The organism is Streptomyces sp. WAC 04229, from assembly GCF_003947455.1.
Classification (GTDB): Bacteria; Actinomycetota; Actinomycetes; order Streptomycetales; family Streptomycetaceae; genus Streptomyces.
Genome location: NZ_QHJH01000049.1, coordinates 1 through 44,287 on the forward strand (window position 1 = coordinate 1; position 44,287 = coordinate 44,287).

Annotated in this window: 41 protein-coding genes and 2 pseudogenes; 21 read left to right on the forward strand and 22 right to left on the reverse strand. The window is 71.7% G+C overall.

Annotation, left to right across the window (positions count from 1 at the left end):
• The coding region (locus DMH12_RS15930; protein WP_312023937.1) for an NAD(P)H-binding protein at positions 1–785 on the forward strand (785 nt) is incomplete at its 5' end.
• 29 nt (positions 786–814) lie between these two features.
• On the opposite strand, the gene DMH12_RS15935 is transcribed toward DMH12_RS15930, so the two are convergent.
• Positions 815–1,834, reverse strand: coding sequence for an aldo/keto reductase (locus DMH12_RS15935; protein WP_125492237.1), 1,020 nt, complete (start codon positions 1,832–1,834; stop codon positions 815–817).
• A 159-nt stretch (positions 1,835–1,993) separates the two neighbouring features.
• Between DMH12_RS15935 and DMH12_RS15940 the strand changes: the two genes are divergently transcribed.
• Positions 1,994–2,605, forward strand: coding sequence for a TetR/AcrR family transcriptional regulator (locus DMH12_RS15940; protein ID WP_125492238.1), 612 nt, complete (start codon positions 1,994–1,996; stop codon positions 2,603–2,605).
• A 100-nt stretch (positions 2,606–2,705) separates the two neighbouring features.
• Here DMH12_RS15940 and DMH12_RS15945 read toward each other — a convergent pair whose 3' ends face one another.
• Positions 2,706–3,350: a hypothetical protein gene (locus DMH12_RS15945; protein WP_125492239.1), complete on the reverse strand. Its 645-nt coding sequence runs from the start codon at positions 3,348–3,350 to the stop codon at positions 2,706–2,708.
• A gap of 230 nt (positions 3,351–3,580) precedes the next feature.
• Positions 3,581–3,865 carry a hypothetical protein gene (locus DMH12_RS15950; RefSeq protein WP_125492240.1) on the reverse strand — a complete coding sequence of 95 codons (285 nt, stop codon included), beginning with the start codon at positions 3,863–3,865 and terminating at the stop codon, positions 3,581–3,583.
• 302 nt (positions 3,866–4,167) lie between these two features.
• Between DMH12_RS15950 and msrA the strand changes: the two genes are divergently transcribed.
• Positions 4,168–4,680, forward strand: coding sequence for a peptide-methionine (S)-S-oxide reductase MsrA (msrA, locus tag DMH12_RS15955; RefSeq protein WP_125492241.1), 513 nt, complete (start codon positions 4,168–4,170; stop codon positions 4,678–4,680).
• Positions 4,681–4,746: 66 nt separating this feature from the next.
• Here the strand turns inward: msrA and DMH12_RS15960 are convergent, their stop codons facing one another.
• Positions 4,747–5,865 (reverse strand): hypothetical protein, encoded by a 1,119-nt coding sequence (locus DMH12_RS15960; protein WP_122615949.1) that lies wholly within the window; start codon positions 5,863–5,865, stop codon positions 4,747–4,749.
• A gap of 96 nt (positions 5,866–5,961) precedes the next feature.
• On the opposite strand from DMH12_RS15960, the gene DMH12_RS15965 reads away from it, so the two are divergent.
• The gene (locus tag DMH12_RS15965; RefSeq protein WP_125492242.1) at positions 5,962–7,116 is read left to right on the forward strand and encodes a cystathionine gamma-synthase; all 1,155 of its coding nucleotides are present in this window, start codon (positions 5,962–5,964) and stop codon (positions 7,114–7,116) included.
• A 16-nt stretch (positions 7,117–7,132) separates the two neighbouring features.
• Here the strand turns inward: DMH12_RS15965 and DMH12_RS15970 are convergent, their stop codons facing one another.
• From DMH12_RS15970 to DMH12_RS15980, 3 genes are all read right to left on the reverse strand, one after another.
• Entirely contained in the window at positions 7,133–7,390 is a 258-nt protein-coding gene (locus DMH12_RS15970) for a hypothetical protein (protein ID WP_125492243.1), read from the reverse strand.
• A gap of 100 nt (positions 7,391–7,490) precedes the next feature.
• On the reverse strand, positions 7,491–7,997 hold the full coding sequence (locus tag DMH12_RS15975) for a sigma factor-like helix-turn-helix DNA-binding protein (protein WP_125492244.1): 507 nt from the start codon (positions 7,995–7,997) through the stop codon (positions 7,491–7,493).
• Positions 7,998–8,107: 110 nt separating this feature from the next.
• On the reverse strand, positions 8,108–8,614 hold the full coding sequence (locus DMH12_RS15980) for a MarR family winged helix-turn-helix transcriptional regulator (protein WP_185832345.1): 507 nt from the start codon (positions 8,612–8,614) through the stop codon (positions 8,108–8,110).
• Between the two features lie 163 nt (positions 8,615–8,777).
• Here DMH12_RS15980 and ilvA point away from each other — a divergent pair, with 163 nt between their 5' ends.
• The 3 genes from ilvA (at position 8,778) to DMH12_RS15995 (ending at position 12,080) form a co-directional block, all read left to right on the forward strand.
• Positions 8,778–10,007, forward strand: coding sequence for a threonine ammonia-lyase (gene ilvA / locus DMH12_RS15985; protein WP_125492245.1), 1,230 nt, complete (start codon positions 8,778–8,780; stop codon positions 10,005–10,007).
• Positions 10,008–10,203: 196 nt separating this feature from the next.
• Positions 10,204–11,223, forward strand: a complete 1,020-nt coding sequence (locus DMH12_RS15990) for an ATP-binding cassette domain-containing protein (protein ID WP_125492246.1) — start codon at positions 10,204–10,206, stop codon at positions 11,221–11,223.
• Positions 11,220–12,080 carry an ABC transporter permease gene (locus DMH12_RS15995; RefSeq protein WP_125492247.1) on the forward strand — a complete coding sequence of 287 codons (861 nt, stop codon included), beginning with the start codon at positions 11,220–11,222 and terminating at the stop codon, positions 12,078–12,080. Before DMH12_RS15990 ends, DMH12_RS15995 begins: the two co-directional genes overlap by 4 nt.
• A 90-nt stretch (positions 12,081–12,170) precedes the next feature.
• Here the strand turns inward: DMH12_RS15995 and DMH12_RS16000 are convergent, their stop codons facing one another.
• On the reverse strand, positions 12,171–12,569 hold the full coding sequence (locus DMH12_RS16000; protein ID WP_125492248.1) for a hypothetical protein: 399 nt from the start codon (positions 12,567–12,569) through the stop codon (positions 12,171–12,173).
• Between the two features lie 143 nt (positions 12,570–12,712).
• On the opposite strand from DMH12_RS16000, the pseudogene DMH12_RS16005 reads away from it, so the two are divergent.
• Positions 12,713–12,946 (forward strand): annotated as a pseudogene (locus DMH12_RS16005) (ABC transporter permease); the annotation flags it as partial.
• Positions 12,947–13,001: 55 nt separating this feature from the next.
• On the opposite strand, the gene greA reads toward DMH12_RS16005, so the two are convergent.
• Both greA and DMH12_RS16015 read right to left on the reverse strand, forming a co-directional pair.
• Positions 13,002–13,499, reverse strand: coding sequence for a transcription elongation factor GreA (gene greA / locus DMH12_RS16010; protein ID WP_125492249.1), 498 nt, complete (start codon positions 13,497–13,499; stop codon positions 13,002–13,004).
• Positions 13,500–13,679: 180 nt separating this feature from the next.
• On the reverse strand, positions 13,680–14,078 hold the full coding sequence (locus tag DMH12_RS16015) for a DUF4307 domain-containing protein (protein WP_125492250.1): 399 nt from the start codon (positions 14,076–14,078) through the stop codon (positions 13,680–13,682).
• 146 nt (positions 14,079–14,224) lie between these two features.
• Between DMH12_RS16015 and mca the strand changes: the two genes are divergently transcribed.
• The gene (gene mca / locus DMH12_RS16020) at positions 14,225–15,085 is read left to right on the forward strand and encodes a mycothiol conjugate amidase Mca (protein ID WP_185832346.1); all 861 of its coding nucleotides are present in this window, start codon (positions 14,225–14,227) and stop codon (positions 15,083–15,085) included.
• The gene (locus DMH12_RS16025; RefSeq protein ID WP_185832343.1) at positions 15,078–15,320 is read left to right on the forward strand and encodes a hypothetical protein; all 243 of its coding nucleotides are present in this window, start codon (positions 15,078–15,080) and stop codon (positions 15,318–15,320) included. Before mca ends, DMH12_RS16025 begins: the two co-directional genes overlap by 8 nt.
• Before the next feature lie 25 nt (positions 15,321–15,345).
• Here the strand turns inward: DMH12_RS16025 and DMH12_RS16030 are convergent, their stop codons facing one another.
• Both DMH12_RS16030 and DMH12_RS16035 read right to left on the reverse strand, forming a co-directional pair.
• Positions 15,346–18,555: a tetratricopeptide repeat protein gene (locus DMH12_RS16030; protein ID WP_125492253.1), complete on the reverse strand. Its 3,210-nt coding sequence runs from the start codon at positions 18,553–18,555 to the stop codon at positions 15,346–15,348.
• A gap of 308 nt (positions 18,556–18,863) precedes the next feature.
• A pseudogene (locus DMH12_RS16035) lies at positions 18,864–19,292 on the reverse strand (TetR family transcriptional regulator); the annotation flags it as partial.
• On the opposite strand from DMH12_RS16035, the gene DMH12_RS16040 reads away from it, so the two are divergent.
• The gene (locus DMH12_RS16040) at positions 19,235–19,633 is read left to right on the forward strand and encodes a hypothetical protein (protein WP_260474222.1); all 399 of its coding nucleotides are present in this window, start codon (positions 19,235–19,237) and stop codon (positions 19,631–19,633) included. The pseudogene DMH12_RS16035 and the gene DMH12_RS16040 overlap by 58 nt on opposite strands.
• Positions 19,634–19,642: 9 nt before the next feature.
• Here DMH12_RS16040 and DMH12_RS16045 read toward each other — a convergent pair whose 3' ends face one another.
• The gene (locus DMH12_RS16045; RefSeq protein ID WP_125492254.1) at positions 19,643–20,821 is read right to left on the reverse strand and encodes a glutamate--cysteine ligase; all 1,179 of its coding nucleotides are present in this window, start codon (positions 20,819–20,821) and stop codon (positions 19,643–19,645) included.
• 71 nt (positions 20,822–20,892) lie between these two features.
• Between DMH12_RS16045 and DMH12_RS16050 the strand changes: the two genes are divergently transcribed.
• The 3 genes from DMH12_RS16050 to DMH12_RS16060 all read left to right on the forward strand — a co-directional run bounded on the left by DMH12_RS16050 (position 20,893) and on the right by DMH12_RS16060 (position 25,792).
• Positions 20,893–22,278 (forward strand): NAD(P)/FAD-dependent oxidoreductase, encoded by a 1,386-nt coding sequence (locus tag DMH12_RS16050; RefSeq protein WP_125492255.1) that lies wholly within the window; start codon positions 20,893–20,895, stop codon positions 22,276–22,278.
• 106 nt (positions 22,279–22,384) lie between these two features.
• The gene (locus DMH12_RS40245) at positions 22,385–24,412 is read left to right on the forward strand and encodes a thioredoxin domain-containing protein (RefSeq protein WP_185832344.1); all 2,028 of its coding nucleotides are present in this window, start codon (positions 22,385–22,387) and stop codon (positions 24,410–24,412) included.
• Positions 24,413–24,589: 177 nt separating this feature from the next.
• Complete coding sequence (locus DMH12_RS16060) at positions 24,590–25,792, forward strand: glycosyltransferase family 2 protein (RefSeq protein WP_125492257.1); 1,203 nt, start codon at positions 24,590–24,592, stop codon at positions 25,790–25,792.
• Between the two features lie 4 nt (positions 25,793–25,796).
• Here DMH12_RS16060 and DMH12_RS16065 read toward each other — a convergent pair whose 3' ends face one another.
• Together DMH12_RS16065 and DMH12_RS16070 are read right to left on the reverse strand one after the other, a co-directional pair.
• Positions 25,797–26,531 carry a Mut7-C RNAse domain-containing protein gene (locus tag DMH12_RS16065; RefSeq protein WP_125492258.1) on the reverse strand — a complete coding sequence of 245 codons (735 nt, stop codon included), beginning with the start codon at positions 26,529–26,531 and terminating at the stop codon, positions 25,797–25,799.
• Between the two features lie 29 nt (positions 26,532–26,560).
• A complete protein-coding gene (locus DMH12_RS16070) occupies positions 26,561–27,265 on the reverse strand; it encodes a hemolysin III family protein (RefSeq protein ID WP_125492259.1) in 705 nt (234 codons plus the stop codon).
• Between the two features lie 286 nt (positions 27,266–27,551).
• Between DMH12_RS16070 and DMH12_RS16075 the strand changes: the two genes are divergently transcribed.
• The gene (locus tag DMH12_RS16075) at positions 27,552–29,372 is read left to right on the forward strand and encodes a phosphoenolpyruvate carboxykinase (GTP) (RefSeq protein ID WP_125492260.1); all 1,821 of its coding nucleotides are present in this window, start codon (positions 27,552–27,554) and stop codon (positions 29,370–29,372) included.
• A gap of 205 nt (positions 29,373–29,577) precedes the next feature.
• Here DMH12_RS16075 and DMH12_RS16080 read toward each other — a convergent pair whose 3' ends face one another.
• The 4 genes from DMH12_RS16080 to DMH12_RS16095 all read right to left on the reverse strand — a co-directional run bounded on the left by DMH12_RS16080 (position 29,578) and on the right by DMH12_RS16095 (position 34,314).
• Positions 29,578–30,000 carry a hypothetical protein gene (locus tag DMH12_RS16080; protein WP_125492261.1) on the reverse strand — a complete coding sequence of 141 codons (423 nt, stop codon included), beginning with the start codon at positions 29,998–30,000 and terminating at the stop codon, positions 29,578–29,580.
• A gap of 82 nt (positions 30,001–30,082) precedes the next feature.
• Positions 30,083–31,294 (reverse strand): pyridoxal phosphate-dependent aminotransferase, encoded by a 1,212-nt coding sequence (locus tag DMH12_RS16085; protein ID WP_125492262.1) that lies wholly within the window; start codon positions 31,292–31,294, stop codon positions 30,083–30,085.
• Positions 31,295–31,377: 83 nt separating this feature from the next.
• A complete protein-coding gene (locus tag DMH12_RS16090) occupies positions 31,378–32,988 on the reverse strand; it encodes an amidohydrolase family protein (RefSeq protein WP_125492263.1) in 1,611 nt (536 codons plus the stop codon).
• Positions 32,989–33,018: 30 nt separating this feature from the next.
• A complete protein-coding gene (locus DMH12_RS16095; protein ID WP_125492264.1) occupies positions 33,019–34,314 on the reverse strand; it encodes an amino acid deaminase in 1,296 nt (431 codons plus the stop codon).
• Between the two features lie 205 nt (positions 34,315–34,519).
• On the opposite strand from DMH12_RS16095, the gene DMH12_RS16100 reads away from it, so the two are divergent.
• From DMH12_RS16100 to DMH12_RS16125, 6 genes are all read left to right on the forward strand, one after another.
• Positions 34,520–35,569 carry a sugar kinase gene (locus tag DMH12_RS16100; RefSeq protein WP_125492265.1) on the forward strand — a complete coding sequence of 350 codons (1,050 nt, stop codon included), beginning with the start codon at positions 34,520–34,522 and terminating at the stop codon, positions 35,567–35,569.
• On the forward strand, positions 35,566–36,330 hold the full coding sequence (locus DMH12_RS16105) for an IclR family transcriptional regulator (RefSeq protein WP_122615976.1): 765 nt from the start codon (positions 35,566–35,568) through the stop codon (positions 36,328–36,330). The genes DMH12_RS16100 and DMH12_RS16105 overlap by 4 nt, the downstream gene beginning before the upstream one ends.
• Positions 36,327–36,737 carry a RidA family protein gene (locus DMH12_RS16110; protein WP_114532128.1) on the forward strand — a complete coding sequence of 137 codons (411 nt, stop codon included), beginning with the start codon at positions 36,327–36,329 and terminating at the stop codon, positions 36,735–36,737. Before DMH12_RS16105 ends, DMH12_RS16110 begins: the two co-directional genes overlap by 4 nt.
• 129 nt (positions 36,738–36,866) lie before the next feature.
• Positions 36,867–38,345 (forward strand): GntP family permease, encoded by a 1,479-nt coding sequence (locus DMH12_RS16115; protein WP_125492266.1) that lies wholly within the window; start codon positions 36,867–36,869, stop codon positions 38,343–38,345.
• 64 nt (positions 38,346–38,409) lie between these two features.
• Positions 38,410–39,105 carry a hypothetical protein gene (locus tag DMH12_RS16120; protein WP_125492267.1) on the forward strand — a complete coding sequence of 232 codons (696 nt, stop codon included), beginning with the start codon at positions 38,410–38,412 and terminating at the stop codon, positions 39,103–39,105.
• Between the two features lie 67 nt (positions 39,106–39,172).
• On the forward strand, positions 39,173–40,498 hold the full coding sequence (locus tag DMH12_RS16125) for an Nramp family divalent metal transporter (protein ID WP_125492268.1): 1,326 nt from the start codon (positions 39,173–39,175) through the stop codon (positions 40,496–40,498).
• Between the two features lie 13 nt (positions 40,499–40,511).
• On the opposite strand, the gene DMH12_RS16130 is transcribed toward DMH12_RS16125, so the two are convergent.
• From DMH12_RS16130 to DMH12_RS16140, 3 genes are all read right to left on the reverse strand, one after another.
• On the reverse strand, positions 40,512–41,777 hold the full coding sequence (locus DMH12_RS16130) for a hypothetical protein (RefSeq protein ID WP_125492269.1): 1,266 nt from the start codon (positions 41,775–41,777) through the stop codon (positions 40,512–40,514).
• Between the two features lie 334 nt (positions 41,778–42,111).
• Positions 42,112–43,047 carry a hypothetical protein gene (locus tag DMH12_RS16135; RefSeq protein WP_125492270.1) on the reverse strand — a complete coding sequence of 312 codons (936 nt, stop codon included), beginning with the start codon at positions 43,045–43,047 and terminating at the stop codon, positions 42,112–42,114.
• Positions 43,048–43,186: 139 nt separating this feature from the next.
• A partial coding sequence (locus DMH12_RS16140) for a hypothetical protein (RefSeq protein WP_260474223.1) occupies positions 43,187–44,287 on the reverse strand: 1,101 nt, incomplete at its 5' end.

Genomic DNA, 44,287 nt, shown 5'->3' on the forward strand with positions numbered 1-44,287 from the left:
CCTCGAACCCCACCACCCCCATCCTGGTCACCGGCGGTAGCGGCACCCTCGGCGGGCACGTCGTCCCGCTGCTGCGGGCGGCCGGTCACCAGGTGCGGATCCTCACCCGGCGGCCCCCCTCCGCCGCGGACGACGGCGTCGAGTACGTCACCGGCGACCTCCTGACCGGTGAGGGCGTCGACGCCGCGGTCGGCGGTGTGCACACCGTCCTGCACCTGGCGGGCGGCCCGAAGGGCGACGACGAGGCGACCCGCACCCTGGTGCGCGCCGCCGCGCGGGCCGACGTACGGCACCTCGTGTACATCTCGGTCGTGGGCGCCGACGCCGTGCCGCTGGCCTGGCTGCGCACCAAGCTGGAGTCGGAGCGGGCGATCGCCGACTCGGGCATCGGCTGGACGGTGATGCGGGCGGCCCAGTTCCACGAGCTGACCCTGACCATGATCGAGAAGATGGTCCGGCTGCCGGTCCTCCCGGCCCCGGGCGGACTGCGCCTCCAGCCCGTCGCCGCCCGCGAGGTCGCCGGACGCCTGGTGGAACTGACCCTGGCGGAGCCGTCCGGCCGGGTCCCCGACATGACGGGCCCCGAGGTCCACGACCTGGCCGCGCTGGCGGGCTCCTACCGCGAGGTCCACGGCCGCCGTCGGCGCCCGAGGCTGCCGGTGCGCATTCCCGGCAAGGCGGGGCGCGCGTACCGCTCCGGCGCCAACCTCACGTTGGCGGGGGCGCTGGTCGCCAAGCTGACCTGGGCGGAGTTCCTGGCGGAACGGGCGGGCCGCGGCCGGTGACGGCTCCCCGGCGCCGCTCACCCGGCTGGTCAGCGGCGCCGCAGCGAGGGGTCGAGGAGCGCGGGCGTGGCGTCGAACTTCTCGTGCGCCGCCAGGTCCGTGCCGGGGGCGACGATCGCGTCGATCGCGTCGAGGACGTCGTCGGAGAGCACGGTGTCCGCGGCGGCGAGCTGCGCGCGCAGGTGGTCCAGGGTCCGGGGCCCGACGAGCGCGGCGGTGACGGCCGGATGGGCGGTCACGAAACCGAGCGCGAGCTGGATCATGGTGAGTCCGGCCTCGTCCGCGACCGCGGCCAGCTTCTCGACGGCGTCGATGCGGGCCCGGTTGGCGGGCAGCGAGGTGTCGAACCGCTCCGGCAGGACCGACGAACGGTGCGTGGCGATCTCCCGTCCCGCCCGGACCGCCCCCGACAGCCACCCCGAGGCCAGCGGGCTCCACACCAGCACCCCGAGCCCGTACCGCTCGGTCACGGGCAGCACGTGGCTCTCGGCCCCGCGCTGGAGGACGGAGTAACTGGGCTGCTCGGTGACGTACCGGCCCAGGTGGTGCTCGCGGGCGGCCCACTGCGCCTCGACGATGCGGTACGCGGGGAAGGTCGAGGAGCCGAAGTAGCGGATCTTCCCCGCGCGCTGGAGGTCGGTGAGGGCGGACAGCGTCTCCTCGTCGCTGGTGTCCGGGTCCCAGCGGTGGATCTGGTAGAGGTCGACGTGGTCGACGCCGAGCCGGCGCAGGCTGTTGTCCAGCTCGGTGACCAGCCAGCGGCGCGAGGCGCCCTTGTGGTTGGGTTCGTCGCTCATCGGCATGTACGCCTTCGTGGCCAGCACGATGTCCTCGCGGCGGCCTGCGATTGCCTTGCCGACCATCTCCTCGGACTCGCCGCCGCTGTACCAGTCGGCGGTGTCGATGAGGTTGATCCCTGCCTCCAGGGCGGCGTCGACGAGGGCGGTGGCCTCCTCCTGGGTGGTGCGTCCGATGCTGCCGAAGTTCATGGCGCCGAGCGCGAGCGAACTGACCTGCACGCCGGTGCGGCCCAAGGTGCGGTACTGCATGACGAATTCCTCCGGACGGGGGAGACGGGGGGCATGACTTGGTCGCGGGTCCGCTGCTCTGGCATCATGGAAGGCCAAGTGGAACCCTGTCCCGTTTAACGATACGGAACAGTGTCCCGTTTAGCAACGCCGCTCGGCGTCGGCGGAGGGAATGGCACGGTGAAGGACGGCCAAGAGGTCACGAGGGACGGCTCGGGCGCCGCGGGGCACGCGGCCCGCCCCAAGCGCGCGGACGCGCGGCGCAACGAGAAGACGCTGCTCGACGCGGCCGCCGCGGTGTTCGTACGGTCGGGCGTGGAAGCCCCCGTCCGCGACATCGCGGCCGAGGCCGGCGTCGGAACGGCCACGATCTACCGCCACTTCCCGACCCGGGCCGACCTGATCATCGGCGTCTACCGGCACCAGGTGGAGGCGTGCGCCGAGGCGGGCCCCGCCCTGCTGGCGAGCGCCCCGACGCCGTACGACGCGCTCGCGCGCTGGATCGACCTCTTCGTCGACTTCCTGGTCACCAAACACGGCCTGGCCGGGGTCCTCCAGTACGACAACGCGGGTTTCGAGGCCCTGCACACGTACTTCCTCGACCGCCTGGTCCCGGTGTGCACCGACCTCCTGGACGCCGCGTCCGCCGCCGGGGAGATCCACTCCGACGTACGCGCCATCGCCCTCATGCGCGGCGTCGGCAACCTGTGCATCGGCGCGGAGAACGACCCGCGCTACGACGCGCGGCAGCTGGTGGGGCTGCTGATCGGGGGGTTGCGGGGGAGGGACTGAAACGGGGGCTCAGCCCGTGTGCCGCTCCAGGCTCCGTCGACCGAGCCGCGGTGCTCGACTTCGGTACCCCGCCCCCCCTTGGCCTCAGGTGCGCCGCACCTCAGTCCTGGTGAGCGGCCACCCGAGTCCACAGTGAGAGGTCACTGCTCGTCGCGACGGCGAGCGTCTGCCCGGAAGGCGAGAAACCGACCGCCCGGATCTCGGAGTAGGAGGCGTGGAAGATGTGCCACCATCGCTCCCCGTGCGGACCGGCGTGGGGCAGGCCCCCGTCGCGGGACAGCAGAACCCGGTCGTTGGGCCAAGCCGGGGTGACGACCTCCAAGGTCCAACCGTCCCCGGTGGTGCGGTGAAGCCCTCCGCCGAAGAGCCCGGCGATGTGCACGCGGCTGCCGACGACGGGTCCCAGTCCAGGGCAGGTCAGATCCGGGACCAGGTCGGGTGTGTCGTCCTCAGGGTCAGGCTCACGGTTCCTGGCGATCTTCTCCCCTGTGACCGCCTCGAAGAGACCGTGCCCGTCGTGGGAGACGACCATCACGAGATCGAGGCCGCTGTCGGGATGCGCGGCGAACCCGACCCCGAGCAGCCCACCGACCGGTGTGAACGCTACGGGCCGCCAAGGATCGGGTGCCGGCACCACGGGCGCCGCGAGAAGCCGGTCTCGCATGGCCCGCTGGTACTCCGAGAGTTCCGGCTCACGCGCCGTCGGCGGCTCGGCCTGACCCACCTCTTCCGTCTGCTTCAGCATGCCTGCCATGATCCGCGACCACGCGGCCTCAACCAACGGAGTCGTCGGTGCTCACCGACAAACGCACGCCCAAGCAGTCCGTGAAGGCGGCTTGTTGACCCATGTCAAGCCATGTTCACAGTCCTCTGCGGCCGAGTACGGGGCGGGATGAGAGGTGTGAAGGAGGGTCAGTGAGCATTGCGGGCCGGTACGGCCCTGGAGGGCGTCTCACGTGTCCCGTCCGCACGCTGTCATGCGGAAGCCACCACCTCGCCGGCCATGATCCGGGGAGGGTTGGGAAGCAGCGAGGCAAGGTTGTCCCGCACGAAGTCCGCGGCACTCGAGATCGATTCGTCGGCACCGGCCCGGTCCTGGAAGACGCTGGTCGAGACCATCACTCCGTCCCCGGCATCGATCCAGTAGTAGGCGACGAAACCGGAGACCTGGCGCATGAGCGGCACGAACCCCTCGTTCACGAGCCGTGCGGCCTCGGCCGGGTCGGTCACCCCTTCGTACCGCCGGACTGCTGCGTACATCACCAAGCTCCTCACGGCGTTCCGGGCTCGTCCTCTGCTGAGACGTCGTACCTCTGCGACGGCTGCCCGGCTCGTGAAGCCTCCGGCAATCACCTGAAGGGCCGCCTCGGGTGATCCGAACGGCGGTCGCCGGCCCGGGCACACCGCCCTGCGTACGTCCGCCACGGGAAGGCACTGACGTGGAGTGGAGCACGGCCTGGAATCGCTGGGTGCCCTCGGGTGTTGCACGGGAAGGGCAAGGGTGGCCGGTGTGTGAGCCGGGTGGCCCGAGTGATCTAGATGACTGGTATTGGAGGGCCACCATGGCTGCGCAGACACAGAGGGCCGTGCTCGCGGGCGGATGCTTCTGGGGGATGGAGGAGCTGATCCGCCGGCTTCCCGGCGTCACCGCGACCCGGGTCGGTTACACCGGGGGAGACGTGCCGAACGCGACGTATCGCAACCACGGCACCCACGCGGAGGCCATCGAGATCCTCTACGACCCGGAGCAGACCGACTACCGCGCGCTGCTGGAGTTCTTCTTCCAGATCCACGACCCGAGCACCAAGAACCGCCAGGGCAACGACATCGGGCTCAGCTACCGCTCGGCGATCTACTACGTCGACGACGAGCAGAAGCGGATCGCCGAGGACACGATCGCGGACGTGGACGCCTCCGGCCTGTGGCCCGGCAAGGTCGTCACCGAGGTGGAGCCGGTCGGGCCCTTCTGGGAGGCCGAGCCCGAGCACCAGGACTACCTGCAGCGCTACCCCGACGGCTACACCTGCCACTTCCCGCGGCCGGGGTGGCGGCTGCCGGTGCGCGCCGACGGATGAGCGGTTGACCGGCGGTCGAGTGGTCGACAGCCCGGCCCTCCAGTCGGGGGGCCGGGCTGTCGACCGTCACTGGGGGAGGGTCGCCGGGCTGCCGCCGTTCGCCTCGTAGCCCGCCACCGCGAGCGCGCGGTAGACCGCGAACTCCGCCGCCGGGTCGCTGGACAGGGTCCAGGGCAGGGCGCCGACGTGGCCGTCGATCACTATCAGCTGGTTCATGGCCTCGGCCCAGCGCTCGCCGCGGACCAGGAAGAAGACCAGCAGGTGGCGGACGTGCGCCTGCATCGGGTCGTCCGGGCGGGCCGAGTGCACCGCGTGCAGGGCGCCGTGGACGGCCTTGGTGACGACCTCGCTCTGGTAGAAGCCGCTGACCAGGTTGACCTCGGGCATGTGCTCGAAGACGGCGAAGAGCGGCATCGCCGCGAGGAGGGAACCGCGCGGGGCGCGGGCCGCGGCCGCCTCCGCGAAGGAGTACGCCAGGTCGCGCGAGCCGTGCCACTTCTCGCACCAGTAGTGCAGGGCCGCCAGGTGCGCGCCCATGTGGTTCGGGGCGCGGTCCAGGATCTTCAGCCAGAGCTGTTCGAAGTCCTCGCGCGGATAGCCGAGGCCACGGGCCACCGACAGCTCGACGATGTACGGGATCGGATCCCCGGGGGCCAGCAGCGCCGCCTCCGAGCAGGCCGACTTCGCCTCCTCCATGATGATCCGGAAGTCGTCCGTGCCCGGCGTCGCCGTCCGCCAGGCCTGCTGCACCAGGAACTCGGCGTGCACCGCCGCCCCGCCCGCGTCCTTCGGCGCCTCGGCCCGCCACACCCGCAGCCACTGCCCGCCCGGTGTGTCCCCGACACCGCCCGGCCGCTGCCGCAGCTCCAGCGACGCGGCACCCGCGAAGGCCTGCACCCGCTGCCAGCGCCGCTCGCTCTCCGCCTCCGTGCCCGCGAGGAGCTGCTGCGCCCCCCGGTAGTCCTGCGTGCGCTGCACCAGGTCCAGGACTTCCAGCAGGTCCTGGTCGGGCCCTGGCATGCGGATGTCCAGCTCCTCCTCCAGGGCGAAGCCGTAGTTCGCGGGGTCCGCGGCGTCCGGGTGGCCGGGGGACACCAGACCGACCGCGCCTCGCCGGCGCCGCAGAACGGGGAGCAGCACCACGCACAGCATGGCCAGTGCCATCAGGACCCAGAGAATCTCCATGTCTCAAGCGAACCAGACGCCGCCGACAATTGGCCAACCTGTCCCCCGCCCTGTGGAAAACGCGCGAAGCCCGTCGCGCCGCTACCCTCGGTGCCCATGAGCGACAGGCACATCAGTCAGCACTTCGAGACGCTCGCGATTCACGCGGGCAACACCGCCGATCCCCTGACGGGCGCGGTCGTCCCGCCGATCTATCAGGTGTCGACCTACAAGCAGGACGGCGTCGGCGGACTGCGCGGCGGCTACGAGTACAGCCGCAGCGCCAACCCGACCCGCACGGCCCTGGAGGAGAACCTCGCGGCCCTGGAGGGCGGCCGCCGCGGTCTCGCGTTCGCGTCCGGACTGGCGGCCGAGGACTGCCTGTTGCGCGCGCTGCTGCGGCCCGGCGACCACGTGGTGATCCCGAACGACGCGTACGGCGGCACGTTCCGGCTCTTCGCCAAGGTCGCCACCCGGTGGGGCGTGGAATGGTCCGTGGCCGACTCGAGCGACCCCGCCGCCGTGCGGGCCGCGATCACCCCGAAGACCAAGGCCGTGTGGGTGGAGACGCCCTCCAACCCGCTGCTCGGGATCACCGACATCGCGGCCGTCGCCCAGGTCGCCCGCGACGCCGGCGCCCGGCTCGTCGTCGACAACACCTTCGCCACGCCGTATCTCCAGCAGCCGCTGGCACTCGGCGCGGACGTCGTCGTGCACTCGCTCACCAAGTACATGGGCGGCCACTCGGACGTCGTCGGCGGCGCGCTGATCGTGAACGACCAGGAGCTGGGCGAGGAACTGGCGTTCCACCAGAACGCGATGGGCGCGGTCGCCGGGCCCTTCGACTCCTGGCTGGTGCTGCGCGGCACCAAGACCCTCGCCGTGCGCATGGACCGGCACAGCGAGAACGCGGTCAAGGTCGCCGACATGCTCTCCCGGCACGCGCGCGTGACGAGCGTCCTGTACCCGGGCCTCCCGGAGCACCCGGGCCACGAGATCGCCGCCAAGCAGATGAAGGCGTTCGGCGGCATGGTCTCGTTCCGCGTCGAGGGCGGCGAGCAGGCGGCCGTCGAGGTCTGCAACCGCGCGAAGGTGTTCACGCTCGGCGAGTCCCTGGGCGGCGTCGAGTCGCTGATCGAGCACCCCGGGCGGATGACGCACGCCGCCGCCGCGGGCTCGGCCCTGGAGGTGCCCGCCGACCTGGTGCGGCTGTCGGTCGGCATCGAGAACGTCGACGACCTGCTGGCGGACCTCCAGCAGGCCCTGGGCTAGCCCCTGGTCCGGGGGCTCACCAGCCCTCCCAGCCCGTCACGGGTGGGGTCGTCTCCGACGGCGGCTCCACCCAGGGCCGCGCGGTCAGCGCCCACACGGTGAACGCCACGACCGCGGCGCACAGCAGCAGCCACATCGCGCGGCGGGCGGCCGCCCGCCGCCGCAGCATGCGGCCGCCGCGGCGCACGGCGTCCGCGTACAGCTCCGGCGGCACGCGCGGTGGCGACTTCTCCATGATCCGCCGGGCGGCGGCCTCCCGCCGCGCGCGGTTCACCGCCCCCTCCTGACGCACCACACGCGCGTACCGGCGGCGGTCCCGCCGGACAGGTGGGACTCGCCGGGCTCGCAGGCCGTTCCCGCCCCGTCCCCGCCCCTCACGGCGTGGCCGCCTTCGCCTTCGCCCCCACCGGACGGGCCGGTGTGGCGGGCGGACGCAGCAGGGTGGCCGTCGCCCGGTCGCAGATCGTGCGTACGCGCTCCACGGGCAGGCCGAGCAGCGCGGCCGCCTGTTCCTCGGCGACGCCCTCGTACAGCCTGAGGACCAGGATGAGGCGTTCCTGAGGGGTGAGCGCGCCCAGCGGGCCCACGGGTCGCCGCCGGGGCCGGACCAGGCCGCCGTGCCGGTGCCAGGCACCGCGGGCGAAGCGGGCTGCCAGATACTGCCGGGCCCGGTCGTACGGGTCCTCGCCGTGCAGCCGGTCCCAGGACGCGTACGTGTGGGCGAGGGACAGCGACAGCAGCCGCCGCGCGCGCGGGTTGGCGTCCGGCGCCTCGGCCGTCAGCAGGGTGGCGGCCTGCAGCAGCCGCCCCGCCGCGCCCGCGACGAACGCCTCGAACTCCCGGGCCCGGCGGGCATTGTGAGACACATGCCGTTCTCGCACCGCGCCTCCCGCCCAGACGGCGACGACCCCTGAGGTCTCATATCAGGCCAGGGGTGCCCCGTCGGTCAAGAGTTCGGTCCGAACCGCGCGGTAAAGCCGTTGCGGGCGCCTCAGGAGCCCGACGGCGAGTCCTGCCCCGCCATGCCCGCAGGGGCCATACGGGCGGACAGGGCGCCGTTGAAGCGCGCGAGGAGCGCGCAGAACGCCTCGCGCTCCTCCGGCGCCCAGTCGTGGGTCAGCTCGGCCATCAGCTGACGCCGGGAGGAGCGGACCTCCTCCAGCCGCGTCTCGCCGCGCGGGGACAGCTGGAGCACCACCGCGCGTCCGTCCTCCGGGTGCGACGTCCTCTTGACCAGGCCCGTGTCCACGAGCGGAGCAACCTGACGGGTGACCGTGGAGGAGTCGATCCCCATGCTCGCGGCCAGTGCCTTCACGCCCATCGGGCCCTCTTTGTCGAGGCGGTTGAGCAGCAGGTAGGCGGCGCGGTCCATGGAGTTGCGGACCTGCCCGACCCCGCCGAGCCGGGTCTGTTCGGCACGACGGGCGAAGAGCGCGACCTCGTGCTGGAGCGTCTCGAGAAGACCGGGGTCACCGGCGGTCGTCATGTCCATCGACATTTCAGGTGTTGTGGGCATGGCCGGGGGCTCACTTCGTGGAGGGCTGCTAATTGGGGGACAGGGTACGCGGCCGGGGGGCAGGGCGTACCGGCGCTGCCCAAAAGCAGGTCTCGGAGGTTGGTCACAACGGCCCCGGGCCCCCGTGAACTGCGATGCTGGAGGCATGAGCTACAGCACGGCCGCCCTCGTCGGACCCGTCACCCTCGACGACGTGCGCGGGGCGCAGAAGATGCTCTCGGGCGTGGCGCGGGTGACGGCGATGGAGGGCAGCAGGCACCTGTCCCAGCTGGTCGGCTCGCCGGTGCACCTCAAGTGCGAGAACCTCCAGCGGACGGGCTCGTTCAAGCTGCGCGGCGCCTACGTCCGGATCGCCGGGCTGCTCCCCGAGCAGCGGGCCGCCGGGGTGGTCGCGGCGAGCGCCGGCAACCACGCGCAGGGCGTGGCCCTGGCGTCGTCGCTGCTCGGCGTGCGTTCGACGGTGTTCATGCCGAAGGGCGCCCCGCTGCCGAAGATCAGCGCGACCCGGGACTACGGCGCCGAGGTGCGGCTGCACGGCCAGGTGGTCGACGAGACGCTGGCCGCGGCGCAGGAGTACGCGGAGCGGACCGGCGCGGTGTTCATCCACCCCTTCGACCATCCCGACGTCATCGCGGGCCAGGGGACGGTCGGGCTGGAGATCCTGGAGCAGTGCCCCGAGGTGCGGACCGTCGTGGTCGGGATCGGAGGGGGAGGGCTGGTGGCCGGCATCGCGGTCGCCGTGAAGGCGCTGCGGCCGGACGTGCGGATCGTGGGTGTGCAGGCGGAGGGCGCGGCGGCCTATCCGCCCTCGCTGGCCGCCGGGCGCCCGGTGGCGGTCGACCACCCCGTGACGATGGCCGACGGCATCAAGGTGGGGCGGCCGGGCGACGTGCCGTTCGGCATCGTCGGCGAGCTGGTGGACGAGGTCCGCACGGTCTCGGAGGACGAGCTGTCCACGGCTCTGCTGCTCTGCCTGGAGCGGGCCAAGCTCGTCGTGGAGCCGGCCGGTGCGAGTCCGGTGGCGGCGCTGCTCAGCGATCCCGGGTCGTTCGAGGGCCCCGTCGCGGCGGTGCTGTCCGGGGGCAACGTGGACCCCGTGCTGATGCAGGGCGTGCTGCGGCACGGCATGGCCGCGCAGGGCCGCTACCTGGCGGTCCGGCTGCGGCTGACGGACCGTCCCGGCGCCCTGGCCACGCTTCTCGGGGTGTTGTCAGTGGTCGACGCCAACGTCCTCGACGTGAGCCACGTACGGACCGATCCACGGCTCGGGCTCACGGAGGCGGAGGTCGAGCTGCACCTGGAGACGAAGGGCCCGGAGCACTGTGCCGAGGTCGGCAGGGCGCTGCGGGAGGCCGGCTACCCCGTCATCGGCTGAGGCGGATCCCGGAGCCGCGGGATCCGAGGGCCTGGGGGATCCGGAAGGGTCGGCCACCACTTGTCACTCGTTCGTGTAAGTAGATGGTGAGACGCGATACATCGCGTTATGGTGTGTCTCGTAATTCGCTCGCTGAGCGCGGCGAAATCCATAAACCTAGGCTTTCCGAAGCATCCCCGACGACGTGGAGACTCATATGCCAGGCGCCATCTATGCCGAAGGCCTGGTCAAGACTTTCGGTGACGTAAGGGCTCTGGACGGCGTCGACCTGGACGTTCCCGAGGGCACGGTCCTGGGCCTGCTCGGGCCGAACGGCGCGGGCAAGACCACCGCCGTCCGCTGCCTCACGACGCTGTTGCGCCCCGACAGCGGCAGGGCCGTCGTCGCGGGCATCGACGTGCTCAAGCGGCCCAACGACGTCCGGCGTTCCATCGGCCTCTCCGGCCAGTTCGCCGCGGTCGACGAGTACCTGACCGGCCGGGAGAACCTCCAGATGGTCGGCCAGCTCTACCAGATGCGGTCCAAGGCCGCGAAGGCCAGGGCGGTCGAGCTGCTGGAGCAGTTCCACCTCACCGATGCCGCCGACCGTCCCACGAAGACCTACTCCGGAGGCATGCGCCGCCGGCTCGACCTGGCGGCGGCCCTGGTGGTCTCCCCGCCCGTCATGTTCATGGACGAGCCGACCACCGGCCTCGACCCGCGCAACCGCCAGGAGCTGTGGGAGGTCATCAAGCAGCTGGTCTCCGGCGGTACGACCCTGCTGCTGACCACGCAGTATCTGGAGGAGGCCGACCACCTCGCGCACGACATCGCGGTGGTCGACCACGGCCGCGTCATCGCCCGCGGCACCTCCGACCAGCTCAAGGCCCGCACTGGCGGCGAGCGCGTCGAGGTCGTCGTCCACGAGCGCGACCACATGGGGACGGCCGCCGAGGTGCTCGCCGGATTCGGCAAGGGCTCGACCACCGTCGAGGAGCACACCCGCAAGCTCACCGTTCCCGTCACCGGCGGCGCGAAGCTGCTCGCCGAGGTCATCCGCGAACTCGACGTCCGCGGCATCGAGATCGACGACATCGGCCTGCGCCGCCCCACCCTGGACGACGTCTTCCTCTCCCTCACCGGCCACGTGGCCGAGGTCGAGGCCGAGGACGCCGGCGACGGCCAGGCCCCGACGGCCGACGCCGGCCACAAGGACAAGAAGGAGGCCGCCAAGTGAGCGCCGCCACCGAAGCCGCGCCGGCCGGGGCAAGCACCAACCCCGTCGGGGCGTCCGTCCGGGACTCCCTGGTCATCGCCCGGAGAAACCTGATCCGGATGACCAGGATTCCCGAGATGATCCTTTTTGGGGTCATCCAGCCAGTTATGTTCGTGGTCCTGTTCACCTACGTCTTCGGGGGGTCGATCGCCATTCCGGGCGCCGGTGTCAGCGCCGGTGCCTACAAGGAATTCCTGATGGCCGGCATCTTCGCCCAGACCGTCACCTTCGCCACGGCAGGTGCGGGCGCGGGCATCGCCGACGACATGCACAAGGGGCTGATCGACCGCTTCCGGTCGCTACCGATGGCGCGCGGCGCGGTGCTCACTGGCCGGACGCTCGCCGACTTGGTGCAGACGGCTGTGACACTGGCCGTGCTGGCGGGAGTTGCGCTGATCGTCGGCTGGCGCACGCACGAGAACATCGCGAGCGTCCTGGCGGGCTTCGCCCTGCTCCTCCTGCTCGGCTACGCGTTCACATGGATCGGCGCACTGATCGGCCTGACCGTGCGGACCCCCGAGGCGGCGACCTCGGGCGGACTGATCTGGCTGTTCCCGCTGACGTTCATCTCGAACGCGTTCGTGCCGGTCAACGGCATGCCGAAGTTCCTCCAGTACGTCGCCGAGTGGAACCCGTTCAGTGCCACGGTGGCGGCGGCGCGCGAGCTGTTCGGCAACACGATCGAGGGCGTTCCGAAGTCGGTCACCGGAGCCTGGCCGATGGAACATCCGGTCCTGGCCTCGGTGATCTGGTCCGTCCTGATCATTGCGGTCTTCCGGACCCTGGCGGTGCGCAAGTACCGTAAGGCGGCAGTCTGAGCGGGATGTCAGGTGGCGTCTGACATGCATCAGAAGAACGGCAAGGGGCGCAGAGCGCAGTCGGCTCTGCGCCCCTTGCCGTGCGCGATGTCAGCAGAACAGCTTGTACTTCGTGCTGCCCGTCCACTTCGTCTTGCCCTTGTAGACGACAGCGGCATACGTCGTCATGTTGCCGCACGCCGGCTTCTTCACGGACACCCTGTGGGTGCCGGCGTTGAGCGACTTGCAGCCGGACGCGACCGTGATATCCGGGGTGTACGGGTGCTGGGTGTTGAGGTAGACGCAGAGCTTGGTGCCGACCGGGTTCGGTCCCCACAGGGTCGCCGAGGCGTAGACCCTGCCACCAGACAGGTAGGGAACGTTGGCTTTGGCGGTCACCTGGGGGCCGGCTTGGGCCGAGAATGCCGTGCCCATCACCAGGGCCGCCGCTGCCGCGCCCGTTCCGAGCGCCTTCGTCAATACCTTGATCAGGATCAACCCCTTGTTCATCGACAGCCTCGTTGCGCCTCTTGGCGCTCGGTCGGGACCTGACGCTACGTAGCGTCGCCGTACGAACACAGGAGATTTCAGGCCCTCAACGGGTGGTTTCAGATGCTTGCGGGCGCAGTTGGTGGGGCAGGCGCCGGCGTTGGAACGCCTTCGTGGACTCCAGCCAGATGACCTCCTGGCTCCGGCACATCGCCGAGTGGAACCCGTTCAGCGCCACCGTGCAGGCCTGCGGCGAGCTGTTCGGCAACCCGGGCGTCGTGCAGTCGGACGCCTGGCCCATGCGGCATCCCGTCTGGGCCCCGGTGATGTGGTCCGCCCTGATCGTCGTGGTCTTCAGGACCCTGGCGGTGCGCAAGCACCGCTCGGCCGCCTCATGACGAAGAGCCCCCGGCGTCACCAGGACACCGGGGGCTCGCCAGAAGGCAAGGCGGATCAGCCGTCGTAAGGCTCGGCCTTGAGGATCTTCACGGAGGCCGGCTTGCCGTTGGGCAGCTCGTACTGCGCGTCCTCGCCGACCTTGTGGCCGATGACGCCCGAGCCCAGCGGGGACTGCGGCGAGTAGGTCTCGATGTCCGAGCTCGCGTACTCCCGCGAGGCGAGCAGAAAGGTCAGCGTGTCGTCCTCGTCGCCGTCGAACGCGATCGTGACGACCATGCCGGGGGCCACCGCGCCGTTCGCGGCCGGGGCCTCGCCCACCTTGGCGCTTTCGAGCAGCTGGGTCAGCTGGCGCACGCGGAGCTCCTGCTTGCCCTGCTCCTCCTTCGCCGCGTGGTACCCGCCGTTCTCACGGAGGTCACCCTCCTCACGGGCCGCGGCGATCTTGGCAGAGATCTCGGTGCGCGCGGGACCAGTAAGGTATTCAAGCTCCTCCTTGAGCTTGTTGTACGCCTCCTGGGTCAGCCAGGTGACGTTCTCGCTGGTCTGGGTCACGGGTGCTCCTCGTTGGTACTGGGAATACAAATCAACGCCCTACCCAGAAGGATGTTCCTTCACGGAAGGGCGAAACCACGAGCCTAACAATTCAGTGGCCAAAGGGGGAGGACATAAGCCGCCAGATTCCTGTCATCGCAGGTGGGAGCCCATGGATTCGTGCTGACGTTCGCCGTCAGGTCACTCCGGGTGGCAGCCGAGCAGCTCGGCCGACGTGCCCGCGGCCTTCGTCCGCAGCGTGACGACCCTGTCGATGCGTGTGCCGTCCCCGTCGAAGCGGAAGTCGGCCCGGCCGACCTCGTCGCCGTCCTCCGCCTGGGAGCGGACCGTGCAGTAGCCGGTGACACCGGCGTCCTTGCGGACCTCCAGGTGCACCTGCACCGAGTCCTCGGCGAGCTCGAAGCCGATCAGCTCGCCACTGATCTTGTTCTGACCGACGTAGTGGTAGCCGAACCAGCCGATCACGGCGAGGAGGACGGCACCGAGCACGGCGCCCACGACCTTGAGCGTGCGGTCGGCCCGTTCGTCCGAGGAGCGGCCGTAGCGGCCCTCGGGCCTTCGCGTCGTGGCCGTGCTCATGATCGTCCTCTCGGCAGGAGCCGGTCTTCCCGGGCCCCGGAATTATTCGGCTCCCGATTCGGTCACTATAGAAGCCTCCGATTGCGCCGATGCACACGGGCGCCGACTGACCCGAGGATTGAGTCTTGACTGAGCAGCTGCGGCTGATGGCCGTTCACGCCCACCCCGACGACGAGTCGAGCAAGGGCGCGGCCACCATGGCGAAGTACGTGTCCGAGGGGGTGGACGTGCTGGTGGTGACCTGCACGGGCGGGGAACGCGGCTCCATCCTCAACCCCAAGCTCCAGGGCGACCCGTACATCGAGGAGAACATCCACGAGGTGCGCAGGAAGGAGATGGACGAGGCCCGGGAGATCCTGGGCGTCAAGCAGGAGTGGCTCGGCTTCGTCGACTCCGGCCTGCCCGAGGGCGACCCGCTGCCGCCGCTGCCGGACGGCTGCTTCGCCCTGGAGGACGTCGACAAGGCGGCCGGTGAGCTGGTGCGGAAGATCCGCTCCTTCCGGCCGCAGGTGATCACCACCTACGACGAGAACGGCGGGTACCCGCATCCCGACCACATCATGACCCACAAGATCACGATGGTGGCGTTCGAGGGCGCGGCCGACACCGAGAAGTACCCGGAGGCCGAGTACGGCACGGCGTACCAGCCGGTGAAGGTGTACTACAACCAGGGCTTCAACCGCCCCCGCACCGAGGCCCTGCACCACGCGCTGCTGGACCGCGGACTGGAGTCGCCCTACGAGGACTGGCTCAAGCGCTGGTCGGAGTTCGAGCGCAAGGAGCGCACGCTCACCACGCACGTGCCCTGCGCGGACTTCTTCGAGATCCGTGACAAGGCGCTGATCGCCCACGCCACGCAGATCGACCCCGACGGGGGCTGGTTCCGGGTGCCGATGGAGATCCAGAAGGAGGTCTGGCCCACCGAGGAGTACGAGCTGGCGAAGTCCCTCGTCGATACCTCCCTCCCCGAGGACGACCTCTTCGCGGGCGTCCGGGACAATGCCTGACATGAGTGCAAGCGCAAGCCTGGCAATGACGCACCTCGTCACCCTCGCCGAACTCGACGAGGACAAGGTCACCCCCGGTGTCCTCGGCTTCATCGTCTTCGCGGTGATGGCCCTGGCGGTGTGGGCCCTGATGAAGTCCATGACCCGCCACATGGGCAAGGTCGACTTCAAGGAGGCCCCCGACCCCGAGACCCGGACCGCCGGCGGCGAGCGGCCGGAGCCCCGGCAGGGCTAGCGGCGGCCGGGGGCGGCGCCCCCGGTCACGACCGCGCCGTCACCGCCACCCCCATGACCTCGCGGGCGTGGCGGTTCGGGACCATGCCCAGGCGCCAGGCCTGCCAGCCCGACTCCAGCTGGACGCCGCGTTCCAGCAGCAGCTGGTAGGCGTCGACGTACTCGTCGAGCAACGCGTCCCGCGCCGGGTGCCCGGCCCGGGACAGCTGGGCCAGCTCCTCCTGCGCCACCGCCGTGCCGACCTCCACCCCGCCCGGGGCCGCGTACGGCAGCAGTGTGCAGCGCAGGAAGCGGGCCCAGTCCTCCCCGCGCCGGTCGCCGTACGCGGCGAACAGGGCGGCGGCCTCGTCGCACAGCCCCAGTGCCTGCGGCGTACGGGCGTTGCCCGCGTCCACCACCGCCAGCTCCAGGCAGGTCCACGCCTCGCCGTGGCCGACGCCGATGCGCTGGAAGTCGGCGCGCGCGTCCACCAGGAGCTGCCGGGCGAAACCGGAGTTGCGCAGCGAGCCGGTCTGCGCGGCGCGCTGGTCGCGGGTGACCCGCGCCGAGTGGTGCCGGGCGCAGGCGAGGCCGTACACGTCCCGCATCCGGGAGAACATGGTGCGGGAGCGTTCCAGCTCGCGCACCGACTGGTCCAGGTCGCCCGTCTCCTCCAGCGCCTGGCCCACGTAGTAGACCGTCCACGCCTCGCCGCGGGCGTCCTCGTTGTCCCGGTGCCGGGCCGCCGCGCGCCGCAGCTCGTCGACCGCCTCGGAGGCCTCCCCGTCCACCAGCCGGGCCCGCGCCAGCTGGGTCAGCGCCCAGGCCTCACCGCGGGCGTCCTGGGTCCGGCCGTACAGCTCCAGGGCCGCCCGCAGGTCCGACTCCGCGCGCGGTACGTCGCCCATGCGCAGGTGCAGCTGCCCGAGCTGGAAGTGGGCCCACGCCTGACCGTGCAGCGACTCGCCCGCCCGGTGCAGCACCAGTGACTCGGTGAGCAGGTCCATGGCCTCCGCCAGCCGGGCCCGGTCGCGCTGCACCGCCGCCAGCGCGTGCAGCGTCCACGCCCGGTCCGTGTCCAGCTCGGGCGCGGCCTGGAGGTCGAGCGCCTCCCGCAGCTTCGCCGCCGCGTCGGTCAGGTTGCCCTGGTGGTGCAGCGTGATGCCCAGCGAGCACAGGGCACGGGCCGCGCCCGCGTCGTGATGCGCCTCCCGGTACAGGTCGACCACGGAGGCCAGCGTGGTGCGCGCCTTGTCCAGCTCGCCGAGCTGCCGGGCCGCGATGCCGGTGCGCCACTGCACCGAACGCACCAGCAGCCCCTGGTCCACGGACTGCGCCAGCTCGCTGATCTCACCCAGCCGGTAGAGGTCGCCGCGCAGCAGGCAGTAGTCGCACAGCGCGCCCAGCAGGTTCAGCACCGCGCCCTGGTCGACGCCCTCCGCGTGTCTGAGCGCCGCCGTGATGAAGCTCGACTCGTCGTCCAGCCAGCGCAGCGCCTCGTCCAGGGACGTGAAGCCGTACTGCCCGAACTGGTTCGAGCGGGTCGACATGTTGCCGTCGACCAGCCGCAGCACCGAGTCGGCCAGCTCGCCGTAGTTGGCGATCAGCCGTTCCTGCGCCGCCGTCCGCTCGCCGGGCTCCTCCTCGTCGGCGAGCCGGGCGCGGGCGAAGGCGCGGACGACGTCGTGCAGCCGGTAGCGGCTGCCCCGGACGTGGTCGAGCAGGCCCGCCCGGGACAGCGCCGTCAGCTGCTTGGTCGCCTCGGTCTCGTCCGTGGCCAGCAGCGCGGCGGCGGCCGCGGCCCCCATCGAGGTGCGGCCCGCCAGTGCCAGCCGGCGCAGCAGCCGCCGGGCCGGCTCCGGCTGGTCGGTGTAGCGCAGCCACAGCGCGCGCTCGACCGGCTCCACCGGCCCGTACGCGCCCAGGTCGGCCGCCAGGGCGCGCGGCGAGCGCGGGCCGAGCGACGACCCGGCGACCCGCAGCGCCAGCGGCAGCCCGCCGCACAGCTCCCGGATCCGGTCGCCGGCTTCGGCGTCGTACGGCCCCGAGGCGTCCTGTGCGGCGGCGCCCAGCAGCTCCTCGGCGCCCGCCGCGTCCAGCGCCTCGACCGGCAGCGCGTACACGTGCGCGGGCAGGTCCGGCGGCAGTGCCAGCGGCTTCCGCGAGGTGACCAGCACCAGGCTGTCGGACCGCTCCGGCACCAGGGTGCGCACCTGCTCGGGGTCCGCGGCGTCGTCCAGGACCACGGTGACCGGTACGCCCGTCAGATGCTGGTGGTACAGCTCGCTCAGCCGCTTGACCTGCTGGTCCGCGGAGGAACGCTCGCGGAAGAGCAGCTGTTCGCGCGGCGCCCCGAGCCGGTTGAGCAGATGCAGCAGGGCGTCCCGGGTGTTGAGCGGCGCCTCGCCCCCCGACGCGGCGCCGTCGCCGCGCAGGTCGACCAGGCAGGCCCCGCGGAAGTAGTCGCGCAGGTCGTGGACGGCGCGCACCGCGAGCGTCGTACGGCCGCTGCCGGGCGCCCCGTGCAGCACCACCACCGTCGGCTTCGTCTCGGTGCTCGCGCGGGCCGCCTGCACCCACTGCCGCAGCTGGGCCATCTCCCGCCTGCGGCCGGCGAACGCCGCTCCCGGCTCGGGCAGTTGACCGAACGACTGCTCCAGCGCGCTGCGCCCCCGGGCCGCCGCGCTCTTGTCGGCGCCCCGCAGTTTCGGGCCGGTCTTGGCCGGAGCGGTGGACGCGGCGAGCATCCGCTGCTGGTCCAGGAAGGGCCGGATGCCGCGCACTTCCAGGGCGGTGAGCCACTGCAGCCGCAGCTGCTCGGGCCCGCCGGGCTGGCTGACGGCACCGGCACGGTGGTGGGCGGCCGGCAGGTGGGACCCGACCACCTTCAGCACGGTCGCCGCGGCGCCGACGACGCCGACGGCCACGCCCGCGCCCACCGCGGTGCCGGTGCCGGTGCCGAGCGCCACGTCGGCCACCACCGCGGCGACCGCCGCGACGGCGGCGACCAGCAAGGGGGTGCCGGCGCCCTCACGGGCGTACCGCTGCCGGAAGGTGAGCTGGCCGGCCGCCGCCTCGTCGAGGGCTCGGGTGTAGGCGTCGTACTCCTCGGCGGACGTGCCCGCCATCGCGTCCAGTGCCGCACGGGCCCGGGAGAGCAGCACGTTCCCGTCCGTACGTCCGCCCGAACGCCGTACCTCCTCCTCCACGGCCCGCCTCAGCAGTCCCTCGGCCTCTGCACGATGACTGTCCCGCATGTCGCGCCCCCTCCGGCGGCATCCGCGTCCTCCCGGGTGCCCCGGTGGTGACCCAGGAGCCCCAGGGACCCTCCCGGCCCCATCCCCGGGTCCTTCCCAGGTTGTGCGTGGGTCAAGTGTGCTGCGTTGGGGAGAGCCTGGGGAGAGGCCCGTACGAGGTGGGGCGGTACGGCGCGGCGGCGGGCGCGCCCGGCAGGCGTCGTAGTGGGCGGCGAGTGCGGAACACGAGTGGGACTCGTACACGCGCGTATGAATGCCCGGAGGTCCACGCCTGGACGTCTCGACCGCGCGCGTCGTCAGCGGACCCCTCAGGAATGCGGAGCGCCACCGTCCGCCGCCAGACGCGTGAGCCACTCACGCAGCAGGTGCTGCTCGGCCTCGGTCAGGACGTCCGCGTCGCCGGGGAGGGCGGCGCGCAGCGCACGGGCTGCCGCGGCGGAGCCGGACTCCGCGGCGGGGACCGTCGGTTCGGCGCGTGTGACGGCCGCGACCATGGACTCGCGCAGGACGGTCAACAGTGCCGGGTTGCGGCGGTCCGCGGGGGTGGAGTGCCAGGTGGTGACCGCCCCCTGGCCGGTCGCCCGGATGATCTGGGCCGCCAGTTCCTCGTCGACCCGCAGCCAGCCTCCGGCCGCCAGCCGCCGCACCCGCCCGTGGAGGATCTCCAGGCCCGCGCGGTGTGCCGCGTCCGATCCCCGGCCCGCGGCCCGGTTCATCACCGCGAACAAGCCACGACGACCTCGCCGAGGCCACGGCGGCCATCCTCCTCGAAGAGGGACGCTTCGAGGGTCCCACCCCACCGCTCACCGGCCCGGCGGCGCTCGACTTCGACACCGTCGCCGAGATCGCGTCCCGGGCCACCGGGCGGCCCCTCACCCGCACGGTCGTCCCCGACGACGCCTACCGCGAGCAGGTCCTGGCGCACGGCGCCCCGGCCCCGATCGCCGACCTGATGCTGAGCATCTTCGCCGCGGCGCGCAACGGCGAGTTCACCGCCGTCGACCCGACGCTGGCCGAACTCGTAGGACGAGAGCCCGCCGCCTTCCGCACCCAGCTGGAGCGTGCCTGGGCCGAGTAGACCCATGGCTCACGTGGTCGGAGCGCGGGTGGCGGACTCGATCAGATGGTCCACGACGTCGGTGATCCGGTGTCGCTCCCGGTAGGCCCGCCGCTGCCGGTCGGCGCCGTTCCCGCCCGTGTCCAGGCGGGTGCGCGCCTCTCTCAGGAGCATCGACTCCGCTCGGTCCAAGGTGGGCAGGACCGTTTCCCAGAGCCGGTCGAGATGGGAGGCGGTGGATTCCAGGCGGTTCGTGCGCAGGTCGAGGCTGTGGCCGGCCAGGCCGTCACGGGCCGCACGCCAGCATGCCGCCCGCAGCACCTCCGGCTCGGGACGCTGCGCCTGCTGGTCACGTCCCGGTCCGGACAGCCAGTGGACGGCCAGCCCCCTGACGGCCGCGGCGAGCAGCAGGGTGTCGTGGACGGTGTGGCAGGCGTCGGCGACGCGGATCTCGAGGGTGGGCACGTGGTGGGAGGGGCGGATGTCCCAGTACAGGCCACCGCGGTCCATCACCGATCCGGTGGCCATCAGGCTGCTGACGAGGTCCTCGAAGTGGCTGGGCGACTCGAGGTACGGGGGTGGTCCGGCCACCGGCCAGCGCCACCGGGTCAGGGTGCGCCAGCTGGCGTATCCGGTGTCCTGGGCGTCCCAGTAGGGCGAGTTGGCGGTCAGGGCGATGAGCGCGGGCAGCCGGCAGCGCAGGTGGTTGCTCAGGCGCAGCGCGGTCGCCAGGTCGGGCACGCCGATGTGCACGTGGCAGGCGCACGCGGTCTGCTCGTGGTCCAGGGCGCGGAAGGTGGCGGAGCTCCGGGCGTAACGAGGGCCCGGGGTCAGGGGCGGCGGGGTGTGCTGGCCCAGGACGGGGGTGCCGCTGGAGACGGCGCGCAGACCGAGCCTTCCCGCCGCCTCCGCCACCGCACGGCGCGCGGCGGACAGCTGGTCGCCGAGGTCGGTCAGGCTGGTGTGCGGGTCGGTGCGGATCTCGACCTGGTAGCGCGTGAGTTCGGTGGTGACCCGGTCGCCCAGTTCGGCGCCCGTCAGTGCGACGACCTTGTCGGCCTTCGCGCTCAGGTGCCGGGTCACCGGGTCGACCAGCAGATACTCCTCCTCGATCCCGACGGTGAGCGGTACCGGTCCGCGCGCGGCCCGGCGGCGGGCGGCATCGGCGGTCGCCCGAGCGGTGCCCTGTGGCCACTTGTCGCTCTTCATGGTGAACAGACTGACACGTAGAGTGAGCCGAGACTCCGTTGATCGCCCATCGACCCGTCTGGGGGAAGTGCGTGCGGGAGGAAACCCAGGTACTCGTCGTCGGCGGCGGCCCGGCGGGATCGACCGCCGCCTCCTTTCTGGCCCGGCAAGGCATCGCGGTCACCCTGCTCGAGAAGGACCGGTTCCCCCGCTACCACGTCGGCGAGTCCCTTCTCCCCTCCCTGCTCCCGCTGTTGGACGCCATGGGGGCACGCGAGGCCGTCGAACGGCACGGCTTCGTCCGCAAGACGGGGGCCTTCTACGGCTGGGGCGGCCGGCAGTGGTCGCTGGGCTTCGACGAGCCCGGCCGGCCCGCCCCGTACAGCTTCCAGGTCGTCCGTTCGCAGTTCGACGAGCTTCTGCTGCGTCACGCGCAGCGGCAGGGAGCCGACGTCCGCGAGGCCACCTCCGTACGGCGCATCCACCTCACGGACGGCACGGCGCGGGCGGCCACCTGGACCACCGGCGACGGACACCGCGGCGAGATCGCCTTCCAGCACCTCGTCGACGCCTCCGGCCGCGCCGGAGTACTGGCCACCCGTCACCTCGGCAGCCGCCGCTTCCACGACGTCTTCCGCAACGTGGCCGCATGGGGCTACTGGCGAGACGCCCCACCCCTTCCCGAGGCACCCCAGGGGGCGATCGGCGTCTTCTCCCTGCCGGACCACGGCTGGCTGTGGGCCATCCCGCTGCACGACGGCACCCTCAGCGTCGGCCTGGTCACCGACAAGCACTCCTTCAAGCAGGCACGACGGCACACCGGCTCCACCGAAGCGGCCTACCACCAGGGCCTCACCCAGTGCCCGCTGCTCGCCCGCGTCCTGCGCGGGGCACGCCTGGTCTCGGAGCTGAAGGTCGAAAGCGACTACTCCTACGTCGCCGAGCGCTTCAGCGGCCCCGGCTACTTCCTCGCCGGTGATGCCGCCTGCTTCCTGGACCCACTGCTGTCGACCGGGGTCCACCTGGCCATGTACAGCGCCACCCTCAGTGCCGCCTGCACCGCCGGACTGCTGCGCGGAGACGTCGAGACCGATGCCGCCCACACCTTCTACGACACCGCCTACCGGCACGCCTACGAACGCCTCCTCATCCTGGTCAGCGCCTTCTACCGCATCCACGACGGCCGCAACTCGTACTTCCGCCGGGCACAGGCCCTCAGCCACCGCGACCAGGACCGACTGCGTCTGCACGAGTCCTTCCTGAACATCGTCACCGGCCTCGACGACCTGCACGACGCACAGCAGGACGCCGCGTCCCTGCTGCAGCGGCGACTCGCCCGGCCGCGCACCGGACGGCAGCACGGACTGGGCGGCCACGGCACCAGCGACATGGTGCCCCTGCCCACCACCGCCGACCGCGCCGCGGGAGGCCTCTACCTGACCCTCGACCCCCATCCCCGACTCCTGTCCGCGCCCTGACCGGAACGTGCCGGCCCGCTCGTGGCCGACACGTCCGAACGGTCCTTCCGCGGAAGTCGATCTCGCATCCTGGGCCGGACTCCCCGATCATGCGACGATGACGGGTATGAATCGCCTGGCTGATTCCCAGTCGCCCTATCTGCTCCAGCACGCCGACAACCCGGTGGACTGGTGGCCATGGGGAGAGGAGGCGATGGCGGAGGCGAGACGGCGGGACGTGCCGGTGCTGCTGAGCGTCGGCTACTCCGCGTGTCACTGGTGCCACGTGATGGCGCACGAGTCCTTCGAGGACGAGGCCACCGCCGCGTACCTCAACTCGCACTTCGTGAGCGTCAAGGTCGACCGCGAGGAGCGGCCCGACGTGGACGCCGTCTACATGGAGGCCGTGCAGGCGGCGACCGGGCAGGGCGGCTGGCCCATGACCGTCTTCCTCACGCCGGACGCGGAGCCCTTCTACTTCGGCACCTACTTCCCGCCCGAGCCCCGGCACGGCATGCCGTCCTTCCGCCAGGTGCTCCAGGGCGTCCAGCAGGCCTGGGCGGAGCGGCGGGACGAGGTCACCGAGGTCGCCGGGAAGATCGTGCGGGACCTCGCCGGGCGGGAGATCTCCTACGGCGACGCGCAGGCGCCCGGCGAGGAGCAGCTCGGGCAGGCGCTGCTCGGGCTGACCCGGGAGTACGACGAGCAGCGCGGCGGCTTCGGCGGGGCGCCGAAGTTCCCGCCGTCTATGGCCGTCGAGTTCCTGCTGCGCCACCACGCCCGCACCGGCGCCGAGGGCGCGCTGCAGATGGCGCGGGACACCTGCGAGCGGATGGCCCGCGGCGGCATCTACGACCAGCTGGGCGGCGGCTTCGCCCGCTACTCCGTGGACCGCGAGTGGGTCGTGCCGCACTTCGAGAAGATGCTCTACGACAACGCGCTGCTGTGCCGCGTGTACGCCCACCTCTGGCGCGCCACCGGGTCGGACCTCGCCCGCCGCGTCGCCCTGGAGACCGCGGACTTCATGGTGCGGGAACTGCGCACCGCGGAGGGCGGGTTCGCCTCCGCGCTCGACGCGGACAGCGACGACGGCACGGGCCGGCACGTCGAGGGCGCGTACTACGTGTGGACGCCCGCGCAGCTCACCGAGGTGCTCGGCGCCGAGGACGCCGGACTCGCCGCCCAGTACTTCGGCGTGACCGAGGAGGGCACCTTCGAGCACGGCGCGTCCGTGCTGCAACTGCCGCAGCAGGAGGGCGTCTTCGACGCCGCGCGGATCGCCTCGGTGCGGGAGCGGCTGCTGGCCGCGCGGGGCGGCCGGGCCGCCCCCGGCCGGGACGACAAGGTCGTCGCCGCCTGGAACGGCCTCGCGATCGCCGCGCTCGCCGAGACCGGCGCCTGCTTCGAGCGCCCCGACCTGGTGGAGGCCGCCGTGGCCGCCGCCGACCTGCTGGTCCGGCTGCACCTCGACGAGCAGGTCAGGCTCACCCGCACCAGCAAGGACGGCCGGGCCGGTGCCAACGCCGGGGTGCTGGAGGACTACGCCGACGTGGCGGAGGGCTTCCTCGCGCTGGCCTCGGTCACCGGGGAGGGCGTCTGGCTGGACTTCGCCGGCTTCCTGCTCGACCACGTCCTCACCCGCTTCACGGACGCCTCCGGCTCGCTGTACGACACGGCGTCCGACGCGGAGCACCTGATCCGCCGCCCGCAGGACCCCACCGACAACGCGACGCCGTCGGGCTGGAGCGCCGCCGCGAACGCCCTGCTCTCCTACGCCGCCCACACCGGTTCCGAGCCGCACCGCACCGCCGCCGAGCACGCCCTCGGCGTGGTGAAGGCGCTCGGCCCGCGGGTCCCGCGCTTCGTCGGCTGGGGGCTGGCCGCCGCCGAGGCGCTGCTCGACGGGCCGCGCGAGGTCGCCGTCGTCGGACCGGACGCCGCCGACGCCGCCGCGCGCGGACTGCACCGGACGGCGCTGCTGGGGACGGCGCCGGGCGCGGTCGTCGCCTTCGGTGTGGAGGGGAGCGACGAGTTCCCGCTGCTGGCCGGACGGCCGCTGGTCGGCGGGGCGGCGGCCGCGTACGTCTGCCGGAACTTCACCTGTGACGCGCCGACGACCGATCCGGAGCGGCTGCGGGCCGCGCTGAACGGCTGAGGCGGCCCGTGCGGGGGTAGACCAAGGGTGGCGGGCGGACGCGTCCGGGCCCGCGGCGGGGCGGGCCGATCCGACCGACGTCGCGTCCGCCATGAACCTTTCGGCTCCGGCCGCCGTCTTCGGCATCGGTGCGGACCGCATCGAGATCCGCCGAATCCAGCCCTCCGGAGCCGCCCGATGAGCCACGAGTCCACCGTCCCCGGCGCGTTGGGCCGTCCGGCCGTACGTCCCTCGAAGCCGCCCGCGGTGCCGCCCGAGCCGGCCGCCGTCACCATCGTCGTACCGACCTTCAACGAGTCGGGGAACATACGGCAGCTGCTGCGGCGGACGGCCGAGTCGGTGCCGGCCCGGCTGCCCTGCGAAGTCGTCTTCGTGGACGACTCCACCGACGACACCCCGGACGTGATCCGCGCGGCGGCGCCCGACTGCCCCTTCCCGGTCACCGTGCTGCACCGGGACGAGCCGGTCGGCGGGCTGGGCGGCGCCGTCGTCGAGGGCATACGGGCGGCCGGGGCGGACTGGATCGTCGTCATGGACGGCGACTGCCAGCACCCGCCCTCGCTGGTGCCGGAACTGGTCGCCACCGGTGAGCGGACGAAGGCCGGGCTCGTCGTCGCCTCCCGCTACACGCGGGGCGGCAGCCGCGCGGGCCTGGCCGGCGGCTACCGGGTGGCGGTCTCGCGGGCGGCGACCTGGCTGACCAAGGCGCTCTTCCCGCGCCGGCTGCGGGGCATCAGCGACCCGATGAGCGGCTTCTTCGCGATCCGCCGCGCCGAGGTGACCGCCGACGCGCTCAAGCCGCTCGGCTACAAGATCCTGCTGGAACTGGCCGTCCGCGACCGCCCCGGCACGGTCGCCGAGGTGCCGTTCGTCTTCGAGGAGCGGTTCGCCGGGGAGTCCAAGTCCACCGCGCGGGAAGGGCTGCGCTTCCTGCGCCATCTGGTCGGACTGCGCACCGCCGCGCCGCTGGCCCGCATGATCGTGTTCGGATTGATCGGGCTGAGCGGCTTCGTGCCCAACCTGGCCGCCCTGTGGGCGCTGACGGCGGCCGGGATGCACTACCTGCCGGCCGAGATCGTCGCCAACCAGTTCGGCGTGGCCTGGAACTTCCTGCTGCTGGAGCGGCTGCTCTTCCACGACCGGCGACGGCACCGGCACTGGGCCGACCGCACCCTGCGCTTCGCCCTGATCGCCAACGCCGACCTGGTGCTGCGCATCCCGCTGATCGCCCTGCTCGTCGCCCAGTTCGGCCTCGCCGTACTGCCGGCCACCGCCCTGGCCCTGGTCATCACCTTCGTCCTGCGCTTCGCCGGCACGGAGGCGCTCGTCTACCTCCCGCGAAGGCGCCGCGGCGACCGGCACCCCCGCCAGGTGTCCTGACCCGCTAGGCCCCGTCCCGCCCGGCGTCCGTGAGGGCCCGTGCCACGATCGCCTCCAGCTGGTCGTGGTGGGCGCCCTTCCAGTACGCGCGGCCGCAGTCGCCGCACCGAGCGAACACGTCGTACGACCGCTCGGTGCCGCCCTTGAGCTGGTCGGCCACCTCGGCCTTGGTGGCCGGCGCCAGGGGGCCGTTGCACGCGGTGCACCGGGTCCACGGGCGCAGTTCGGGCCGGAACCGGGCCAGGACCTCACGGAGCTGTTCCTCGGGGCGGGTGCTGTAGACGTAGGCACCGGCCCACAGCTCGCGGCGGCGCAGCAGGCCCCGGTCGCGGCTGAGCATGACCCGCCGCTCGGCCGCCGAGAGGGAGGCGAGGGCCGGGTCGCCGAGGTCCGCCGACTGGTACGTCGTGTCCACGCCGAGCAGCCGCAAGCGGCGGGCGAGCGTGCCGAGGTGGACGTCGAGCAGGAAGCGCAGGGGAGCGCCGGGTACCTCCTGGGGGTGCGCGACGGCCCGGACGCGCACCGACTCGCCGCCCGTGGGGACGTGTCCGGCCGGAACCTCGCGGCCGTCGACGAGGAGGGCGCCGACCTCGGTCAGCGGGACGCCGAGGGACTCGACGACGTGCCCGAGGGTGGAGACCCCGTCGGCGGTGGCGCGGGCGACCCCGGTGGGGCGGGCGCGCGGCACGAACAGGTGCAGTTCGGGAGGGAACTCGACGTGGATCTCGGGACCGTTCACCCGGTGGCCTTCCTCGTGCCGCCGGCCGCCTAGTAGGCGACCAGCGAGATGCCCACGTAGTGGGCGATGAACGCGGCCAGGGTGAAGGAGTGGAAGACCTCGTGGAAGCCGAACCAGCGGGGGGACGGGTTGGGGCGCTTGAGGCCGTAGATCACGCCACCCGCGCTGTAGAGCAGGCCGCCCGCGATCACCAGGACGAGGACGGCGATGCCGCCGGCCCGCATGAACTCGGGCAGGTAGAAGACGGCCGCCCAGCCCATGGCGAGGTAGCAGGGGGTGTAGAGCCAGCGCGGGGCGCCGACCCAGAAGACACGGAAGACGATGCCCGCGGCCGCGGCGGCCCAGATGCCCCAGAGCAGCCACTCGCCCTGGGCGCCGGGCAGCAGCAGCATCGTGAGCGGGGTGTAGGTGCCCGCGATGATCAGGAAGATGTTGGCGTGGTCCAGGCGCCGCAGCACGCCGTCCATGCGCGGGCTCCAGTTGCCCCGGTGGTAGAGCGCGCTGACGCCGAAGAGCAGACAGGCCGTCAGGACGTAGATCCCGCAGGCGACACGGGCCTGGGTCGACTCGGCGAGGGCGGTGAGCACGAGGCCAGCGACCAGCACGGCCGGGAACATGGCCAGGTGCAGCCAGCCGCGCAGCTTCGGCTTGACCGGATGCGGCAGGGAGATCGCCACAGGGCCGCGGCCGTCGGCCGGCGTGTCCCTGGGCTCGTCGGGGACGGACGCAGTCATGAGCGCATCGTACCTACGGTTCCGTAAGTTACGTATCAGTACGGACGTATGACGAACGGCGAGTGGCCATCGTCTCACGGGCCCTCCTGCCCCGCATCCCCGCCGTGTGCACGTGGCGATCCTCACTCCGCTCAAGTGTGACGCCCTCTGGACAGATGGGCGCTCACGTCGGATGATCAAATGAGTGCGGTCGACACCGGATGAGCGCCCACGAGGTCAACGTCACGCGTCCGGGTCGCAGCCCCCAAGGGGCCTCCAACCACAAACCCCTCATCTAGGAGCAATCGTGGCGCGCGACATCGCTGCTCCCCCCGTCCCCACCAACCACCAGGAGCTGATCTCGTGGGTGAACGAGATCGCCGAACTGACCCAGCCGGACGACGTGGTCTGGTGTGACGGATCCGAGGCCGAGTACGAGCGCCTGTGCGGGGAGCTCGTGGCGAAGGGCACCTTCCGCAAACTCGACCCCATCAAGCGGCCGAACTCCTACTACGCCGCCTCCGACCCCTCCGACGTCGCGCGCGTCGAGGACCGGACCTTCATCTGCTCCGCCAAGGAGGAGGACGCCGGCCCGACCAACCACTGGAAGGACCCCGCCGAGATGCGGGACATCTTCAGTGGCGACCAGGGCCTGTTCCGCGGCTCGATGCGCGGCCGCACCATGTACGTCGTGCCCTTCTGCATGGGCCCCCTCGGTTCCCCGCTCTCCGCGCTCGGCGTGGAGATCACCGACTCCGCGTACGTCGCCGTCTCCATGCGCACGATGACCCGCATGGGACAGCCGGTCCTGGAGGAGCTGGGCGACGAGGGGTTCTTCGTCAAGGCCGTGCACACCCTCGGCGCCCCGCTGGCCGAGGGCGAGAAGGACGTGCCCTGGCCCTGCAACAGCACCAAGTACATCTCGCACTTCCCCGAGGACCGCGAGATCTGGTCCTACGGCTCCGGCTACGGCGGCAACGCCCTGCTCGGCAAGAAGTGCTACGCCCTGCGCATCGCCTCCGTCATGGCCCGCGACGAGGGCTGGCTGGCCGAGCACATGCTGGTGCTGAAGCTGACCCCGCCCACCGGTGGGCCCAAGTACGTCGCCGCCGCCTTCCCGTCCGCCTGCGGCAAGACCAACCTCGCCATGCTGGAGCCCACGATCTCCGGCTGGACGGTCGAGACGATCGGCGACGACATCGCCTGGATGCGCTTCGGCGAGGACGGCCGCCTGTACGCCATCAACCCCGAGGCCGGCTTCTTCGGCGTCGCGCCCGGCACCGGTGAGCACACCAACGCCAACGCGATGAAGACCCTGTGGGGCAACTCCGTCTTCACCAACGTCGCGCTCACCGACGACGGCGACGTGTGGTGGGAGGGCATGACCGAGGAGACGCCCGCCCACCTGACGGACTGGAAGGGCAACGACTGGACGCCCGAGTCCGGCACCCCGGCCGCGCACCCCAACGCCCGCTTCACCACCCCCGCCGCGCAGTGCCCGATCATCGCGCCGGAGTGGGAGGACCCCAAGGGCGTGCCGATCTCGGCGATCCTCTTCGGCGGGCGCCGCGCCACCGCCGTACCGCTGGTGACCGAGTCCTTCGACTGGAACCACGGCGTCTTCCTCGGCGCCAACGTGGCCTCCGAGAAGACCGCCGCCGCCGAGGGCAAGGTCGGCGAGCTGCGCCGCGACCCCTTCGCCATGCTGCCCTTCTGCGGCTACAACATGGGCGACTACATGGGGCACTGGATCGACGTGGCCAAGGACAAGGACCAGTCCAAGCTGCCGAAGATCTACTACGTCAACTGGTTCCGCAAGGACGACGAGGGCCGCTTCGTCTGGCCCGGCTTCGGTGAGAACGGCCGCGTCCTGAAGTGGATCGTGGAGCGTCTGGAGGGCCGCGCGGAGGGCGTCGAGACGCCGATCGGCGTGCTGCCGGCCAAGGGCTCCCTCGACACCGAGGGCCTCGACCTCCCCGACGCCGACCTGGAGTTCCTGCTCAGCGTCGACAAGGAGGTGTGGCGCGAGGAGGCGGCGCTCGTGCCCGAGCACCTCAACACCTTCGGCGACCACACGCCCACCGAGCTGTGGGACCAGTACCGGGCCCTGGTGCAGCGCCTGGGCTGATCTTCCGCCTCCCTGCTTCGCGGCCGGTTCGACTAGCCCTGACCAGTGAAGTCGTCACGAAAGCCGGCCGCGATGGGGTTCTGCCCGCTCCTGTAGCTCGATGTCCTGGAGCCGGGCGGACACCCCGCTCGGGCCGGGTCCCCGCACAACGGCGTGCGATGGACCCGGCCCTTCGGTGTACGAGGGCTCCGGCCCTCGGCGTACGTCACGAGGCCGACGCGTACCGCGGGGCGAGGGCGGCGGCGTGTACGTCCATGCGCTCGGCGGTCAGGATCGCGGCCGCCGTGTCGGCGCGGGAGGCCGCCACCACCAGGGCACGGCCCGCCAGCGTGTGCGCGCGGCGGTGCAGGGCCGGCGGGTGCGGCTCGGGGTGGGCGGCGCTCACCGGCACGCGGACCGGCGCCCGTCCTCCGCGCAGCCGGGCCACCTGCCCGGCGAGCCGCTCGGCCGCGGCGTCCAGGTCGGCGTCGGGGGCCAGCGCGCGCAGCTCGTCCGTGACGGCGAGCAGCGCCGCGAGGTGGCCGGCGAGCTGGATGTCCAGCTCTTCCTCCCGGGACCGGTGGGGGAAGTCGGAGGTGGTGCCGGCCGCCGTGCTGTGGACCGACTTGCTGCGGATCGCTTCGTACATGGGACGGCCTCCTGTTTGCTCCAGGAAGCCATCCTACATTGGAATCAATCTAAAGTTGAGGGCGTTCAGGATCTGGTCGGGCTCAGGGCTGGCTGTAGCCCTCCAGGAAGTTCCCGATCCGGTATACCGCCTCGCGCAGGTCACCGGCCGTGGGCAGCGTCACCACCCGGAAGTGGTCCGGCTCGGGCCAGTTGAAGCCGGTGCCCTGGACGACCATGATCTTCTCCTGCCGCAGCAGGTCCAGGACCATCCGCCGGTCGTCCTTGATCTTGAAGACCGTGGGATCGAGCCGCGGGAAGAGGTACAGCGCGCCCTTCGGCTTCACGCAGGTCACGCCCGGAATGCTGGTCAGCGCCGCGTGCGCGGCGTCCCGCTGCTCCCGCAGCCGCCCGCCCGGCAGCACCAGCTCGTTGATGGTCTGCCGCCCGCTGAGCGCCGCGACCACGCCGTGCTGCCCCGGCATGTTGGCGCACAGCCGCATGTTCGCCAGCACGGTCAGGCCCTCGATGTAGGACTCGGCGTGCGCGCGCGGACCGGAGATCGACATCCAGCCGACCCGGTAACCGGCCACCCGGTACGCCTTCGACATGCCGTTGAAGGTGAGGGTCAGCAGGTCCGGCGCGATCGCCGCGGTCGGGGTGTGCGTGGCCTCGTCGTACAGGATCTTGTCGTAGATCTCGTCGGAGCAGACCAGCAGGTTGTGCCGGCGTGCGATGTCGGTCAGGCCGCGCAGCATCGCCTCGTCGTAGACCGCGCCCGTCGGGTTGTTCGGGTTGATGATCACGAGCGCCTTGGTGCGGTCGGTGATCTTCCGTTCCAGGTCGGCGAGGTCCGGCATCCAGTCGGACTGCTCGTCGCAGCGGTAGTGGACCGCCGTGCCGCCGGAGAGCGAGACGGCGGCCGTCCACAGGGGGTAGTCGGGCGCCGGGACGAGGACCTCGTCGCCGTCGTCGAGCAGCCCCTGCATCGCCATCACGATCAGCTCGGAGACGCCGTTGCCGATGAAGACGTGCTCGACGTCCGTCTCGATGCCGAGGGTCTGGTTGTGCATGACGACCGCGCGGCGGGCGGCCAGCAGACCCTTCGCGTCGCCGTATCCGTGCGCCGTCGAGACGTTGCGGAGGATGTCCTCCAGGATCTCGGGCGGGCACTCGAAACCGAAGGCCGCCGGGTTGCCCGTGTTCAGCTTCAGGATGCGGTGTCCGGCCGCTTCCAGCCGCATCGCCTCCTCGAGCACCGGGCCCCGGATCTCGTAACAGACGTTGGCGAGCTTGGTCGACTGGATCACCTGCATGTCCGTGAGCTTACGACCCGGTTACGTTTCATGGGTCGTGTTATCCGCCACTTGAGACATGCGGTATGGGCGGTTTTGGTCACTCACCGGGAACTCCGCCGTACCGAGCGCCCCGCCAGCACGTCCGTACGCCGCCCGTCCGCCATCACGAACTGCCCTTCCACCAGCACGTACGGGATGCCGGCCGGCAGCACGCGCGGGTTCTCGTAGGTGCTGCCCGCCGCGACCGTCGCCGGGTCGAAGAGCACCAGGTCCGCCCGGTACCCCTCGCGGACCAGACCCCGGTCCGGCAGGCGCAGCCGGGCCGCCGGGCGCGAGGTGAGGTGGGCGACGCACTCCTCCAGGGAGAGCACGCCCAGCTCGCGCACGTAGTGGCCGAGGTAGTGCGGGAAGGTGCCGTAGGCGCGCGGGTGGGGCTTGGTGCCCTGGAGGATGCCGTCCGAGCCGCCGGTGTGGACGCGGTGCCGCATGATCGCGCGCACGTTCTCCTCGTGACCGACGTGCTGGAGGATGGTCGGGGCCAGCCGGTCGGTCAGCAGCAGGTTCCTGGCGACCGTCCACGGGGCCTCGCCGCGCGCGGTGGCCGACTCCATGACCGTGCGGCCGACGTACTCGCCGAGCGCCGGGTCACCGGTGCCGGAGATCTCGATCCTGTCCCACTCGATGGGCACGCCGTGGCAGCCGTCGGCGCCGATCTCCTCCATGTGGTGCCGGATGCGTTCGGCGGTGTCGTCGTCCGACAGCCGCTTCATGATCTGCTCCGGGCCACCCTCGCTCGCCCAGCTCGGCAGCATCGCCACGAGGGTGGTGCAGCCGGGGGTGTAGGGGTACGTGTCGAGCGTGATGTCGGCCCCGGCGGCCAGCGCCTCGTCGAGCAGCGTCAGCAGCTCGGGGGCCCTGCCCTTGTTGACGCCGAAGTTCATGGTGGCGTGCGCCAGGTGCAGCGGGCAGTCCGCCTCCCGGGTCAGCTCCACCATCTCCTCGTACGCCTGGAGCGCCCCGGCGCCGTACGAGCGGTGGTGCGGGCAGTAGTAGCCGCCGTACCCGGCGACCACCCGGCACAGCTCGGTCAGCTCCGCGTCCTTCGCGTACATGCCCGGCGTGTACGTCAGCCCGGACGACATGCCGACCGCGCCCTGCTCCATGCCCTCGGCGACCAGCCGCCGCATGTGCTCCAGCTCGGCGTCGGTCGCGTCCCGGTCGTCCCAGCCGACCGCCAGGGCGCGGACCGTGCCCTGCGGGATCAGGTACGCCGCGTTGACCGCGATGCCCCGGTCGAGCCGGTCCAGGTACTCGCCCACAGACCGCCAGTCGAAGTCGATGTCGTCGCCGGGGCCGTTCCACCCGGCGATCGCGCGGCGCACCTCGCCGAGGGTGCGGTCGTCGACCGGCGCGTACGAGAGCCCGTCCTGGCCGATGACCTCCAGGGTGACGCCCTGCGCGGCCTTGGCGCTGTGGTCGGGGTCCCGCAGCAGCGCCAGGTCGCTGTGGGCGTGCATGTCGATGAAGCCGGGGGAGAGGACCAGGCCCTCGGCGTCCAGCTCGCGGCGCGCCTCGGGGCGCTGGCAGCCCGCGGCCGCCGCCTCCTTGACGATCGAGACGATGCGGCCGCCGTCGACCACGACGTCGGCGCGGTAGGAGGCGGCGCCGGAGCCGTCCACGACCTCCGCGTCCCGGATGACCAGCTCTTCCATGTCCCGGTCCCTTCCTGAAAGAACGTGTTCCTAGAAGAACGTGCGGATGTACTCGACGACCGTCCCGTCCGCCTCGGCGACCGGGATGAGCTGCCACTTGTCGAAGGACGTGCAGGGGTGGGACAGACCCAGGCCCAGCCAGTCCCCGACCGCCAGCTCCGCCTCCGGGGCGGTGCGCAGCCAGGCGTGCTGGTCGGACAGGCCGGTGACCGAGATGCCGGTGGCCGGGCGCTCGGGCCCGCCGTCCGCCGGACGCACCACCTGGGCGAACGGCAGGTCTAGGTCGTACGCCGCGTCCCGCTTGCCCGCGTTGGCGAAGGCCTGCTCGGGGGAGGGGCGGGAGACCACCTGGGTCCACAGCCGGAACGCGGGCTCCAGGGCGCCCTCGGCGGGGACGCGGTTGAAGGGGGTCACCTCCCGGTAGTGCCCGTCGTCGTGGGAGACGTAGGCGCCCGAGCGCAGCAGCTTCAGTACGGGCAGGGACAGGCCGGGAACCTCGGCGAACACGTCGGCCACCGCGTCGAACCAGGCGCTGCCGCCCGCGCTCAGCACGATCTCGTCCAGGCCGCCCGCGCCGAACCGTCCGGCCTTGTCGAACTCTGCCGCCAGCGCGACCAGCCGCCGCAGCCAGGCGTGCACGCGCTCCGGGTCGGCGTCGGGCACCTCGCCCTCGTATCCGGCGACCCCGGCCAGCCGCAGGGTCCGGGTGCCGGCCACCGCGTCCGCGACGGCCGCGCAGTCCGCCTCGGTGCGCGCCCCGGTCCGGGCCCCCTCACCGGCGGCCAGCTCGACCACGACGTCCACCGGCCGGGCGGCCCCCGCGCCGGTGAGCGCCGCGTCCATCAGCTCGACGCCGCGCACGGAGTCGGCGTAGCAGACGAAGCGGAAGTCGGGGTCGGCGTCCAGCTCGGCGGCGATCCAGCGCAGCGCGGCGGCGTCGACCAGCTCGTTGGCGAGGAAGATCCGCCCGACGCCGAAGGCGCGCGCCACCCGCACCTGGTGCGGCACGGCCAGGGTGATGCCCCAGGCGCCGTGCTCGATCTGGCGGTGGAAGAGCTGCGGGGCCATGGAGGTCTTGCCGTGCGGCGCGAAGGCGAGGCCGTGCCGGGCCGCGTACGTCTCCATCAGCGCGAGATTGTGCTCCAGGCGCTCGGCGGAGAGGGCCAGCACGGGCGTGGCGAAGCCGTCGGTGAAGAGGTTCCGGCGCTGTCCGGCCAGCTCCGCGACGGTCAGGCCGTCGGCGTCCGGCGGGAGGCCCTTGAAGCGGTGGTCGACGTGCTCCTCGGCGAGACGGGCGAGGGCATCGGTGCCGGTGTCGAGGGCCATGGAGCCTCCATGAGTTGCAGTGTTGCATTGTGTGCAACGGTCATTGCGTATGTCGCTTACTGGTGTCTAACATCTCGGCCAACGCGGGGTCAACGGATCCCCCGAGACCCGCGAGACCCGCGAGACCCGCGCGAGCCGCGAGCTGCGGGAGCCGCGGACCCGAAGACCCGAAGACCCACAGAGCCGCAAGGGAGCCCCCACCATCGTGACCGCCACCGGACCCACCAGCACCGCCCCCGACGTCGTGGACGTCGTCGCGCTCGGCGAGTCCATGGTCACCTTCCTGCCCTCGCGGCCGGGGCGCCTCGCCGACGTCCCCTCCTTCGACCGGGCCATCGGCGGCGCCGAGTCCAACGTGGCCTGCGTGCTCGCCGCCGCCGGGCACACCACGCGCTGGGCCGGCCGGGTCGGCGCCGACGGCTTCGGCGACCACCTCGTCGAGGCCATCGGCGCCTACGGCGTGGACGTCTCCCTCGTCCGCCGGGACCCCGACCGCCCGACCGGGATCTACTTCCGCACCGCCGGCGACCGCGCCACCGACGCCCACGAGGTCGCGTACTACCGGGCGGGCTCCGCGGCCTCCGCGATGTCCGTCGACACCATGGACCTCGACGCCCTCCGCTCCGGCCGCGTCCTGCACGTGTCCGGCATCACGCCCGCGCTCTCCGCCGACTGCCTCGGCCTGATGCGCGAACTCACCGCCCGGCGCCCCGGCCGCGCCCGGGGCCCCCTCGTCTCGTTCGACGTCAACCACCGCCCCGGCCTGTGGCGCGAGTCCGGGGAGGGCCCCGAGGTACTGCTCGAACTGGCCCGCGGCGCCGACATCGTCTTCGTCGGCGAGGACGAGGCCTGGGGTCTCGGCGGCCCCCAGGCCGTGCGCGCCGCGCTGCCCGAGCCCGCCGTCCTCGTCGTCAAGCAGGGCGCGACCGGCGCCACCGCCTTCCACGGCACGGAGGCCACCTCCGTACCCGCCCTCACCGTCGATGTCGTCGCCGCGGTCGGCGCGGGCGACGCCTTCGCCGCCGGGTTCCTCTCCGCCACCCTGCGCGGACTGCCCGTGCGCGAGCGGCTGCGCCACGGCCACCTCATGGCCGCCGCCGCCCTCACCGTCCCCGGCGACCTCGCCACGCCCCCCGCCCGCGACCACGCCGACCGCCTCGCCGCCCTCGACGACGCGGCGTGGGGGAGACTGCGACTCGGCCCCGGCTGGACCCAGGCCGGCGAGAGGGCCGACGAGGAGGCACGCACACCATGAGTCAGACCGTCGACCGCGCGCTCAGCATCCTGCCGCTGCTCGCCGAGGGCCCCGCGGACCTCGGCCGGGTCGCCGACCGCCTCGGCGTGCACAAGTCCACCGCGCTGCGCCTCCTGCGCACCCTGCACGACCACGGCTTCGTCTACCGCCAGTCCGACCAGCGCTACCGCCTCGGCGCCCGGCTCATCTCCCTCGCCCAGGAGGCGATGGAGAACCTCGACGTCCGGGAGATCGCCCACCCCCACCTCGTACGCCTCAACGAGCAGGTCGGACACACCGTCCACCTCGCCGTCCACGAGGAGGGCGAGGTCCTCTACATCGACAAGGTGGAGAGCCGCTACCCGGTCCGCATGTACTCCCGGATCGGCAAGCCCGTCGCCATCACCGTCGCCGCCGTGGCCAAGCTGCTCCTCGCCGACCTCCCCGAGAACGAGCGCCGCGCCGTGGTCGAGCAGCTCGACTACCCCATGTACACGGCCCGTTCCACACCGAACGCCGACGGCTTCCTCAAGGAGCTGGCCAAGGTGCGCGAACAGGGCTGGGCCACCGACCTCGGTGGCCACGAGGAGTCCATCAACTGCGTCGCCGCACCCATCCGGGGCGCCGACGGCAGGGTGGTCGCCGCGATGTCGGTCTCCGCACCGAACGTCGTCGTCACCGCCGACGAACTCCTCACCCTGCTCCCGCTGGTGCGCCGTACGGCGGACGCCATCAGCGGCGAGTACTCCGGCAGGACCCCAGTCAAGGAAGTCACCACATGACCGACAAGATCGCCCTCACCCCGGCCACCCACACCACCCCGCCGGCGAAGTTCTCCCACGGCGTCCGCAAGGGCAACATCCTCCAGGTCGCCGGCCAGGTCGGCTTCCTCCCCCACGAGGAGGGCAAGGCCCCCACCCCGGCCGGCCCGACCCTGCGCGAGCAGACCCTCCAGACCCTCGCCAACGTCAAGGCGATCCTGGAGGAGGGCGGCGCCTCCTGGGACGACGTGATGATGATCCGCGTCTACCTCACGGACGTGGACCACTTCGCCGAGATGAACGAGATCTACAACGCGTACTTCGCGGAGCAGGGCCTCACCCAGCCGCCCGCCGCGCGCACGACCGTCTACGTCGGCCTCCCCGCGGGCCTGCTCATCGAGATCGACGCGCTCGCCGTCCTGGGCTGACCCTCCCCCTCGGCCCTCCGCGTTCCCGAACCGCCTGTCGCACGGCACGGCGCTCCCCGTCCCCAGGGGGCGCCGTGCCGCGCCCCGCCCTGCCCGAAAGCACCATGTGTTTAGCCAGAGGACCCCCGAATGCCCCCTGTGTCCCTCCAGCTCGCCGCCGCCGAGACCCCACCGCACACCGGCGGTCTGCTCACCCTGATCGACGGCACCGCAGGTCTGCTGACCGTCGCCGCGATCGGCATCGTGCTGCTGCTCTTCCTGATCATCAAGGTGCGGCTGCAGCCCTTCGTCGCGCTGCTCGCCGTCTCCATAGCCGTCGGCCTGCTCGCCGGCCTCTCGGTCACCGAACTCTTCGGCACCGTCCAGAAGTCCGACGCCGTCTCCACCATCGAGTCCGGCATGGGCGGCATCCTCGGACACGTCGCCATCATCATCGGCCTGGGCACCATGCTCGGCGCGATCCTCGAAGTCAGCGGCGGCGCGCAGGTGCTGGCCTCCCGCCTGCTGGGCCTGTTCGGCGAGAAGCGCGCCCCCCTCGCGATGGGCCTCACCGGCCTCATCTTCGGCATCCCGGTCTTCTTCGACGTCGGCATCTTCGTCCTCGCGCCGATCGTCTACGCCGCGGCCAAGCGCTCCGGCAAGTCGGTGCTGATCTACTGCCTGCCGCTGCTGGCCGGCCTGTCGATGACCCACGCCTTCCTGCCGCCGCACCCCGGGCCGGTCGCCGCCGCCGGGCTGCTGAAGGTGGACCTCGGCTGGGTGATCCTCATGGGCATCGTCTGCGGCATCCCCGCCGTGCTCGCCGCCTGGGTGTTCTCCGCCTGGGTCGGCCGCCGCATCTTCGTGCCCGTCCCGCAGGACATGGTCGAGGCCGCCGACGAGGCCAAGCAGGCCGTCATCGAGGAGCAGCGGGCGTCCGGCGTCGAGCCGCACGAGAGCCCGGTCGCGCTCGGCACGGTCCTCGGCATCATCGGCACCCCGCTGGTGCTGATCCTCGCCGCGACCTTCTCCTCCATCGCCCTGGACCCGTCCACGCTCCGCTCGGTCATCGAGTTCTTCGGCAACCCGTTCGTGGCGCTGACCATCGCGCTCCTCCTCGCCTACTACCTGCTCGGCATCCGCCGCGGCTGGTCCCGCAAGTCCCTGGAGACCGTCTCGACGGCCTCGCTGAAGCCGGTCGGCAACATCCTGCTGGTCGTCGGCGCGGGCGGGGTCTTCGGTGCCGTCCTCAAGGGCAGCGGCGTCGCCCAGGCGCTCTCCGACACCTTCAACGACGTCGGCCTGCCGGTGATCGTCCTCGCGTACCTGATCTCCCTGGTGCTGCGGGTCGCGCAGGGCTCGGCGACCGTGGCCATCGTCACGACGGCGGGCATCGTGGCACCGCTGCTGGCGGAGGGCGACCACTCGCAGGCGTTCGTCGCGCTGGTCATCATGGCCATCTCGGCGGGCTCGATCTTCGCCTCGCACGTCAACGACGGCGGCTTCTGGATGGTCGCCAAGTACTTCGGCATCAGCGAGCGGGACACCCTGAAGACGTGGACCGTCCTGGAGAGCGTGCTGTCGCTGGCGGGCTTCGCGGTCGCGGCGGTACTGAGCCTGTTCGTGTAGGCGTCTGATAACGAAGTCGGGACCGACTGTGTCCGGCACAGGTTTGTCGACCATACTGCCCGCTGTGGAGCAGCGCAGAGGATCGAGCAGCCAGCCCCTGGAAGGCGCCGGATTCGACCCGGCATTCATCCCCGGGCTCACCGCGCCCGTGTCCGGTGAGCCGGCGGACGTGAGACGCGACAAGGCGGACGCGGACGCGGATGCGGAGACCGGGGTGGAGGCGGACCGCGTCGCGGACGGCGTGCCGCCCGCCCGGGAATCCGCCGAGGACTCCGCGGAAACGGACGAGGCGGCGGCCCCCGTGGACGGTCCCGTCTTCGAGGCCGCCGACCGCCGCGCGCGGATCGTCGCGGACCACAAGGGCGTACGTCTCTCCCTCGACGATCAGAGTTGCGAGTTCCGCTGGGACGAGGTCGGTGCCGTGGAGACCGAGACGGGCCGCTTCGGCAAGCGGTTCACCGTCACGGTGCACACGCCGGACCGCCGCTGGTACCCGATCGAGATCGAGGCGACGTCCCGGAGCCGGTTCGCGGAGTGGGAGTCGGCCCTGGACGAGGTCCTGGACGCGTACTTCGAGGACGACGAGGCCAAGACGGAGTCCGAGTCCGAGGCCGAGCCGGACCCCGAGTCCGAGGCGAAGTCGGACGCCGAGCCGGACACCGAGCCGGACACCGAGCCGGACACCGAGCCGGACACCGACTCGGACTCCAAGCCGGCCTCCAAGTCCGGCGGGAAGCCCGCGGCGGACGCCGAGGAGTAAGCGCATCGGGTGAAGATCCGCGCACGCCCTCTTGTCCGACCGGCGGCCATGAGCTTTCTTGACCCTCATGGCGGACCTCACGGGCAACACCACAGACGCGGGCGCGGCGGGCGGGACCGACTCGGCCCCGCGTAAGTCCAGTTGGCGCTACATCGGCCCCGGCATCGTCGTCGCGGCGACCGGGGTCGGCGCCGGCGACCTCGTGGCGACCCTGATCGCGGGCAGCAACTTCGGGTACACACTGTTGTGGGCCGCGGTCATCGGCTGCCTGGTCAAGATCTCCCTGGCCGAGGCGTGCGGCCGGTGGCACCTGTCCACCGGGACCACGCTCTTCGAGGGCTGGGCGAGCCTCGGCCGCTGGACCACGTGGTTCTTCGCGATATACGCCGTGATCTGGGGCTTCGTCTACGGCGCGGCCGCGATGTCGTCCAGCGCGCTGCCGCTCCAGGCCCTCTTCCCGGACGTGATGGACCTCGAATGGTGGGGCATCGCCTGCGGTCTGGTGGGCCTGGTGTTCGTCTGGTTCAACAAGTACAACGTCTTCGAGAAGGTCATGACGGTCCTGGTGGGCGTCATGTTCGTCGTGACCGTCTATCTGGCGATCCGCGTCACCCCCAACCTCGGCGAGGCCTTCGCCGGCCTCCTCCCGGTCCTCCCGGACGAGAAGGACTCGATCCTCAACACCCTCGGCCTGATCGGCGGCGTGGGCGGCACCATCACGCTGGCCGCGTACGGCTACTGGGTCAACGCCAAGGGCTGGACCAACACCGGCTGGATGAAGGTCATGCGCCTGGACAACCGGGTCGCGTACGCCACGACGGGCGTCTTCGTCATCGCCATGCTCTTCGTCGGCGCGGAACTGCTGCACTCGGCGAACATCGCGATCGCGAGCGGCGACAAGGGCCTGATCCAGCTCGGCGACGTCCTGGAGCAGGAGTACGGCACGGCCACGGGCAAGCTCTTCCTGATCGGCTTCTTCGCCACCTCCTTCACCTCGCTGATCGGCGTCTGGCACGGCGTGAGCCTGATGTTCGCCGACTTCCTGGCGCGCCTGCGGGGCGAGCGCGAGGCACGCGGCGACGAACTGGCCTCGGGCCGCCGCGAACGCTCCTGGGCGTTCCGCGCGTACCTGCTCTGGCTCACCTTCCCGCCCATCGTCCTGCTCTTCCAGGACGAGCCCTTCCGCCTGATCATCATCTACGGCGTCCTGGGCGCCGCCTTCATGCCCTTCCTCGCCCTGACCCTGATGTGGCTCCTCAACTCCTCCCGCACACCCCGCGAGTGGCGCAACGGCCGGCTGAGCAACGGCATGCTGACGGTCGCGGGCCTGCTGTTCCTGGTCCTGTGCGTGAAGCAGGTCTGGGACCAGCCGTGGTCGGAGTTCTTCCAGTAGCGGCGGCGGGGGCTCAGCCGCGCCCCTGCTGCGGGGGACGCCGCCCGTCCGGGCCTGCCTGGTCTCCGTGGCCGGCGGGTTGCTGCTGCAGGGCCCCGACCAGGTACTCGGTCAGCTCGGCACGTCCGGCCGTGTCCGTTCGTCGGACGGTCCCGCCGGGGCCGGACTTCGTCCGGGGCGGGTGCTTCATCGTCGGCCCCGGGCCGCCCATCTCCGGGTACTGCCCGTGGACCAGAGCCGGTCCCGGGCCGTCCGCTTCGAAGTGTTCGTAGCCTCCCGCGGGAGCGGGGGCGTGCAGCGGCTCGTAGTAGCTCTGGGGTGTCTGCAGCGAGGAGAAGGTCGGGATGACGATGGTCCCCGTCGTGCCCGCGACCGCCGGCCCGTCGTTCTCGTACCAGGGACGGTCGTAGCGGGACTCGGTGGGCTCCAGATCGTCGCTGGTGAGGTCCAGTCCCTGTCCCCTCTCCAGGGCGTCGGCGATCTGGTCCAGGGACCGTCCGCCCTGGAAGAGCTGGTCCATGTCCTTGAAGATCACCGGCTGGAAACCGGCCGCCAGGAGCAGTCGCGGCAGGAGCACGTGCACGTTCAGCCGCCGGTTCGTGTCCTCGAACGGGTGGACGATGTGGATACTCCGAACCGCTCGCCCGATGGCCTTGAAGCGGTCGCGGTCGGTCTCCGACCTGTCGAGATCCGCATACAGACGGTCGAGGATCTGCGTGACCAAACGCTCGACCTCGTCGTGCTTGTAGAGGGTCTCGATGAGGACGTTGGGAGCCCCGTGCATGCGGCCGTACCAGGTGAGGGCGTCCGGTCTGACGCCCGTACCGGCGAACCCGTCCCTGTTGACGGTCAGCCGCCTGCCGTCGATCTCCTCGTCCAGCACCGAGGGTGTGGGGGAGCTCGCACGCAGGGGAAAGCTGGTCGCGTAGCCGTCCTTGCCGGAGGGGTCGAAGTCCTTGCCGAGCCCGGACACCACGGAATCGTGCATCGCGTTGTACTTGGCGAAGTCGACCCGTTCGCCGATGTCCTCGCCGTTGAGGTGCTGGTCGTACGCGGCCGTCATGCTGGCCTGGTAACCCGGCGACTCCTGGTGGTCGTACAGTTCCCCGGGGTTCTGCGGGTGCGTCCGCCGTGCCTCTTCGTGGTGGGCCGGGTCGAGTTGGGTCCGCCACCAGCTGTCACGGGGGAGTACCTCCTCCAGCCGCCGGGGCGCGCGTGCGCCCGGAGCCGCCGTGGTGCCGACTCGCTGGACGGGCAGGTCGTGCACCGTACGCGCCACCGCGTTGTTTCCCGCGAGCTGCTGGAGAGACGGAACATCGAGCGGGCGGGACGCGGACATGTCCCGCGGCGGGGCCGAGGGCCTCGGAGCGTCGGGGCGCACAGTCGTTTCGTCCGTACGAGAACGGCGCAAGTACACGCTTGTCCCTCCGGTTCGGCCTGCCGTCATGGTGGCACTTCCGGAAGATGCCGGAAAAGGGCCGAACGGGCAGCGAGGAATGCCCTCGAAGGACGGTTCGCGACCCCGCAGCCGATCGTGAGCGGCGCAATGGCGGACTTGGCATCGGCACCCCGGCGATTGCGGGCCTGCTGCTGGTCCTGGACCGGACCATGGATCAGTCAAGATCCATCTTGTCCCCGTCGCTTGCGAACCTCTCCTTGGCGATGCTCGCCAGATTCTCACGCAAACCGGAGGTACGCGGGTCACCCGCCTTGATGGCCGGCTCGATGTTCCGAGTCCAGTAGGCGTCGACATCGGCGGTCGTACGGCACCCGGTCGCCCTCAGAAGGCCGGCAACTTGATTGTCGTCGCCCTTGGCCCTCGCGGTATCAGGCTTCTGGATCATCCGGTCCAGGTAGTTGAGGATCAGCTCGTCCCGCGAGATCTTGTCCCCCGAAATGACAGCGTCGCCTTCGACCTGCATCGATTCCTGCAGCTCGAACGGGCTGTTGAAGGCCGTGGTCTCACTGGACACATCGAACTGGAATTCCGGCACCTTCGCGTTCTTGCAATATATGGACTCCAGCTTGTTGTCCCGCCCACCGGTCTGTCCGGTCCAGTCGCCTGAACTCTCCATGGCGTTGAACAGCCGGGTCATGTTGTCGCCGTTCGACACGTCGATGTCGATGTCCTGAGGGGACCTCTCTGCTCCGTAGAGGTACGCGATGAGGCTGCCACCGAACCGGTACCCGACCTCGATGCTGCGCATCCATGCGTCGAATTCCTTCAGGACGACGTGCAGCTTTTCCCACCTCGGCCTTTGCTCCTCGGCCAGTTGTGGGTTCTCGGCCGCCAACTTCCTGAACCGCGCCTCCACCTCCGCCAGTGTGAGGTCGATCTTGGCCCCCTCTGGAACAGCGGGGGCGTTCGCCGGTGCCCGCTGCACCACCTGGCTGTACGCCTGGTTGCCGATGGCCCGCTGCAACACCACGGCCGAGTGCGGAGTGCCGGGCATCCGCGAGGCGGTCACCGCGGCGTCGTCGACGCGGCGGGGCACCGTACGGGTACTCCCGGGCCGGTGAGCTTGGGAGCGTTCGTCTTGGGCGTGCATGATCCGTCCTCCTGAGGGGGCAGGGCCTGTTGGCACTCTAGCCTCGTGCCCTCACGGGCGGCCTGCCCGTAGGGCGGAGAAGGGAAGATCGGGCATCAGGTGTGCCTCAAGGAGCAGTTGACCCGATGCCCCGGCACCGTCATCCCAACCGGTCCCACTCCTTGCTCAGCGCGATCTCCCGCAGCTGATCCATGGTCAGTGCGGGGGTCTCGCGGGTGGCGGCCTCGTTCTGGTCGCCGGTGTTGAAGGCGCTGACGACCACGCGGAAGCCGTCCGGTCCGGCGCGCAGTGTGTCGGCGGTCCACATCACGACGCCGGAGCCGCCCTTCTCGCCGGGGCTCTGCCGGGTCGCGACGCGGGTGCCGTCGGGCAGGGTCTCGCCGTCGCCGTACAACTCGTCGGCGACGTCGTCCATGCCGTGCTGCACGTTGATCTGGACGAGGCTCGCGCCCCGTCCGTCGTCCACGACGACGTACGCGTACTCGGACTCCTGCCCGCCCTGCGCGACGACCTTCAGCTGCTCGGGGAGCAGCCGGGCGAGGGTGTCGGCGACGGCCTTGCCGGAGGCGGCCCGGGGCCGCTCGGTGCTCGGTGCGGCCGACGGCTTGCGGGGCTCCGGGATGGCGTCGGCCACCCGGCGCCACACCCCGGCGGTGACGATCCCCCGCAACTGCGCCGTCGTCAGGGGAGGTTCGTCGCGGCTGACCGGGGCGCCCTTCTGGGCGGGGGAGTTCCACTCGGACAGGGTGACGTGGTGCCCCTCGGCGGTGACCAGGTCGGCGGACCAGAGCTTGGTCTCCGCGCGGCGGTCCGGATACTCGTAGCCCCGGTACAGCCGGAGCAGCGAGCCGTCGGCCAGCCGGTCGGTGACGCAGTCGTCGTAGTCCGTGAGGTTCTTGTCGGGGCACTTCCCCACGTCGCGGACCTGTTCGCTCCCCGGCCGGAGCCGCTGGACGCCCAGGGAGATCGCGGCGGCCCCGGCGCTGTCGTCGAACACGAGCGCCGCGCCGGGTCCGGGCCAGTCGTGCGTCCCCCTGGCCTCCTCCTGGCTGGTCACGCCCTTGGGCAGCCGATCCTTGAGTTCCCGCAGCAGGTCGTCGCCCGAGTAGGCGGTCGTGGCGGCGGTCGGAGCGCCGCCGCTCGAGGCGACGCTGGACCGTGCGGGCCCGGCCGGTTCGTCCGCCGGCAGGACCAGAACCCCGCCCACCCCGGCCAGGGCGACCCCGGCCACCCCGCCCAC

Bases quoted from the DNA above. Each gene is read 5' to 3' on its own strand.
- DMH12_RS15935 (WP_125492237.1), bottom strand. From the start codon at position 1,834: ATGCAGTACCGCACCTTGGGCCGCACCGGCGTGCAGGTCAGTTCGCTC.
- DMH12_RS15945 (WP_125492239.1), bottom strand. From the start codon at position 3,350: ATGCTGAAGCAGACGGAAGAGGTGGGTCAGGCCGAGCCGCCGACGGCG.
- DMH12_RS15950 (WP_125492240.1), bottom strand. From the start codon at position 3,865: ATGTACGCAGCAGTCCGGCGGTACGAAGGGGTGACCGACCCGGCCGAG.
- msrA (WP_125492241.1), top strand. From the start codon at position 4,168: ATGGCTGCGCAGACACAGAGGGCCGTGCTCGCGGGCGGATGCTTCTGG.
- DMH12_RS15960 (WP_122615949.1), bottom strand. From the start codon at position 5,865: ATGGAGATTCTCTGGGTCCTGATGGCACTGGCCATGCTGTGCGTGGTG.
- DMH12_RS15965 (WP_125492242.1), top strand. From the start codon at position 5,962: ATGAGCGACAGGCACATCAGTCAGCACTTCGAGACGCTCGCGATTCAC.
- DMH12_RS15980 (WP_185832345.1), bottom strand. From the start codon at position 8,614: ATGTCGATGGACATGACGACCGCCGGTGACCCCGGTCTTCTCGAGACG.
- ilvA (WP_125492245.1), top strand. From the start codon at position 8,778: ATGAGCTACAGCACGGCCGCCCTCGTCGGACCCGTCACCCTCGACGAC.
- DMH12_RS15990 (WP_125492246.1), top strand. From the start codon at position 10,204: ATGCCAGGCGCCATCTATGCCGAAGGCCTGGTCAAGACTTTCGGTGAC.
- DMH12_RS16000 (WP_125492248.1), bottom strand. From the start codon at position 12,569: ATGAACAAGGGGTTGATCCTGATCAAGGTATTGACGAAGGCGCTCGGA.
- DMH12_RS16015 (WP_125492250.1), bottom strand. From the start codon at position 14,078: ATGAGCACGGCCACGACGCGAAGGCCCGAGGGCCGCTACGGCCGCTCC.
- mca (WP_185832346.1), top strand. From the start codon at position 14,225: ATGGCCGTTCACGCCCACCCCGACGACGAGTCGAGCAAGGGCGCGGCC.
- DMH12_RS16025 (WP_185832343.1), top strand. From the start codon at position 15,078: ATGCCTGACATGAGTGCAAGCGCAAGCCTGGCAATGACGCACCTCGTC.
- DMH12_RS16030 (WP_125492253.1), bottom strand. From the start codon at position 18,555: ATGCGGGACAGTCATCGTGCAGAGGCCGAGGGACTGCTGAGGCGGGCC.
- DMH12_RS16045 (WP_125492254.1), bottom strand. From the start codon at position 20,821: ATGAAGAGCGACAAGTGGCCACAGGGCACCGCTCGGGCGACCGCCGAT.
- DMH12_RS40245 (WP_185832344.1), top strand. From the start codon at position 22,385: ATGAATCGCCTGGCTGATTCCCAGTCGCCCTATCTGCTCCAGCACGCC.
- DMH12_RS16060 (WP_125492257.1), top strand. From the start codon at position 24,590: ATGAGCCACGAGTCCACCGTCCCCGGCGCGTTGGGCCGTCCGGCCGTA.
- DMH12_RS16070 (WP_125492259.1), bottom strand. From the start codon at position 27,265: ATGACTGCGTCCGTCCCCGACGAGCCCAGGGACACGCCGGCCGACGGC.
- DMH12_RS16080 (WP_125492261.1), bottom strand. From the start codon at position 30,000: ATGTACGAAGCGATCCGCAGCAAGTCGGTCCACAGCACGGCGGCCGGC.
- DMH12_RS16085 (WP_125492262.1), bottom strand. From the start codon at position 31,294: ATGCAGGTGATCCAGTCGACCAAGCTCGCCAACGTCTGTTACGAGATC.
- DMH12_RS16090 (WP_125492263.1), bottom strand. From the start codon at position 32,988: ATGGAAGAGCTGGTCATCCGGGACGCGGAGGTCGTGGACGGCTCCGGC.
- DMH12_RS16095 (WP_125492264.1), bottom strand. From the start codon at position 34,314: ATGGCCCTCGACACCGGCACCGATGCCCTCGCCCGTCTCGCCGAGGAG.
- DMH12_RS16105 (WP_122615976.1), top strand. From the start codon at position 35,566: ATGAGTCAGACCGTCGACCGCGCGCTCAGCATCCTGCCGCTGCTCGCC.
- DMH12_RS16110 (WP_114532128.1), top strand. From the start codon at position 36,327: ATGACCGACAAGATCGCCCTCACCCCGGCCACCCACACCACCCCGCCG.
- DMH12_RS16115 (WP_125492266.1), top strand. From the start codon at position 36,867: ATGCCCCCTGTGTCCCTCCAGCTCGCCGCCGCCGAGACCCCACCGCAC.
- DMH12_RS16125 (WP_125492268.1), top strand. From the start codon at position 39,173: ATGGCGGACCTCACGGGCAACACCACAGACGCGGGCGCGGCGGGCGGG.
- DMH12_RS16135 (WP_125492270.1), bottom strand. From the start codon at position 43,047: ATGCACGCCCAAGACGAACGCTCCCAAGCTCACCGGCCCGGGAGTACC.